This is a genomic window from candidate division KSB1 bacterium (assembly GCA_034505495.1).
Classification (GTDB): Bacteria; Zhuqueibacterota; Zhuqueibacteria; order Residuimicrobiales; family Krinioviventaceae; genus Fontimicrobium_A.
On sequence record JAPDQV010000022.1, the window covers coordinates 1 to 55,720 of the forward strand.

A 55,720-nucleotide genomic window follows, 5' to 3' on the forward strand; every position below is an offset into this window, starting at 1 on the left:
TGTCCTCGCGCAGCGGTTCTTCGCGCTCCTGCTCGAAGAGGGGAAGCTGATACCCCACCCCGGCCCTCCCCGCATGCGGGGAGGGCGACCGGCGCACGGCTTCGAGGATGGTGCGCGGGTCAATGCGCTCGTGGACGTGCAGCGAGACGGTCGGCACTTCAAACGAGGTATGCTCGGCCTTGCCGGCCCAGACCAGTTGCGGGTCGAGGTACGGGTCGTAGGCGTAGGTCTTCTTCTGCTGCCCGGCGTCGGGATCGGTCTCCGGCGTCACCAGGCCGACGGGCGGGTTGTTGACCCGCTGTTTGTCGCGGTGTTCGTAGGATTCGATGGGACGTTTGCCGTCTGTCTTTTTTCGTGCCATTAGGTCTTTCCTCAAGTCATACGGTCTTTCAGAAGGTCAACTTTTTGTTAGACCGCAAAGCGGAAATTGATAATGTCCCCGTCCTTGACGATATAGTCGCGACCTTCCAAGCGAAGCACGCCGTCCGCACGGCACTGCGCCAGGCTTTTGCGGGTGATAAAGTCGTTATAGTGCACCACCTCGGCGCGGATAAAGCCCCGCTCGATGTCGGTATGAATGGCGCCGGCCGCAACTGGTGCCGGCGTATTGCGGCGGATCGTCCAGGCGCGCACCTCATCTTCGCCCACCGTGAAAAAGGAGATCAGGCCCACCAGATCATAAGAAGTACGGATCAGCCGCCCCATGGCTGATTCGGTAATACCAAGATCTTCGCGAAACAGCTCGGCTTCGTCGGGCGAAAGCTGCAGAATCTCCATCTCGATCTTGGCGGAAATCGCCAGCAGCGCCGTATGCGGCTGCGAACGATAAGCCGCAAAAGGCGCCAGCACCTCCTCTTCGCGCCGAATGTCGTTTTCGCCGATGTTGAGACAAAGAATGACCGGCTTTTGACTGAGGAACTGATAACCGCGCACCAACAGTTGTTCTTCGCGACTCATTTCCATCATGCGCAGCGGCTTTTCTTCCTCCAACAGTTTTTTGCAGCGCTGCAGCAGCTCATATTCCTGCGCATCCTGATCGCTTTTTCTGGTGCGCATCTGCTTTTCCAGCCGCGCCATGCGGTTCTCGATAATGGAAAGATCGCTGATGATGAAATCGGTTTCGATGGTTTTGAGATCGCGCAAGGGATCTATGGACTCGAGGGGATGCGGTACGGCATCGTCGGCAAAGTGACGCAGCAGCACCAAAAGGGCGTCGACGGTGCGCACCAGTCCAAGGAATTGATCGCTGAAACCGCCTTTCTTCTGTTCCGCCGTGCTGATGCCGGCCAAATCGACATATTCGATGGTCGCCGGCGTTTTTTTCCTCGGCTTAAAGATTTCATTGAGAGCATCGAGCCGCTCGTCCGGCACATTGACGATTGCCCGATGCGCCTCGCCTTTGCCGCTGTAGGCAGCCGTCTCCACTTGGGAGCCTGTCAGTGCATTGAACAGCGTCGTTTTCCCAGATAACCCCAATCCGACAATACCGATTTTCATCTTTGCCTCGTAAAAAACCCTTTGTTGTCCTTAAGCGGGGCAGCGTGAACTTGTTTCAATTGCCCGCTTCAGGCTGAAAAAGTCTTTTCATTCGCTGTAAATTTGCCTAACTTACCCTTGTTGATTAAAAGAGGGTCCATCTCATGCTGAACCGCAAAACCACCGGTTCAATTCTCTGTCCCAGCTGCGGAAAATTGGTGTCCGTCAACGCCAAAGAGTGTATCTATTGCGGCCGGAAATATCCGGGCTTGTGGGGATTCGGTCCCGCGCTGCAAAAACTCTTCGGCTTGGGCAGTGTTACTTCCATCCTGATCGTCGTTAACGTCGTGCTCTACATTATTGCACTTTTGCTCCGGCCGGCTGCACTTTTGCAGATACGGGATATTTTCAGCATCTTTTCACCCGACATAACGATCCTGTACAAGCTTGGCATGACCGGCTCGTTCGCTTTGTCCCAAGGCCGCTGGTGGACGTTGATCACCGCAGCCTATCTTCACGGCGGGCTGCTGCATATTCTCTTCAATATGCTCTGGCTGCGGCAGCTCGGCACGATGGTCGAAGGTCTTTACGGCTCGGCGCGCACGTTTTTGATTTTCACTGCCGCGGGGGTGGTCGGATTTGTCTTTTCGAACATGGCCGGCATCGACTTTACCCTCGGCTCGTCGGGCGCCGTTTTCGGGCTGCTCGGCGCCTTGGTCTACTACGGCCGTCGACGCGGCGGTTTTTTGGGCACTCTGCTTTACCGCCAGGTCGGAACCTGGGCAATCGTCCTCTTTGCTTTCGGCTTTCTTACTCCCGGCGTCAACAATATGGCTCATGCGGGAGGTTTCCTTGGCGGACTGCTTGCCGCTCTGATGATGGGTTTCAATGAACACAAAGCCGAAACGACGGCTCATCGCTTGGCTGCTCTCGCCGTCGTCGTGCTGACAATCGTCTGCTTCGGTTTAGCCGTTGCCGAATGGGTGAGGTGAAATGCCGGCTCAATGCTCAGTTTACGGCGTCTCGACCACCGCGTCGATCATCCCGTACGCCTGCGCTTCGGCGGCGCTCATGAAAAAGTCGCGGTCCGTATCCTTTTCGATCTTTTCCATCGGCTGGCCGGTATGTTTGACCAGCAGCTCGTTAAGCATGTTCTTGGTGCGCATCATCTCTTCGGCGTGAATTTTCAGCCCGGAGGCCGGCGCGATGATTTGGCTGCCGGTCATGGGTTGATGGATCAGAATGCGGCTGTGCGGCCAGGCAAACCGCTTGCCCTTGGCGCCGGCTGCAAGCAGAACCGCTCCCATGCTGGCCGCCAAACCCATGCACAGCGTCCGCACGTCGCTTTTCACCGCCTGCATGGCGTCATAAATCGCCAGACCGGCGGTTACTGACCCGCCCGGCGAATTGATGCGTAAAAGAATGTCTTCATGATTCTGCTGATCCAAATAGAGAAGCTTTTTGACCACGTCTTCGGCAGTCTCGTCGTCCACAACGCCCCACAAGAATATCGTTCGCTGTTCTAAAAACGACTTGTTGACCTCAGCTTCGAAGAACCATTTCAAAAAATCACCTTCCATACCTTTTCCTTTTGTTATTTTCTCACGATGTTGAATTTACGCATCGAAGAAAAGACAAGCAAAGGATTTGTGGACAGATCAGGGCACCGAGCAAGCTTTGATTTTAAAAATGGGCGATTTTTTCCTTGACTTTATTTTCTGAATAGTTAATTTTTCGACAGATCTATCAGCATCTTGGGGCAGTTCAGTTTTAATCGCTTTTTCAAGACTATCACAAAAAGATCTCGCAAGGGGGAAAGCATGAAGGGGGTTTGTCTGCTTTTTTTCCTTTGGCCGATCGTCTTTTCTTCGGCACAAAGCTTGGATCTATTCTTTTCGGAATACATAGAAGGCAGCTCAAATAACAAAGCGTTGGAGATTTATAACGGCACCGGCACAGCAGTCGATTTGACCGCCGGACGTTACACCGTTCAGTTCTTTTTCAACGGCAACACAAGTGCCGGCACAACGATCTACTTGAGCGGCTTCGTGGCCGACGGCGGCGTGTTCGTCCTGGCGAACAGCGGCGCCGGTCAGGCGATTTTGGAACGCGCCAACCAGCTTGCCGGCGGCACTTGGTTCAACGGGGACGACGCCGTGGTTTTGAGCAAAAACGGCGTGATCATCGACGTCATCGGGCGAATCGGCGAGGATCCCGGCACTGAATGGGGCAGCGGTTTGACGAGCACTGCCGATAACACTCTGCGCCGCAAACCGACAATCTGCAGAGGAGATGCCGACGGACAGAACGCTTTTGATCCCGCCATCGAATGGGACGGCTTCCCGACCGACACCATTGACGGCCTCGGCAGTCACAGCAGCGCATGCGGAGCAAACGGCATCACCCCTATACGCAACATACAATATTCGACTCTTCCTTCAGGAGATTCGCCGTTCAAGGATCAAACCGACGTTACCACGGAGGGCATCGTAACGGCAGTCTTTACCGGCAGCTATGTTCTGCAATCGGGCGCCGGTGAATGGAGCGGTTTGTGGATTTTCGACGGCGCACATGCTCCAAATCTCGGCGATCGTCTTCGCCTCACCGGGACTGTCCGCGAGGTCAATGGGCTTACGGTCTTGACTGATCTCTCGGCCTATCAACTTTTGTCAACCGCAAATGCGCTTCCCGCCCCTTCACTTCTTACTGCAGCCGATGCGGCGCAGGAGCAATGGGAAGGGGTGCTTTTGCGGATCAACAACGTAACAGTCGACCAATCCGACTTGGGCAATGGCGAATGGAGCGTCCGCGACGGCAGCGGCCTCCTGCGCATAGGCAGAAAGGCCGGATACGGTTATTTTCCGGTCGCGGAAAGCTCGCTTGCCGGCATCATCGGCGTCATGGGCTTTTCATCGTCGCAATTCAAGCTCGAGCCCCGCAGCGACGAAGATATTCTACAGGAGCCTTCCTTTCGGGTGGTAATCAACGAGATCCTGGCCGATCCCGCCGACGACGCCAATCAAAACGGCGTGGTAGAGACCTACGCGGATGAGTTCGTCGAACTGGTGAACCTGGGCACACAGGCTGCCGACCTGTCCGGTCTGCAGCTCAAAGACGCTTCGTCTGTTCGGCACGTTTTTCCCGCCGGCACGCTGGTTCATCCCGGCGGCTGTCTGGTTGTTTTCGGCGGCGGAACGCCGAACGGCGATTTCGGCGGCGCGATCGTCCAAACAGCAACCAGCGGCAGACTCGAGCTGAACAATTCCGGCGATACCGTGCAGCTGCTAAACGGCGAACAAATCCTCGATACCGTAACTTACGGGAGCGAGGGCAACAGCGATCAATCTTTGACTCGCGACCCGGACGGTACGGGCAATTGGGTCAAACATCGCAGCGCCGCTCGCTCGAACGATCAGCCGTTTTCGCCCGGCCGACGGGCGGACGGCTCGAGCTTTCTGTCAACCTACATTCACGACATCCAGGGAAAGGGCGACGTCAGCCCTTACAACTGCCGATCAGACGTGACCGTCGAGGGCGTCGTGGTCGGCAGCTTTCAGGGAAGTAACGGCCTCGGCGGATTTTTTCTTCAAGAAGAGACGCATCAAGCAGACGACGATCCGTCGACTTCGGAAGGGCTCTTCGTCTATTGCGACACACCGACCGTTACGGCAGGCGAATTTGTTCGAGTTACAGGCACCGTTTCCGAGTTCTATGGCCGGACGCAGCTGTATTCGGTCGTCAGTCTGCTAAAGTTGGGAACCGCCGCGCTGCCGAATCCGGCAATCGTTACTTTACCCGTCGCTTCACATGAAGATTGGGAGCGCTACGAGGGGATGCGCGTGACCATTTCCACGAGTCTTTCCATCACCGGACTCGGCAATTGGGTAAAATACGGTGAAGTGGAGCTGGCAGCCAATGACCGTCTGTATGTGCCGACACAAGTCGCTTCTCCGGGAACGGCAGCTCAATCTTACAAGTCTTTTAACGACCGCAGCCGAATTCAGCTGGACGACGGCAACCGAGCCGCCTATCCTTCGCCGATTCCCCACATGATCGCCGGACAACCGCTGCGGGTCGGCACCATGGTTTCTTCCCTTACCGGCGTTCTAGATTATAGCTATTCCTGCTACGAAATCCTCCCGACGGAAGCGCTGAATTTTATCGATGCTAATCCGCGCAGCAACACGCCGTTACCGGTCGACGGCGCGCTCAAAGTCGCTGCGCTCAACGTCGACAATTTTTTCAACGGCGACGGCCTCGGCGGCGGCTTTCCCACGAGTCGCGGCGCCGCCTCATTCGAAGAATATCAGCGGCAAAAGCAAAAGCTGGTTCGCGCGCTTTGCGCTATGGATGCCGAAATCGTAGGCTTGATTGAGATCGAAAATGACGGCTTTGGGCCGAACAGCGCTCTCCATGATTTGGTCGGCAGCCTTAACAGCGTGCTCGGACCCGACACGTATCGCTTTATCGATCTGGGTCTCCCCAGAGTAGGCACGGATGAAATTGCCAACGCCGTCATCTACAAACCGGCGGCAGTCGAACCCTGCGGAGCGCCGAAACTCCTCGATCACTCCGTCGACCCAGACTTTGATGAAGGTACGCGCCCATCCATTGCGCAGACCTTTCAGGACGGCGAGGGCGACCGCTTCACATTTGTCGTCAACCATTTTCGCTCCAAGAAGGGAGAATGCGCAGGCGATCCGGATCTCGGCGACGGTCAGGGAGCCTGCAACCAGACGCGCTGTCGCTGTACAGCCGCTCTCATCGATTGGCTCTCCACCGATCCAACCGGCAGCGGCGATCCGGATTTTCTCATCATGGGCGACTTGAATGCATATGCGCAGGAAGATCCCCTGAAGCTGCTGACGACGGCAGGGTATCGCAACGAGATCGATCGATTTCAGGGATCATCCGCTTATACTTATATCTACGACTCGCAAGCCGGATGCCTGGACCACGCGCTGGCTTCGCCGAACCTGGACCTGCAGATCACCGGTCTGACGATTTGGCACATCAATGCCGATGAAGCACCGGAACTCGACTACCGCTCAGCCAATCCCGAGGGTCTGTTTTCCGAATCACCTTTCCGTTCCTCGGATCACGATCCGGTGATCGTCGGCTTGGATCTGCACGACCCTATTTCCGTCAAGCTCGTTTCTTTCGGTGCCCGACAGATCGACGAAAAAATTCAGATTGTTTGGGAAACGGAAACCGAGCCCAATTTAGCGGGCTTTCACCTCTATCGCAGTCCCAAGCGAGAAGCGGCGTTTGCAAGGATTACGGAGAGTTTGATCAAGAACAAAGGCGATTCGACCACGGGCGCACGTTATGAGTGGTATGATTTGCAAGGGAATCAGCGCTGCGCCTACAAGCTGGAGCTGATCGGTGTTGACGGGCGCAGCCGCTTCGAAGGGCCGATCACCGTCTTAAACAGCTTTGTCGCTGTAAGCCTAACGCCGACAGATTATGCTCTGCTGCCTCCCTATCCGAACCCGTTCAACAATACCGTTGCCCTCAAGTTTACCCTGCCGATTGATGATCAGGCTGCTCTTGTCATCTACTCGCTGCGCGGAGAGCCGATCCGAACGCTCTGCAGCGGCCGTCTCCAGGCGGGTCACCACATTCTGCATTGGGACGGCAGTGATGAGTCGGGAAAAACTGTCGCATCCGGCCTGTATTTTTGTCGCCTGGAAACGCCCTCTTTTCGCCTGACCCGCAAAATCGCGCTGGTAAGATAGGCCGGCTTTAATAGATCAAAGCCGGTTTCCCGCCGCCGCTTTTCGGCTGCGCTAGCATAGATGCATATTGGATCAACCTTATTTTTTCATTTCTTGACTGAATGGTCCGCCGAATGCTCCGGTGAGCAGCTCGCATGCATTTTTTGCGAGCACTAGAGTTGAAATAAAAAAGCCCTCTCGAAAATTTTCGAGAGGGCTCGGATCAGCAGGCAAAAAGCGTTATTTCATGTCCTTGATTGCCGCCTGCGCCGCCGCCAACCGCGCTATCGGCACGCGGTAGGGCGAGCAGGAGACGTAATCCATGCCGACCTTGTGGCAGAACATGACCGACGAAGGTTCGCCGCCGTGCTCGCCGCAGATGCCGACTTTAAGTTTGGGACGCGTAGCGCGACCGCGCTCAATGCCGATCTGGATCAGTTCGCCGATGCCTTCCTGATCGAGGATCTGGAACGGATCGTTCGGCAGGATCTTCTTTTCGATATAGTCGGGCACAAAGCCGCCGATGTCGTCGCGCGAAAAACCGAAACCCATCTGCGTCAAATCGTTGGTACCGAAAGAGAAGAATTCGGCGGTTTGGGCGATCTTGCCGGCAGTCAACGCCGCGCGCGGAATTTCGATCATCGTGCCGTAGAGGAACTCGATCTTGTCGAGCTTGTACTTTTCGCACACCTCTTTGTAGACGCGATCGACGATGACCTTCTGATCGTCCAGCTCTTTGACTGTCGCGACCACCGGGATCATGATTTCCGGCAGAACCTTTTTGCCTTCCAGCAGCAGCTCCGCCGTTGCCTCGAGAAGCGCACGGACCTGCATTTCGGTGATTTCCGGATAGGTGATGCCGAGGCGGACGCCGCGATGGCCCATCATCGGGTTGGTTTCGTGCAGAGACTCGCCGCGCTTTTTCACATCCTCAACCGAAATGCCGAGCGCCTTGGCCAGTTCGGCCTGCTTTTCCGGGCTCTGCGGAACGAACTCATGCAGCGGCGGATCGAGCAGGCGCACGGTAACGGGGAGGCCGTCCATGACCGCCATCGTCGCCTTAAAGTCCTTCTTGACATAGGGGAACAGCTCGTTCAACGCCGCCTTGCGCTCCTCCTCCGTTTTGCTGAGGATCATCTTGCGAAGCAGGAAGAGCGGCTCGTCCGAACCCTTGCCGTAGAACATATGCTCGGTGCGGAACAGGCCGATACCCTCGGCGCCGAATTCGAGCGCCTTCTTGGCGTCTTCCGGCGTGTCGGCATTGGTGCGCACTTTGAGGCGACGGAACTTGTCCACCAGCTTCATAAACTGCACAAAGCGGGGATTTTCGGAGGCGTTGATCATCGCCAGCTTGCCCTCGTACACGTAGCCTTTGGTGCCGTTGAGGGTAAAGACATCCCCCTCTTTATAGACTTTGCCGTCGACTTTGAGGGTTTTGTCCTTCAGGTTCAATTCCAAGGCGCCGCAGCCGACAACGCAGCATTTGCCCCAGCCGCGAGCAACCAGAGCCGCATGCGAGGTCATTCCGCCGCGAGCCGTCAGAATACCGACCGCCGCCCGCATACCTTCGACATCTTCCGGATTGGTTTCTTCGCGCACAAGGATGACGTTTTTGCCCTGCTTAGTCCATTCCACGGCATCGGCGGCAGTAAAGACGATCTGACCGCAGGCGCCGCCGGGGCCGGCCGGCAATCCTTTGGCGATCGGCTTGGCGTTCTTTTCCGCGGCCGGATCGACAATGGGATGCAGCAGCTCGTCGAGCTGATTCGGCGACAGACGCGTGACGGCCGTCTTTTCATCGATCAACCCCTCGGCCAGCATGTCCATAGCCATGTTGAGGGCCGCGGTGCCGGTGCGTTTGCCTACGCGGCACTGCAGCATCCACAAACGGCCTTCCTGAATGGTGAACTCAATGTCCAGCATGTCGCGGAAATGCTTCTCCAATTTGACGCGGATTTCGTCGAGCTCTTTATAAGTTTCCGGCATCGCGGTTTCGAGGGAAGCCATGTGTTTGTTCTGCTCGTTCTTGGTCGCCTCGTTCAGCGGCGCAGGCGTGCGAATACCCGCCACAACGTCTTCGCCCTGAGCATTCACCAACCATTCGCCGTAGAACTTGTTCTCGCCGGTGGCCGGGTTACGGGTAAAGGCGACGCCGGTGGCGCTGGTCTCGCCCATGTTGCCGAAAACCATCGCCTGTACATTGACGGCGGTGCCCCAATCGTCCGGAATGCCTTCGATGCGGCGATAGGCAACCGCTCGTTTTCCGTTCCAGCTCTGAAAAACGGCGCTGATGCCGCCCCAAAGCTGCTCCATGGCGTCATCAGGAAACGGCTTGCCGAGCACTTCCTTCACTTTAACCTTGAACTGCTCGACCAGCTCTTTCAAATCCTCGGCGGTCAGCTCGGTATCCTCTTTAACGCCGCGTTTTTTCTTCATCTCGGACATGAGATGCTCGAGCTGCACGCGAATCCCTTTGCCTTCTTCCGGCTCGATGCCCGCCGCCTTTTCCATTACCACGTCCGAATACATCATGATCAGGCGACGATAAGCATCGTAAACAAAGCGCGGGTTATTGGTCTTTTTGATCATGCCGGGAATGGTTTTGCTCGTCAAGCCGACGTTGAGCACGGTTTCCATCATGCCGGGCATGGAGCTGCGTGCACCCGACCGTACCGAAACCAAAAGCGGATTTTCCGGATCGCCGAACTTGGCGCCCATGATCTTTTCGACAAAGGCAAGGGCGTCGTTCACCTCGGCTTCCAATTCCTTCGGATAAGTTTTGCCGTGCTTGTAGTAATAAGTGCACATTTCGGTCGTAATCGTAAAGCCGGCCGGAACCGGAATACCCAAATTGGCCATTTCGGCCAAGTTGGCGCCCTTTCCGCCCAGCAGTTCCTTCATATCGGCACGGCCTTCCGCAGACCCGCCGCCGAAACGATAGACGAATTTTTGCGACATGTTTTCTCCCATTGCTTAGTTCATCGTTTATAATTCAATGATATATCGTTTATTTTTCGGATTTCTCTCCCGCTAAAAACTTGCGATAGCTTTCGGCGTCTTTGACAATCTCAATCGCCCGTTTAAGAGGCTCATCGCGCTCGCTGCCGACAACATAGGCCATATCAGCGCCTTTTACTTTGGCGGTCAACTCACGCTTGAGCAGGAATCGGATATCGTTCATCGATCTCTCACGTTCGACCTTTTTCACGGCTGCAAATGCGTCCTGCAGGCTGCGCAAAGCCGGCTCAAGTTGCTCTTTATAACCCTCTCTTTCGGCAATTTTTTCCAACTCTTTTATCCGATTTGCACCGGTCGGTTCATAGTCGAACTTTTTTGCCTCGAGAAACTTGAAAAATTCCTGCACCGTCTGATCGGTCACCTGCAGATCTTTGGACAATTCTGGGTGCTTGGCGGCATATTCAAGACTAAAATCGAAAAACATCGAACGGCGAATCAATTCAGTCACAAATCGGGTCGTATTGGGATTTTTGCAGATGATATCCGGGGTGACACCGCCGCCGCCGACAACCTGTCGCCCGTTGCGCGTCTTAAACAGCTCCTTGGCCGTTTCTTGAGGCTTTTCATCGATCTTTTCATCACTCCCTTCGCCATCCCACTCTTCCTCTTCTTCTTCGGAGGATACCTGCGTGCTGTCCTGCTGCAGAAAAACCGAATTACGCCCGCGCTTGAAAACATCCCTTTTTTGAATCAACCGGCCGCTCGGCAGGTAGTATTTGGCGGTCGTCAGTTTTAACGCCGTTTCGCCCTCTACGGAGCGGTCGATCGGCAGGACCGTCTGGACCAGCCCCTTGCCGAAAGTCGTCTCGCCGACGATAACCGCACGGTCGAGGTCCTGCAGACTGCCTGCAACAATTTCGGACGCCGAAGCTGAATAACCGTCGACCAAGACAACCATCGGCAGATCGGCATACGGAGCGCTGCCGGAGGTTCGATATTCCTTATTGCTTCCCGGTGTCCGGCCGCGAGTATAGACAACCAGCTCGCCGCGCGGCACAAAAAGTTCCAGCACCGATACCGCCGTCTCTAATAGTCCGCCGGGATTACCGCGAAGATCGAGGATAAGCGTCTTCATGCCCTGATCCGTCAACTTGTCCAGCGCCTGATGGAGCTGCTCGTCGGCGCCGCGGTTAAAGACGGTCAGCCGTACCAACCCGATGCCCGGCTCGATAATGCCGCTGTATTGAATGTCGGAAACAATGATTTCGTCGCGAATAAGCGTAAAGATCATCGGCTCCTCGACGCCCACGCGGCGGATCTTGATCGTAACGGAGCTGCCTTTTTCCTTGCCGCGCAGTTTGGCGGCAGTTTTGGAGAGCGTCAGCTGACGCGTCGACTCGCCGTCGATCTCGATAATCTGATCCCCTTCGCGGATGCCCGCTTTTTCGGCAGGACTGTTCGGAAAAGGCGGCTCGGCTACGGTCGGCCATCCATTGCGCTTGCTGATGCGCATGCCGACGCCGTAATATTTGCCGCGGGTCATGATCTCCAAATCTTCCTGGGCCTCTTCCTCGAGAAAGATCGTATAGGGATCGAGCTCATCCAGCATGCCGTTGATGCCGGCGCGCATAAACTTTTTCGGGTCGATCTCTTCGACATAGTTGTTGGCCGTCTGCTTATAGACCTCGCCGAAAATGCGCAGATTGCGCATAACCGAAGCGTAAAAGTCGCGCTGACTTTTACTAAACAAACTGCCCGCCGCCGCTGAAATGACAAGCAACCCGCAAAGGGCGGTTTTTTTCATCCATTGAGAACGTTGTTTCATTCTATTCTCCGGGAGTTTTCTCCCATAGCTCCATAAATAGAGTCTGAATTTCCTGCTGAATGACTGGAATCGGCCTCTGGCCCTTTACAAGTCGAACGCGTTCCGGCTCTGCCGCGCAAATTTCGAGAAAGCCGCGGCGCACGCGGCGCTGAAATTCCAGCCCTTCGGCCTCGATGCGATCCTCAAAATGCAACGGTTGCCGACGGTCCGCCGCTGTTTCCGGATCAAGATCGAGCAGAATGGTCAACTGCGGTGTCAATCCGCACGAGCCCAATCGATTGGCGGCGGCAATAATTTCCGGATCGATGCCGCGGCCGTAGCCCTGATAGGCGGTCGTGGAATCGTAAAACCGGTCGCAAAGCACCACACGCCCCTGCGCCAGAGCCGGCCGTATGATCTCCTGAACCAGTTGAGCGCGCGCCGCTTCATAAAGCAGCAGCTCGGTCTGCGGGTCGATCGCAAACCGCTTGCCGAGCAGAACGGCGCGGACCGCCTCCGAGACAGAGGTCGAGCCCGGATCGCGCAGCGCCAGGGCATCAATACCGTGCTTTTTCAGAAAGCGCTGCAAAAGAACAATCTGCGTCGATTTGCCGCAGCCGTCGATGCCCTCAAAGGTGACGAACAAGGGTTTGCGCATTAATACACCAATCGGCGCCAATCGCCGTTATACAGCCGTTTGACGTTCAAAATCAACCGCAGCGTTTCGTCCAGCGCCTGCACCGTCCAGATACCGTAAATGCCGCCCGCCAGCAGAAACACGGCGACATAGTTTAAACCGACTTCAAAGAACAACACGAAAGCGATCGTGTTCAGCATGAGCCATTTTAACTCGCCGACGCCGCGAAGGTTTCCGCAGACAACGTTGTTGACCGCTTTCGGCAGCTGCGCCAAGGCAAAAATGACGATCGCGCGTCTTCCCAGCTGGACGATCTGGGAATCGACGGTAAAGACATGAATAAACTGCTTGGCGAAAAGGATCAACATGAGTATAATGACGCCGACAAAAAGCAAAGCGGCGCGATGAGAAGTTTTGGCTCCTTTAAGCGCCTGCTCGTGATTGGCTGCGCCCAAATTTTGGCCCATGTTGCTCATCGCCGCCAAGCTGAATCCCATGTAGATCATCGACAGCACATTCTGCAGCCGCATAAAGATGGCGTGGGTGCCGAGCACGGCGACGCTGTACATGCCGGCGTAGCTGATGACGACCAATTGGCCGAGCGACCAGGCGAGTTGCTCGACGGTTGTCGGCAATCCCTTGCGGAACAGTTCGCGAAAGCTGTCCCACTTTGGGGAGGTCAGCTCATGGTAATCCAGCCGCAGGCCGGCGCGGCCGCTGCGCAGTAACCGAAAAGTGAGAAAAAAACCGAGCGTATGCGCACAACCCACTGCTAATGCGGCACCGCGCACCTCCAGGCGCGGTGCGCCGAACAAGCCGAATATAAAGATCGGCGCCAAAAGCAGATTGACGACGTTGGTCGTCAAATTGATGCGCATGGAAAAGCGTGTTTCGCCAACGGCGCGGATGATCCCGACCGCGACAAAATTGGTCATAATCAGCGGGCCGAAAAAGGAAACCATGCGCAAATAGCTCATTCCGGCCGCTTGCGCCGAGTCGCTTCCGTTCTCGCGGATCAAGCGCAGCAGCTGCACACCGCCGAAATGCCAGACGATGCTGAACAGGGCTGCCATGATGACGGCGAGCATCAGCGACTGTCCCAGGATGTGGTTGGCGCTTTTAAAGTCGCGGGCGCCGATGTGTCGATTGATGATCAGCCCGGCGCCCACCACAAAGGTGATCAGAACGGCAAAGAAAACGAGAACAATTTGGATCGCCATCGAATGCCCCGCCAGGGCAGCGCCGCCGAGCTTGCCGATCAAAATCGCCTCGATCGTCCACATGATCGTCTGCGAGGCCAGATCGATTGCGGCGGGCAAAGAAGTCTTGAGAAAGCTCCGCAACGGCTTTAAGCTGCCCGAGCGGCGAGACATGCGTCAAGATCCCGCTTATTCGTAATAATCCAGCCCGAGATGGGTGATCAGATCCTCACCCATAAAATAGCGCAGGGTATTCTTGAGCTTCATCTGCTGGATGAACAGATCGTGCTCAGGGTAGAGACCTTCGGCAACCATCGGGCTCTTGCAATAGAACGAAAGCCATTCCTGAATGCCCACCCGACCCGCGCGCTGCGCCAAATCAATGAACAGTGCCAAGTCGAGGACAATTGGTGCCGCTAAAATGCTGTCGCGGCATAAAAAGTTGATCTTGATCTGCATCGGATAGCCGAGCCAGCCGAAAATATCGATGTTGTCCCATCCCTCTTTATTGTCGCCGCTCGGCGGATAGTAATTTATGCGTACTTTGTGATAGAGGTCGCCGTACAAGTCGGGATATTTATCCGGCTGAAAAATGTACTCGAGCGCCGAAAGCTTGGTCACCTCTTTGGATTTGAAGGAAAGCGGCTCATCGAGAACCTCGCCGTCGCGGTTGCCGAGAATATTGGTGGAAAACCATCCCCGAACGCCCAACATTCGCGCCTTGAGGCCAGGAGCGATGAGGGTTTTCATGAACGTCTGGCCGGTCTTGAAATCCTTGCCGGCAATAGGGACACCCTCCCGCTTGGCCAGCTGCAGTAGCGCCGGAATGTCGGTCGTCATGTGCGGGGCGCCGTTTACATAGGGGATTTTCATTTTCAAGGCGGCATAAGCATAGATCATGGACGATGAAATTGCATCGTGATTCTGTAAAAGCCCTTTTTCGAACGCTTCGATGCTGTCCCAAACCGGATCGTGCTCCAGGTAGGTCTCGGTGCTGCCGCACCAGACGATGACCATCCGATCCAGGTTGTGGCGGCTCTTGAAATCGGCCATATCCTGCATGAGTTGTTCGGCCAAGTCCATTTTGTTTTTGCCGACCTTTTTATTCGGTCCGTCGAGGCGCTTGACATATTTGGTATCGAAAACCGCCTTCATCGGCTGTATGCTTTCCAGAAACGGCCTGACTTTTTCCAGGTCCTCGTTGGTCAACACTTTCGCGTTTTTGGCGGCCTCGTAGGCATTATCCGGAAAAATATCCCATCCGCCGAAGACTAGATCATTCAGATCAGCCAACGGGACAAATTCTTTGATTTTCGGAACACGATTTTCGGTTCGTTTACCAAGACGGATGGTTCCCATCTGCGTCAACGAACCGACCGGCTTGGCCAATCCTTTGCGGACCAGTTCTACACCGGCTATAAAAGTAGTCGCGACTGCCCCCATGCCCGGCAAAAGAACACCCAGCTTGCCGGTTGCAGGCTTTATTTCGATTCCTTTTCCACTCATATGAAATCCTTTCTCTATATTAACAGTGTATTAGCCGATGCGACCTTGGGGCTTGATCGAGCGGTTCGCAATTATAATCAACGTTCACCCGATCAGTTGTCGTTTAACTTGTCGATTTTCCACACGTGAACGATCCGTTGTACAGCCGTAAAATTGGCCAATAAGGCGATCAGTGCAAGAACGACCAAGAGGGATTTCACGGAAATCAAAGCTCCAAAGCCGAGTAAAAGAATACGCTCCGGCCGCTGCATCAAACCGACGCGGCAGTCGATATCCAATCCTTCAGCACGTGCGCGTACATAGCTGACCATGGTCGAGCCGGCCGCGGCCATAAAGACGACAAAGAAAACAAACGTTTTGTAACGAAGGTCGAAAGCCCAATTGGTGAGAAAAAAATAGCCGATGCCGAAATAGAGAGCCAATTCGGCATAGCGGTCCAGGACGGAATCGAACAGGGCGCCGAATCGAGTTGTGCGATTGGCCGCACGGGCAACATCGCCGTCCAGCACATCAAAAAGACCGCCGAGCAACATGGCCACGGCAGCAAAACGCAACTCGCCTTGAGCGAAAAAGAACGCCGCAATTAGGCACAGCAGGAGGGAAATAAAGGTCAGCAGATTAGGATTCATCTGCAGAGCGGCTAAAAACCTGACGACGGGCTGAAGAATCGGCCGAGCAGCCAACAGGAATTGGGTTATTTTTTTTTCAATATAACTCATAAGTGCGTTCGGCGTCGCTTCTTTTTCTCTTTTCAGCATCATTCAAGCCGGCAACGACAATCACAAATTCTCCCTTGATCGTCCATTGAGCGAGTGCGGCAATCGCCTGACTGAGAGTGCCGCGGTAAATCTGTTCGAATTTTTTCGTTAATTCGCGCATAACGGCCGCGCGGCGGTCACCGAAAACCTCCAAAAGTTCCTGAAGCGTTTTCATAATACGATGCGGCGCCTCATAGAAAATCATTGTCCGCCGCTCCTGCGCCAATTCCTGCAGGCGTGTGCGCCGTCCTTTCTTTGCCGGAAGAAACCCTTCAAAAACAAAACGATCCAAAGGGAGACCGGAAAGAAGAAGCGCAGGAACAAAAGCAGTCGCACCCGGTACGGCGCACACAGGGATGTCGTGCTTTATAGCTTCGCGAATGACGACATAGGCGGGATCTGAAATGCCGGGCGTCCCGGCGTCGGTGATGACCGCAACGCTCTGCCTCTCTTTTAAACGACGTACAATCTGCAAAGCGCTTTTTTCTTCGTTAAACTCGTGATGAGCGATCAGAGGTCTGCGAATCTGATAATGCTCTAAAAGAACTCGACTGGTGCGCGTATCTTCCGCTGCGATGACGTCTACCTGCGCGAGAACGTCCAAAGCGCGCAGAGTGATATCCCGCAGGTTGCCGATGGGCGTGCTCACAACATAAAGTGTGCCGGGCTTAACGGATGTTTTTTCCTCATTCATAAGCGCATATCTCCCCGGCACGTTCTATGCAGGAATCGTTTCCTGTCCGGTGCGTCGGCGATGTTTCAGAATCCGCCTAATTCTCAGCTTATAATTATACTAATAAATCTTTAAAAAGTCAATGAAAAGCATGACTTTTGCCGCCTTGCTGCACGAGGGATAGGCAGCGACGGCAGTCGCCCGGGCCGCACCACTCTTGCCGCAGCTGGATCATCCCTTGCTGATGTCTGGCGCCGCGCACGCACGCCTTTTCACATTCCCAGGCGAACAGCTGCTTCTGCATTATGCGGATTAGGTCGTTGGAGGACAAACGAGGATAGCTTTGAAAAACCTGGAGCACCCCATTTTTCAATTTGCCGTCGTCGCTTTCTTCGGCATAGGCCAAAAGAGCCGGAAGGACCGTATTGACCACAATATCCCGCGCGCGCTCGCTTCCCACAAGCTGCAAATCCACTATTCCGCTTTCTTCTTCAAAGGTATATCGTTTTGACCAAAATGCATCGGCATCCATCGTCATCATTGCCTCCAGCTCGCGGATGATTTGGGCTGTTCCGGCAGACGATTCTGCAAAAGCTTTCACAAAAGCGGCAATAAATCCCTGCTCTCGAAAGCGGCAGGCAAGGGATGCGGCAGCAGCAACTCTTCGAGTAGGAAAATTAGCAGGGCGTAGGCGAAAGAATTGCCATTCTTCCGGACGCAGCGACGAAAATTTGCCGCGATGGGATAAAGTTCGCCACCACGCTTCCATCTCGGACACGTAATCATCAGATGCCGCGATTCCGCTTTGTGAAGGCAAAAGACCTGCGGTCCCAAACAAAAGGGCTTGGCTTTTCAGCAGCGCGGTATCCTCAGGATCGCTCCACGTGTATGCCCACAGCGTTTCGATCGGCATGAACACCGCCAGTTTGCGAAAAGGCACACGATTCTTTGAATAACCAAGCGCCTCCATGAGAAATTCGTAAAAAACCTGATCCCACGACTGCGCCGCCGGCCGTTCGCGAAATCTGGCGGCTTTGCGCTGCAGCCGCAGGTCCCCTGCCCGCTCCAACACGGCTCGGATAACCGTCAACGGTTCTCGACTCAAAGCGCATTCTTGGGTCTGCGGCGGCGCTTCATCTTCTTCCTGTTCCAACTGCTCGGCGCTCTTTTCGAGATAGTCATCCAAATTAAGCGTCACTGCAGCGGCGCCGTTCTCTTTCACCGCCCTGAAGGCAGGCGGACAATCCATGGTGACGACATGCAGCACCACTTTGTTATAGCGCGGATCGCGGTGATGACCATGAGCATACCAGTCACCCGCAACGGCATGGACCTCGACATCCCCCCGCACCACCTTGCCGTTAATCCTGACGAGGGCGTCGAGAAAATCGGGACCGGCGTCGCGATTGCGGGTCCCTTTTTCCATGATCTCGATTTGATGGCCTTCCGTACTCTGCAGGAGCCGCCCCTGAAAGGAGCGTTCCAGCCATAAATGGTAAAGAAACCCCTCCCTTGCCGGTTCTTCGACGCAATTCATTATTTCCCCCTTGAAATTTGAAGCGATTATTGCAATATCGGGTTGCGCATCGGCAAAATTGTCCCCTCGTCGTCGATGATCTTTTTACCGTTGTTCAACGGCAAAGACAGTGTTTGCAGTTCGGCGATGAGTTTTTGTCGATCGCTGCCGGTCAGCGGTCGCGGCTGAAACTGTACGACCGCGTTGTACACATGCAGCGGCACGATCTGCGCCTCGACCCAACCCTCTTTTGTAAAGAAGAGACGCAAAATGGCGGCCGTATGCGCATTTTCACTTAGCGATCCAAAAATGTAATTGCCGAGACTGTAGGCGATCAGCTTGTCTTTATAAATTTCGAACCCCTGCAGCACATGGGGATGATGTCCGATGATCACATCGACGCCGGCATCGATCAAACGATGTGCGCGTTCAATCTGCAGGGAATTGGCTTCTTTGCTTTTTTCGACACCCCAATGGATGTTGACGATGACAACATCCGCCTGCTGACGAGCGAGGCGAATCATCTCTTCGATCCGCGGCTCGGCATAGTTGCAGGTGCCGCAGCGCGTCGGCGTCGCCCAAAACTCATGCGGATAGCAAGTGGTAAGTCCGATGAAAGCGAGGCGGAGTCCACGGATTTCAATTATCACCGGAGCACAGGCTTGGTCGAGATTTTGCCCGCCGCCGCAGTAACGAATGCCCGCCCGATCGAGCGTGGCGATTGTCGACATCAACCCGTCACAGCCGTAATCCATAATGTGATTGTTGGCCAACGTTACCACGTCGATTCCCGCGTTGACCATGCCTTCCACCATAAAAGTCGGCACTTTAAAAGTGTACTGCTTTTCAACAAAAAGACGGCCGCTATCGGCAAAAGGAGCTTCGAGGTTTACGACGGCGACATCCGCTGCGCTCAGCCACTGCCGCGTGTATTCGAACGGCGCATCCACCCCTTCTTTTTTGACCTTATCGACGATCCACGAGCCGAGCATCAAATCGCCGGCCGCGGCTACTTCGACGCGACCGGTATCCGCGATGTAGAAAGGAGCCGAATCGCGATAATAGACGCCGAGAGAATCGTTTGTCGAGACATTCGTTTTGTTTTCATCGGAGGCTTTAGAGCAAGCGATAAGGGCGATTGCCGCCGAAAGGACAAATCCAAAGGCAATCGCCCGAAGATTGTGCGGAATCATACAGCTCCTATTCCTTCGGCAACTCCGGATTCTCGTCTGCAGCTGTTTGAGCTTCGGCGGCAGCCTGCCGTTTGGCTTCCTGGCGCTCGCGCCGTTCTTTTTCCTTCTCCGCTTTAACCTTTTCGATTTCCGCCTCTTTATCCTGCAGCTGCTTTTCCAGAGATTTCACCGTCTCGACGATCTTTTTGCATTCTTCATCCTTGCGGATGTCGGGAGTCTGTTCGGCGGTCATCAATTCATAGACGCGGCCGCCCAATTCGACAAACTGCCGCTCGATATTGCGCTTGATGCCGAAAATATCGACCTTGAGCTTGCCGATTCGACTGTACTCTTCAGTTTTGTCGATAACCAACTCGAGACCCTCACGAATGCTGTCCAATAATGCCGACATACCTGCCTCCTTTTCACCTCAATGTTCATTGCCCGAAAAGCGGGCTTTAATTCGATGGTGGATTATTATTAATTGACGCCGCAAAATACGAGTTTTTGTACAACACTCCAACGATTGATTTTCAGGCGCACAAAATAAATACCGCCGGCCACAGCGCGGCCGCCGTCGTCCAGACCGTCCCAATAGACTGTCTGCCGTCCGGCGGGAGAAGCGCCGCGCACCAGTTTTCTCACTCGACGGCCCAAGGCATCGTAAACGTCCAATTCGACTGCTGCTTGGCCGGAACTCACCGGCACTTGGAACGAAACCGCGGTTCGATTGAGAAACGGGTTCGGCTGCGGCGGCAGCAGAGCAAGCAAAGAGCCTTCTTCATCAGGAGGTTCGGCGGCCAGAGCTTCCAATACATCCAGCTTGCCCCAACCCCAACGGATGTTGGGCGTCGCCCCGACAAAAGCGTCTACTCGAGCCGTTCCGGTCATCATCTCTTTGATTTGCTGGGCCGTTAAAGTTGCATCCTGCTGCAGCAACAAAGCCGCAGCGCCGGCCACATGCGGCGCAGCCATGCTCGTACCGCTGCTGAGCGCATGCTTGCCGTCTTTGTTGACATAGGCATTCGGATAGCGTGTACTGCCGGAATTAAAGATGCTGTACCGTCCATTCGGCGGTGCATCCACAGAATAGGCGCCGACGATGATTTGCCCCGGCGCAGCAATGTCCGGTTTGACATAACCGCCTTTGCGTACCGGCCCGGGACTGGAAAAAGACGAAAGCTGTCCTTCGCGTACGGTATTGTCGACATCATAGGTGAGACTGTTTCCGTCCAGATCGATCCATGAACGCTTGGTGACGAACGAAGCGACGGTGATGGCGCTGCGCGAAGTCCCCGGGATGGTCAACTTCCCTTCGGCAAAATCGCCGGTTTCAAAGGACACTTCCATGGTGGCGTTTACCAGCCACAAGTCGATCGTGCCGCCGGAACCGGTAAAGACAAATTTCCAGAGCCCGTCGGCAGGCGGCGATACGGCTGTTCCGTCGTAGATTTGGATATAGAACTCGCGATCGCCGTTCAGCGGGTTGGCGCCGGCACGATAGTTCTCTCCATCCTCGTAAAAACCGTTCCAAATGTAAACTGTGCCTTCTGTGGTTTTCTTTTCCAGGACGTTTCCAGGCAGAACCGGGCCGTACTCTCTTCCGCTCGGCGAGACGACCGTGACGCCGATTTTCTGGGAACCATCGTACCAGCCGTCGAGAGCAATGATATCATTTTCGGCGCCGTTTTCTGCTCGATAATTCTCGACGCGCAGGCTGATAGTCTGCGGTTCAGAGCTGCTGCGCAGAACGGCTCTTGCATGAACCGAATTGTTGCCGTCATTGCCGGCGACGGTCACAACCACCTTGCCGCGCCCGACCAGGTTGTCGATAAACCGCTCTACGGGCGAGGTGCCGTCGTGGGCACCGCTGTGACCGCCCAAACTGAGATTGGCGACGTAGGGTTTACCCAAAACCTGAGCCACGCTGTCGATAAAAGTTAGACCAATGATTTGATCAGTGGGGCGGAATTCTCGGCCGGCCTCGTCGCGCGTAGCCTTGACGATCACCAGATCGGCCTCGGGAGCCACGCCCGCGTACTCGCCCAAACCTTCACCGACTGCCCCGTCGGCTGCGGCGATCGCCGCGACGTGCGTGCCGTGGCCGCTGACATCGCGCATGGCAATGGTTCGTCGCCCCTCCAGCGCTTCATTGATCTGCCGTTCATCATAGGCTTCACCGCCGTAAACGGCACCGCTGCGGCTTAGATCGAGCATCGCCTTGATGCGCGTCGTGCCGTCCGGTTTGCGAAAATCATAGTGCGTCCAGTCGATGCCGGAATCTATGATGCCGACTATGACTCCGCGCCCGGTTACACCGCGTTGGTTGCGCGCCTTTACCGCATTGACGGCCACCGTGCTCTTGTCCAGCGCAGCCCGGTCAGGGTGAGGTGCCTCCACATAGACGACATTCGGCAACTCGGCGACGCGCTGCAAGGCGCTCAGCGGCAGATCCGCAACAGCCATGTCGCCACGGCGGCAAATAAACTTTACTCCCTCTTTCCGCAATAGTTCTTCGCCTCCGCGAAAAGTCAACACGACGCGAACCTGTTCTTCTCCGGCACTTTTGGCAAGAATATCGCTGTAAGCACTGCCGACTTCCGGAGTTGCCGCCAAACGCGTCAAGCGGGGATCCATTTTACCGACAGCGCCGACAACAAGCACGGGCAGAAACACCGCCAGAAAAATCCGAAAGGAATAGGGCACAAAGAACCTCATTATTTGATTATTGCCAGCTTTTTATACGCCGAATTTCTATCGCCGTTCACTGTAGAAACGTCCATCCTGAGGAAGTAAATTCCCGAAGGCAAATCTGGGCGCCAGGAGAGGCTGTGCTCACCGGCACCATGGTATTGCCGCAGCAACGCTGCAACACGCTTCCCGTCGATAGAATAGACCGAAAGCTCCACCAAGGCGTCATCCGGCAGGAAAAAGTGGATGCGCGTGAACGCATTAAAAGGATTGGGATAATTGCCAAGCAACAGATGCCGAACAGGTTGGGCCGGACGGTCATCTGCTGCGGTCACGAATTGCTTTACCTTTCCATAAAAACAGACGTCATCGATGAAAACGCCCGCAGATTCTTCCTGTTCGTTGGAGACAAAGCGGAAACGAATCCACAAGCGGCTGCGGAACAGCGGTAGAAAAGGGGTAAGCTCCACTCGATGCTGTTCATAGTTCAAGTTTTGATTCGAGAACTGGTAGACGGGTTGCCAGGTCAGTGAATCGGCGCTGATCTCCAGAACACAATAGTCCTTATCGAGTTGCATATGGCAATTGGCCCAAAACGAGATCCAGGCCGATTCGAGCCGCTCGGCTGCAAAGCTGCGCCGCAGGGTCATGACGGCGTTCATGTTCGCTCGATAAGGAAGGAGGCCGCCGTTGCAGTGAGCAGCGTATTTACCCGAATGCCCGCCGTAACGGTTGGTCACACCCCAGCCGCCGGTAAACAGCCATTCGCCTTCGCCGGACTCGAAATCATCGACCAGGGCAGTGGGGAAAATCATGGTCGATGCGGAATCATTACTTGGTCGATTATCGCCGACTGCCGATTGAAGCTGAAATTTTGCCTTCAGCTCAGTTGTGTCGGGCACGACAAAACGGGAAAAGTCGATCCGCACATGCCGGCCGGATTCAAGATCGGTTATCGTTCTCGAGACGGCGGCGTGAGTCAATAGGCCGTCACTGATCGTGCAGGTTACGCTAATGTTGGGAAATAACTGGGTGCCGAGATTTTTCACCAGTGCCGAGAGAGGGAGCAGATCGCCGACAAAAAGTTTTTCGACGCGCTGCACACGCGCATACACAGCCAGATCGAACGGCGGTTTGTTCACGTGCAGAGCGACCGGAAGAGCTAAACTATCCGCGGTTCTGTCGTTGGATTCAATCAGCACTTTCGCAAGATAATCGCCCGGATCGATATCTTGAGCGGAAACGACAAGTCTCACGGGCTCTTTCGACTGCGGCGGAATGGTGCTGAGCGAAGGAGATGTCTTGAGCCACGCGGCCGGCATAGAGCCGTAACCGCTGCGGTGCAGGTTTTCAGCATTTTCCCCCTCATCGGAAAAAAGGATTTTACCTCCGTCGGAAACGGAAATGCAATCGATAAAAAAGCCGGTGACCGTCGGATCATCGAGGGTAGAAAATCCCATATCGCTGGCAAAGGCGAAACGGATGACGGTCTGCGATGAACGATAAGGACTTAGATCGAATGCGGCGGGTTGCCAGCCGTTGCTTTTACCGGCCCAGCCGGGAATATTGGGGCCCATGTTCCAGCCTTGCTCTTTTTCTCCGAAAGCCCAAAGGCTGCTGCAGGAATAAGGCGGGAAAAGCGGTCGTATGATCTGAAACGATTGACCGCCGTCGGTCGAGATCCAGACGTTGGCGCCGTCCCAGCCGTCCCAAGGCGGGTCTGTTCCCTCAGGCGGCTCGATCGACCAGAAAGCGACGAATTTCAGCATTGGATTTGTGGTTGTGGTCAAATCGAGAGGCGGCGTATCCAAATACTGCAGCCAATGATTGGCATACCCGCCGAGCGCCGGGCTGCCGCACCACCAGGAAAAATCGTCGTATGCATTAAAGGCGGAAACATGAAAAACCTGCGGCGTCTCCTCGCAAAAAAGTGCATAGTCGAGCGGTACGGAACCGCGATTCTCCAAGTGAAACTCCGCCTGGATTTCCTCGCCGGCGGTCAGCTCAAATGACAAGGAATCGGGTACAAACGCAACGGCGCTTTCGGTTACGGCATCATATACGAACGGAGCAAAAGATCCAAGACCGGAATCGCCCCAAAGGATGCGAAAATAGCCGTTCTCTCCCCAGTCGGCGCCCCAGCTGTTTTTGCAAATCCAGCATTTCCCTTCATCATCCCAGCCGACGATCAACACGCCGTGACCGCCCACTGCTTTGCCCCACACGTGCCGGTAAACGCCCCCGCCGTAGAACTGGAAATCCTCAAAGACGGTATAGGAAACCGACACCGGATGTCGAAAGACGGCTTGTTTGAGGTTGTCGATCAAAATTTCGTTGAGGGTGACATAGCCCCAATCGGGTATGGTAATCATGCGGCGATCGGATTCAGGGCAGGCGTTGCTGCACGGAATGTCGTCGCGAGCGCGGTAGGGCATGCAGGACTCGAAAGGCACGCCGAAATCGCGGACAAAGGAAAGCGCTCCTTCGATGCTGCCGCCTCTGCAGGTTCCGACGCCGGCGCAGGAAAGTACAAACTGTTCGGACAAATCGATTCCCGAGTCCGGTGTGCCGTTAAAGATTTGGTACCAAGCCTCGACCTGGGCAAGAGCGGAAAAATTCCAACAGCTGCCGCAGCCGCCTTGATTTCGCACGGGCGTCACCCAATTGCCGTTGTTGTTCCTCCAGTCGAATCGGCTGGGCAGAGAGGAAATCGGCTTGAGGCGGATCAAGCGGGACGCTGCATCAGCCGGAGGTTCAGACAGAGTGCCGCAAAGTTCTGCAAATTCATGCGCCGAGAGAGAGGCCACCCAGCTTCGGCCGGTGTACCATGCAGCACCTGCGTCGCGAATAGCCTGTTGGACCGCCTCGATTCGATTTTCTCCATAGAGTAAACCCGCTGAGAGCGCTATGAAAAGCACAGCTTTATGTATATTCATACTTTCCTCATTTGATAAGTAACAGCTTTTGACGTAACACCTCCCGCCTGCCTTCGGCAAACGACAAGGCAATTTGAGCGAAATAGATGCCGGTGGGCATGCCTTCGGCATCCCATACCCAAACCTGCCTGTTGTTCGAGCAGCGGGTCACAGCCGACTGATAGACAAGCCGGCCGCGCGCATCCGAAATGTTCAGTTGGGCAACGGCCGGTTTAGCTAAAAAGGCAACGAGCGAAACCGATGTATTGAAAGGATTGGGAGCGGCAAGCAGCGAAGCCGAGTGCGTTATTGAATATGAGCGGACGGCTGCAGGTTCTTGTTCCGGTTCGACTGAGCTTGTAAAGACGTTGAAATCGTCGAGAAGCACGCCGATACTTCCGGAGAAGGCATCGGAGACGAAACGAAAGCGGAACCAAGCCTTTTGCGCTCCGCATGTGAGCAGATCGACGAAATCGATCATCCGTCGACGCCAAGGCGGCTGCATTCCCGAGAGAATGTCGACGGACCGCCAATGCAGGCTGTCGCTGCTGATCTCAACCACACAATAGTCCCCGTCTTCGGTAAAGACGCGCGCCCAATAGGTGACGATCAATGTATCGACATCCTGTAAAACGAAACCAGGGGAAAAAGTGAGCACCGCATTCATATTTTCCGGATAAGGATAAACGCCGCCGTTGATGTGGGCGGCACCGCTGCCTTTGTGTCCGTTCAGTTTAGAGGTAACGGCCCAGCCGCCGCGGAAATCCCAAAAGCCGGTTTCGGCCTCGAAATCATCGAGCAAATGGGTTGCCTGCACGTCGCAGCTCAGTGTGTCGTTAAAGCGATTCAGATCTTTTTCCAAGCCGGACAAAAAGACCAAGAGCTGCATCGGGGTCACTTTGACGGGACGAAAGGGTTTGAACCGGAATGCAAGTTCACCGGATAGCGCAGGCAGAGACAGATTGAGAGTATCGCTGTAAAGAAACGCGTTTTCAGCGGCAATTTGACAAACGAGCGAAATTCGATCGACTGCATTGAGGCCGATGTTTTCGACGACAACGCCAAAAGGCACCGAGGAAAGAAGCGGAAACCCCGACGGCGGCGTTTCGGTTTTCACGAGCCGGACATCCCATTCCGGCGGCAAAACATTCAAACGGCAATGTACCTGAAGGCTGCTGCCTGAATTACCGGAAATGAAAATCAGGCGCTCATAGCTTCCGGCCGGAACTGCCCTGGCGTTAAAAACGACGCGCACAGCGGCGGAGGAGCCGGCGCTCAGTGTGCCTGCGCCGTTGACGATGGTCAGCCAGTCGGCAAGCGAATCGGCGCTTAGACTGCTCTCCATGCAATAATACTGCATCGGCGCAGATCCGATGTTCCGCAGGATAAAGCTCAGCGTATCGGTTCGGCCGTATTCGATCGACGATTCGAGCTCCATCGTCGAGGCGGTCAGTTGTCCGGAAGATACTTCATCCCAAATGCACCATACCGCTTCTCCGAAATGGACTTGTCCCCAACGAATGCGAAAATAACCCGATTCGCCCCAATTTTTTCCCCAGCTGTTTTTGGCTATCCAGCAGCGTTCATCATCGTTCCAGCCGACAATGAGCACCGCATGCCAGCCTTCGGAAGCGCCGTAGACGTGCTCATAGATGCCGCGCTTGTAAGCGTAAAAATCGGCAAAAACCTCAAAGGCGGCCGAAACGGGATGATAGAGCAGCGCGGTTTTGATGTTTTCGATTTGCGCTTCGCCATAGGTCACGTAGCCCCAATCGGGAATAGTTACGGTCTGGAGATGCCAAAGCGCTTCTGCGGCGGCGCACGGAACAGTCGATTTAGCGGCATACGGCAGGCTTTTTTCAGGCGGCACGCCCACGTCGCGAATGAAATGAAGGGCAAGATCGACTCGACCGCCGTTTTCGCAGTCACCGGCGCCGCTGCAGGAAAGCAAGATCTGTTCCGATAGATCGAGAGTTGAATCGGCCGTCTGCCTGCGGATGTTCCACCAGGATTCGACCTGCGCCACGGCGGAAAAGGCCCAACAACTGCCGCAGGCGCCCTGATCGCGCACCGGCGTCACCCAATTGCCGCCTGCATCACGCCAGTCGAAACGGGAGGGCAGTGGGCCCAATTGAGGTAAAGACAACAGAGCAGGGGCTGTACCTTTGAGTGGTGAATCGGTCAGTCCTAAACGACGCCTGCGTTCTTCACCCGAAAGCTCCGTCAGTTCGTTCGAAGAGGCGCTCCATGCGGCGCCCTGCTCACGAATTGCCCGCTCCACCGCCGCTATGTCCACCGTCGCAGCGCCGAACAGCGAGGAGGAGAAAAAAATCGTAAGAAGCAGAATAGCCTTAGCCCAATCCTTTTGCTTAAAAAGGTAATGATCTACCGGGCAACCAAAGGCGTAACGAGACAGGCTCAAAGAAGCACCCTCTGCCGAACACTTTACTCAATATAAGAGCGCAACGGATAAAATTCAAGCCGTCAATCCGCAACTTTTCCGTCTTTTGAATGCCAATTTTTCTTAAATTATCGTGTCAAACACATGGGACGGAACTATGAAAGTAATCATCATAACCACCGGCGGCACGATCGAAAAGACGTATGATGAAGAGGAGGGAACGCTGACCAATCGCGGCTCCCAGCTGCAGCGCATGCTCAAACGGCTGCGATTGCCTTACACTCAGATCCACCATATCGATCTCTTGTGGAAAGACTCACTCGAGATGACCGATCACGACCGTCAGATCATCTGCAACACCGTCACCAACTTTTTGCCGGAAAAGTCACCCGTGCTCATCCTCCACGGCACCGACACCATGGAACTCACCGCTCAGTATCTATACGACCGTCTCATGCCTATCCCCATTCCCCTGATTCTCACCGGCGCCATGAAACCGTTCGGATTCGAAGATTCCGATGCACTGCAGAATTTCGTCGAGGCGCTCTTTGCCTGTCGATTGGCGCCTCCGGGTATTTATATCTCTTTCCATAACATGCTGCATCCGATGCCCGGAGTGCGCAAAGACCGTCTGCGCAAGACGTTTATCAGCGACGCCTGTCGTTAAACTTTCTGTTCAATGGAATTATTTTCTTCCGCTAATAGGCGGATCTGCTCCTCTTCCAGACGATGCAGCCGCCATTCGGGGTGCGCTTGGGCTCCGATCGAGCGAAAGAATCGTTGCGCCGGTTCATTCCAATCCAGAACCGCCCATTCCATGCGGCCGCAGTCGTGGGCTCTCGCTATAGTCGCCAAAGCCGCCATCAGCGCCCGACCGACGCCGGAGCGGCGATACTCCGGCAGGACGAAAAGATCCTCCACATAGAGCGTCGGCCGGCCTAAAAAAGTCGAAAAAGTAAAGAAATAAAAAGCCATTCCGATTGCCTGACCCTCCCTTTCAGCCAGCAAAGCGTGAAAATAGGGTAGATCGCCGAAACCGAAACGCAGCAACCGCGCTTCCGTCGCTTCGACCTGATGCGCCAAGTTTTCATATTCCGCCAAGTTGCGAATAAAGCGGAGAATCGTCGTGATGTCCTTTGCTTCTGCTTTTCGGATGTGCATGGTTCCCTTTCCCAAAACTTGTCCTCCAGCCAAGCCGATAAACTCCTTGAAATTCGACGGGCGAATGGCTATTTTGCAAACGCCATGAAAAAGGTAATTGTCATTTTTCTCATTGCGCTCGCGCTTTGCACATGTGCAAACCAGGGTTTTCCTCCCGGCGGACCCGAGGATAAAACGCCGCCGCGCGTGATTGCTTCCTTTCCGCCCAAAGATTCGACCGGCGTTTCACGTACAACAAAGGTGCAAATATTGTTCAGCGAACCGGTCCTGCCGTTTACCGTGGAAAAGGCGCTGTTCATTACGCCGTTTGTCGGCGAGCGCCTCAAACTGAAATGGCATCGCGATCGACAGTTGACGATCCAGTTCAGCGACTCGCTGCTGCCGAACCGCACTTACGTCGTCACCATCGGCGCGGGCGCCAAGGACCGCCGCAATAATATGATGAAAGAATCCTTTACACTAGCCTTTTCTACCGGCGAACACCTCGATCGCGGTCAAATCAGCGGTAGACTTTACGGCACCGATTTGGGCGGTGCGCAGGTTTGGGCTTACGATCTGTCCCTCACGCCAAACCCCGATCCCTCCCGCCATACGCCGCTCTACGCCACGCAAACCGGTGAGGAGGGTCTCTTTTGCCTTCCCTACATGGCATTCGGACGTTACCGTCTCTTTGCCGTCAAAGACCGCAATCTCAACAACCGCTACGATCCTGAATTCGATCTCATCGGCGTCGCCCATCGCGACGTTCAACTCGATTCCGTAAGCCGGATCGATTCTCCGCTGACCTTTCGTCTTGCCCAGCGCGACACCACGCGGCCGCGCCTCGACGCCGTCACAGTACCCGATCGACAACACGTCATCCTGCGCTTCAGCGAACCCGTTCGCGCGGAAGCCGCCCGCAGCGACAATTTTCTGATTGTAACCGGATCAGACACCCTTGCCGTTTTCGATGCCTCTTTTGATCCGCAGAACGCTGCTCTCTTACAGCTGACGACTGCGCCGCAGGAGTCAGGGCTTTATTATCAGCTGCAGATCAAAGAGATAAAAGATCAAAGCGGATTGACCATGGCCGCGCCGTCTTTGCCCGTCACTTTTTCCGGCTCGGCTCTGCCGGACACCGTCCGGCCGCGCTGCGTCGCCATGTCGCCGCGCGACAGCTCCCGTGCCGTGCCGATCAATTCGCCCATCGAAGTCTTTTTCTCCGAGACCATGGCGGAAGAACCTTTGACACGACTTTTTCACCTGGCCGATTCGAGCGGCAATCCTGTCAGCGGCAGTCTCGCTTTTCCTGCCGGTAACCGCCTTGTCTTCACCCCGCATCGACCATTGAGGGGTAAAATGCGCTACATGGTCAGCCTGCCGGCCGATTCGATCATGGATCTTGCCGGCAATCCGTTGGCCGATTCGCTTTTCCTCAAGCACTTTACCACCCTCAATCCCGACACCCTCTCCGCGATCGCCGGCGCCGTATCAGACGCCGACACTTCTGCCCGCGGACCGCTTTTTCTCAAAGCTGTGTCGGTCGGCGAGAAAGAGCCGCGTGCCTATGAACTCTGCCTTCCGGCTCCCGCCGGATTCGAATTTCGCGACCTGATGCCGGGCAGATACATTATCGAACTGTTTCGGGATGAGGACGGAAACGGCGAGTTTACGTTCGGAACACCCTATCCATTCCAGCCTGCGGAACGCTTTTTTGTCTATCCCGATACGATCGAAATCCGCTCGCGCTGGCCGAGCGACGGCGAATCGATTGTCCTCCCCCGCTGACCTGCCTGCAATGATGTTTGTCCGTCAATGAAAAAGCCCGAATCACTTGATTCGGGCTTTAGCGTCAGCTCTTTAACACCTCCTCGTGGGGGGAAGCGTGCGGCTCGTCGAGCGGATTTCCAAGGTCGAAAACCAGCTCGTCGTTTTGAGCGCGGATGGTGATCGATGCTCCGTCCGAAAAGACGCCGCGGAGCAGCTGCTCGGCCAAAGGATCTTCGACGTACCGCTGAATTGTTCGCTTGAGCGGCCGCGCGCCGTACACGGGATCAAAGCCGCGGTCGGCAATAAACTCCTTGGCGCCTTTGGTCAGCCTGATCTTGATGTTGCGATTGGCCACCCTCTGCAGCATCTCCTGTACGGTAATGTCGATGATGCGCACCATATCCTGACGGCTCAGCGGCCGGAACACCACCAGCTCGTCGACACGGTTGATGAACTCGGGATTAAAAGTATGCTTGACCTCTTCGATAATCCGATCGCGCATTTTTTCGTAATTCGATTCCTCATCGTCCTTAGCAAAGCCCATGCCGCCGCCTTTGCTCACTTGACGTGCGCCCAGGTTTGAAGTCATGATAAGAACCGTGTTTTTGAAATCGATCTTGCGGCCGAGGCTGTCGGTGATATGGCCTTCGTCCAAGATCTGCAATAGGATGTTGAACACATCGGGATGCGCTTTTTCGATTTCATCGAACAAAACGACCGAGTAGGGATGACGCCGCACCCGTTCCGTCAGCTGGCCGCCTTCCTCGTAACCAATGTATCCCGGAGGCGCGCCGGTCAGACGCGATACCGAAAACTTTTCCATGTACTCGGACATGTCGATGCGAATCAGCGCATTGTCGTCGTTGAACAGATAGCGGGCCAGCTCCTTAGCCAGGTAGGTCTTGCCGACGCCGGTCGGGCCGAGGAAAATAAACGAACCAATCGGCCGATTGGGATCCTTCAATCCGGCCCGCGTTCTGCGAATCGCCCGGCATAATAAGTCGATCACATTGTCCTGACCGACGACCCGCTTTTTCAGCTCTTCCGCCATGTTGAGCAGTTTGTCGGATTCGCTCTGCGCTACGCGCGTCACCGGTATTTTGGTCATCATCGACACAACCTCGGCGACGTCGTCGGCGGTGGCCACAGCCCAGTGCTCTTCCTGCTCGGCGTTCCAGCGCTGCTTGGCGCGCTCGAGCTCCTGTACTAGCTGCTTCTCCAAATCGCGCAGCTTGGCGGCCTTTTCGAAATTCTGCTTTCGCACCACCGCTTCCTTTTCCGCCCGTACCTTTTTAATCTCTTCTTCGATGGCGGCAATCTCTTTCGGTACAACAATGTTGGCTAAATGGACGCGGGCGCCGGTCTCGTCCAACACGTCGATCGCCTTGTCGGGTTGAAAGCGATCTGTGATGTAACGGTCGGAAAGATTGACGATTTCGCGGATGGCGTCTTCGGTAAAGCGCACGCGGTGGTGAGCCTCATAACGGCTCTGCAGGCCCTTGATGATGGCATAGGTCTCTTCCAAAGAGGGCGGATCGACCATCACCTTTTGGAAACGCCGTTCGAGAGCGCCGTCCTTTTCGATGTATTGACGGTATTCATCCAGCGTAGTGGCGCCGATGCACTGCAGTTCGCCTCGCGCCAGTGCCGGTTTGAACATATTGGAGGCGTCGAGAGAACCCGAGGCGCCGCCTGCGCCGACGATGGTGTGCAGCTCGTCGATGAATAAAATGACGTCGCGCTGCTTGACCAGCTCGTTCATGATCGCCTTCATCCGTTCCTCGAACTGGCCGCGATACTTGGTACCCGCGACAATGGCGCCGAGATCGAGCGTGACGACCCGCTTGTTGAACAGAACGCGCGGCACCTTCTTCTCGACGATGCGCAGCGCCAACCCTTCGGCGATGGCGGTTTTGCCGACGCCCGGTTCGCCGATGAGAACCGGGTTGTTCTTTTTTCGCCGGCTGAGGATTTGCGCCACACGCTGGATTTCCGCATCACGGCCGATGATCGGATCGAGCTTGCCCTCGCGCGCCATGGCCGTTAGGTCGCGGCCGAAATGATCGAGCGCCGGCGTCGGCGACTTGCCGCTGCTGCTTTCGGAACTTGTTCCAGTTGATTGCGAAGAAGAACTCTCGAGATTCTTGGTCAACTCGGCGGCAACCGCTTCATAGGTCACGCCGAAGCTGGTGAGAATCTGCGACGCCAACCCTTCGCGCTCTTTAACCAAAGCCAATAGCAGGTGTTCTGTGCCGATAATATCCGACTTGTAGCGCTCGGCTTCCATATAGGCGCTCTTTAGGATCTTTTCCGCCCGCTTGGTAAAAGGAATGTTGCCGAGCGTCATGGTCTCGCCGGACACACGGCCCGCATCTTCAACCGCCTGCTTGATCTCATCCAGATCACATCCCAGCGACAACAATATTTCGATCGCCATCCCTTCGCCTTCGCGAATGAGACCCAGCAAAAGATGCTCGGTGCCGATATAATCGTGACCCAGCCGCAGTGCTTCGTCCCTTGCGAACTGAATCACCATCTGCACTCTGCTGGAAAAATTATTCTTCATGTATGCTCCTAGAACCGCTTCTTCCTCTCTAACACATGAAAAGCGCTCAAGTTTCCCTTTTCTTTTTCGGTACTACTTGGCGGTGACACTCTGTTCAAAAAAAAGACACTCGCAAAGTTTCATTGACCGCTTGTTTCTACTAAATAATATAGGGTTAGAAAACAGCGATCGCAAGGTCTTCTTTTAATTTTCAATTTTCGTGCCGGCAGAAACGGAGATACGGCGGATTTTGCCGTCATAGAGTTCGATGATGCGGTCTGCCCGTTCAGCCAGGTCGCGGTTGTGTGTGACGAGGATCAGCGTTTGCCGCAGACCGCGACTGAGTCGCCACAAAAGCGCATGAAGGGCTTCCGCCGCCTCTGCATCAAGATTGCCGGAAGGCTCGTCCGCCAGCAGCAGTCGCGGCCGATTGATCAGCGCCCGCGCCACTGCCGCCCGCTGCTGTTCCCCGCCCGACAGCTCGTTGGGCCGATGATGCGCACGCTCTTCCAAGCCGACGGCGCGCAGCAATTTCATCGCCTCCTCCGTCAGCTCTTCTTTCGGTCTTCCCGCGATCATCCCGGGCATCATCACGTTTTCCAGCGCGGAAAACTCGGGCAATAGATGATGCGCCTGAAAGACAAAGCCGGAGGTCTGATTGCGCAATTTGGCCAGCTTTTGATCGTCAAACTGATAGACATCATGTCCGTCGATTTCGACGCTGCCGGCGGTAGGGCGATCGAGCATGCCGATGATATGTAACAGTGTGCTTTTCCCCACTCCCGACGGACCGACCACGGCGATGATCTCACCCTCGCTGACCTCGAAACTGATGCCCTTGAGCACGCGCAGCTCGCCGTTCGGCATCGGGTAGCTTTTTTGCAAATCCGTGACCCGCAAAATAACCGGCGCCGATTTTTGCCGGCTTACAGAAAACTCTGCCGAATTACTCATAACGAATCGCCTTTACCGGATCCAATTTAGCCGCTCTTGCCGCCGGATAAACCGCCGCCGCATAAGTAATGAGAATCGCCGCCGCCGAAATCATGACGAAATCGGTCCATTTCATCAAAATCGGCAGCCAGTCGATGATATAGATGTCATTAGGCAAGGAAAAAAAGCGGTACCGATATTGCGCCCAGCATAAAGCATAGCCGATAATGCAGCCGAGAACGGTCCCGACAATACCCACCAACAGACCCTCGAAAGTAAAGATGCGGCGAATGCCCGCGTTGGTGGCGCCCATCGCCTTGAGCACGCCGATCTCGCGCGTCTTTTCCATGGTCACCATGATCATCGTCGAAATGATGTTGAAAGCCGCCACCATGATGATCAGGCTCAAAATGATAAAAGCCGCCCATTTTTCGATCTTCATCCAGGCAAACAGATTTTGATTAAGATCGAACCAGGTGAGAACCCGATAGGGATAGCCCAGCTTTTCATTGAGCAGCGCTTCCACCACGGAAGCGTTTTCATAGTGGTCGAGCCGTATTCCGATGCCCGACACTTTAGTACCCATGCGAAAAAGCTTTTGCGCCGCTTCGTTGGAAATGTAGGCCATGTTGTCATCGAATTCGAACAGACCGGTCTCGAAATAGCCGGTGACCACGAACTGCATCATTTGCGGCATCTGATTGACGCGCGTCACGTCCTCGAAACTGGCAAGAATCACTTTGTCACCGACGCTGACCATGAGGCGATCGGCCAGGTTGAATCCCAGCACAATACCCGGCAACGGCCGGCCTTCGTCAGTCTCCACCATGCCGACATCGAGGGCGCCGTATTTAATGCTCTTTTTGATTTCCGTGACGTTTTCCACCGTCTGCAGATCGATGCCGCGAATGATCAGTCCCGTAGTCTCGGTTTTCGAGCGAATCAGACCCTTTTTGTGGATGTAAGGCGTCATAGCGACGATGTGCGGCGTTCCCTTGATTCGCGCCATGATTGCCGCGGGGTCTTCGATGCCGCGGTCGTTAAAGGTCCGCACCTTGACGTGTGCATCCACGCCGATAAAGCGGGAACGCACTTCCGATTCAAACCCGTTCATGACCGAGAGAACGATGATCAGTGCGGCAACGCCAATCGTCACACCGAGAATAGAGATGTAAGAAATCAGCGAAATAAACCCTGTCTTGCGCTTGGAGCGCAAATAACGGAGGGCAATAAAGAGCTCGTAGGACATGGATAAATTCTCGATCTATTTTTCGGGTCGCATGGTCGGGAAAAAGATGACGTCGCGGATCGAGGGTTGATCGGTCAGCAGCATGACCAAGCGATCGATGCCCATGCCCAGACCGGCGGTGGGCGGCATGCCGTATTCCAGGGCGCGAATAAAATCTTCGTCCATGACCTGGGCTTCTTCGTCGCCGGCCTCGCGCAGCTTCATCTGCGCTTCGAACCGGCTGCGCTGATCAATGGGGTCGTTCAGCTCGCTGAACGAGTTGCCGATTTCGCGCCCGGCGACATACGGCTCGAATCTTTCTACCAGCCGCTCGTCGTTTCGATGCCGCTTGGCTAAAGGCGAAAGCTCGACGGGATAATCGCAAATAAACACAGGCTGGATGAGATGCGGCTCGACCTTTTCACTGAAAATCTCGTCGATGATCTTGCCCTCTCCCCAAAACTCTTCGATCTCGACGTGCATCTCCTTGGCCGCGGCGGCCAACTGTTCGCGCGAGAGACCGTAGAGCTGCCTGCCGGTGTACTTTTCGATCGCTTCAAAGAGCGGCAAACGCGGCCAAGGACCGGCCAGGTCGATTTCATGTCCCTGATAAGAGATTTTCGTCGTTCCCAGCACTCTGTCGGCAATATGGTTCACCATGTCTTCCACCAAGTCCATCATAAAATGATAGTCCTGGTAAGCCACATAGAGCTCCATCATGGTGAACTCGGGGTTGTGGGTGCGGTCGATCCCTTCGTTGCGGAAATCTTTACTGATTTCATACACGCCGTCATAACCGCCGACAATCAGCCGCTTGAGGTAGAGCTCATCGGCGATGCGCATGTAAAGATCGATGTCCAGAGCGTTGTGATGGGTAATGAACGGTCTGGCGGTTGCGCCGCCGTAGATCGGCTGCAGTACCGGCGTTTCGACCTCGAGATAGCCGCGGGCGTCCAAATAAGCGCGCATGGCGGAAATGATTTTGGAGCGCTTGATGAACACCTCCATGACATGGCGATTGACGATCAAATCGACGTACCGCTGACGGTAGCGCGCCTCGGTGTCGGCAAAAGCGTCATAGACCACCTTGACGCCGTTTTCTTCTTTTTCCTTGACGATCGGCAGGGGGCGAAGGTTTTTCGTCAGCAGTTCCAGCTTTTTGACGACGACGGTGATTTCGCCGGTCGAGGTCTTCATAACCTCGCCCTCCACACCGATGATGTCACCGATATCCATCAGCTTGAAGAGGGTATATGCAGAATCGCCGACCTGATCAGTGCGCACATAGATCTGCAGCCGCTCGCCGCCGTCCAACAAATGCGCAAAAGAAGCTTTTCCCATGCGTCGGATGGCGATCAACCGCCCGGCCACGGCTACACTTCGGCCTTCCATTTCCGCAAAATTGTGCAAAATTTCTGCCGCCCGATGCGTCCTCGCAAAACTGTAGGCAAACGGATTGATCCCCATCTGACGAATCTGCGCCAGCTTTTCGCGCCGATTGCGCATGACCTCGTTCAGCTCGGCTGTATATTCCTCATGATTCATGCCGTCGATCTCCTGTTCTGTTTAAGGTCGGCAGCTCATTCATGCTGCATCTGGATCAAATAGGCGTGGATGAACTCGTCCAGTTCGCCGTCCATAACTGCCTGTATGTCGCTCGTCTCATAGCCGGTACGATGATCCTTGACGAGGTTGTAAGGGTGAAAAACATAAGAGCGAATCTGATTTCCCCAGGCAATGTCCTTTTTGGTATTTTCCAGCTGCGCCTTTTTGGCCGCTTCCTCTTCCAATTTAAGCTGATAAAGCTTAGAAAGCAGCATTTTCATGGCCGCTTCTTTGTTGCGATGCTGCGACCGCTCGTTCTGACACTGCACGACGATGCCGGTCGGAATGTGCGTAATGCGGATGGCGGAGCTGGTCTTGTTGACGTGCTGCCCGCCGGCGCCGCTGGCGCGAAACGTGTCGATCCGCAGATCCTTTTCGTCGACATCGACTTCAATCGCATTTTCCACTTCGGGATAGACAAAGACCGAAGCGAAAGAGGTGTGTCGGCGACTGTTGGCATCGAACGGCGAGATACGTACCAGCCGGTGTACGCCCGCCTCGGCCTTTAAATAACCGTAAGCATAGGGGCCGGTCACTTCAATAGAAACGCTCTTGATGCCGGCTTCCTCTCCGGCCTGAAAATCGAGAATTTCTTCTTTAAAACCGCGGCGCTCGATCCAACGCTGATACATGCGCATCAGCATCTGCGCCCAATCCTGCGATTCGGTGCCTCCCGCCCCAGGGTGTATGGTCAAAATGGCGTTTTTGGCATCCTCCGGCTTGCCGAGCATCTTGCGGAACTCGAGCGCCGAAAGCTCCTTTTCCCATCGCGCCACTTCCTGTCGGATTTCTTCACCGACCGCTTCATCCTTCTCCTCATCAGCCAGAAGCAACAAATCGCGGCATTCTTTCAAGCCGGAATCGATCTTTTTCCAGGCATCTACCCACTCGCGGCGTTCGGCGATTTCGCGCATCACCTTTTGCGCGCTTTCGTTGTCGTTCCAAAAATCGGGTTGATGCGTGCGTTTCTCCAGCTCGGCAATTTCACTTTCCTTCTTATCGAGCTCAAAGGTGCCTCCGCAGCGTTTCCTGACGCTCGGTCAGCTCTTCAAGAGTCGTTTTAATATCCTCGAACATATTTCTCCTTTTGAAATTAGGAACAATAAATATAGTCAAACATCAAGAAAGAATCAAGTCGTTAAAAACCATGTAAAAACAAAGATTAGACCTCTGTCGGCCCCATGGGCATGCTGCAAGAACACATTTGAAAACAAGGATTATTTTACTAAATTTTATTTGCTAAAATGGATAATGATCCTTTACAGGAATTCCATGAACCGCAAAAATTCATTATTGAAAAACGCCAAGATGAAAAAAGTTTCCCTATCTTCGATTCAGCCGAAGCAAATCTACAAGTATTCGCTCTATGCGTTCGTTGCGTTTCTGCTTTTTGGGATCGCTTTGATTGCGTTCTTTTCGCAGGATCTGCCGTCGTTTTCCCAATTGGAAAACTATTCTCCCGAATTGGCCACCAAAGTCTATAGCGCCGACGGTAAATTGATTGATGAATTCTTTGCCCAACGACGCTTTTACACACCGCTTAAGGATATTCCTCCCGATTTGATCCATGCCGTTCTGGCGGTAGAGGATCATATTTTTTACCAGCATTGGGGCATGTCGCCAATGCGATTTGCCTATGTTACGGCGCGCTTTCTCTTTACCGGCAACCGTTCGCAGGGCGCCAGTACTCTGACGCAGCAGCTGGCCAGACGCCTCTATTTGACGCCGGAAAAGTCGGTCTCGCGTAAAATTAAAGAAATCATCACTGCGGTTCTGCTCGAGCGTACCTACACAAAAGACGAAATCCTCGAGATGTATATGAACCAAATGCAGTTCGGCTATTCGACGTACGGCGTCGAGTCGGCGGCGCGCTACTTTTTCAACAAGTCGGTCAAAGATTTAACGCTTTCCGAATGCGCCATGCTGGCCGGTGTGGTCCAGTTGCCGGGCGTGTATAATCCCTACCGCAATTATGAGCGCACCAAAGAGCGCCGCAATCTGGTGCTCAAACGCATGCTCGAAGAAAAGTTTATTACACCGGAGCAGTTCAAGCAGGCGGTTGCCGAAGAGATCGTCCTCAAGGAACGCAACCTGGAACCGCCGATTGATGACGCTTCTTATTTTACCGAACATGTCCGTAGAATTCTTTATGAAAAATACGGCTATGATATTTACGAATCCGGTTTGCGCATCTATACGACCTTGGATACGCGGGCGCAGGCGGCGGCCAACCGCGCTGTTCGGGCCCATTTACCGAATTATCAGCGCCGAGTGACGCGCGCCTATCGTAATCCTTCCCGCTTCAAGACCATCTGTCCTCCCAGCCTGCTGAAGGAAAAGAGTCTGGCGGAGATCATAAAGGATCAGGCGTTGGTCGACTCGTTGATCAATGAACATTGCCGCGTTCAGGTCGCGTTCGTCGCCATCGATCCGCGCAACGGTCACATTCTGGCCATGGTCGGCGGACGCAACTTTGAAGAGAGCGAATTCAACCGCGTGACCCAAGCACTGCGTCAGCCGGGTTCAAGCTTTAAGCCGATCCTTTACACGGCGGCGGTCGATAACGGACTGATGCCGTATTACACCAAACTCAATCAGCCAGTAACGGTGGAAAATGTGGACGGAGCCGGCGGACGCTGGACTCCGGTCAATTTCGACGGCAGTGTCGGCGGACCGACCACTTTGCGCGAAGCGCTGCGCCGCTCGCTCAACCTCGTTTCAGTGCGACTGATTCGCGAAGACATTCCGCCCAAAACGGTCATCCAGTACGCCCGCAATCTGGGCATTACCGCACCCTTGGAACCTTACGATGCCCTGGCGCTGGGCGCCAACGGCATCAAACCGATCGAAATGGTTTCGGCATACAGCGTCTTTGCCAATAAGGGCGTCTGGGTCGAGCCGATCGCCATCCTGCGCATCGAAGACCGATACGGAAACGTCATCGAGTCGTTTGAGGCGAAAAAGAAAGGGGTTTTGCGGGAAGAGACCGCTTACATTATGGCCAGCATGCTGCAGACGGTTGCAACAAAGGGCACCGGAGCCATGTCGCGCTCGGTTTACAAATTCTACCACCCGGCCGGCGGTAAAACCGGCACCACCAACCGCTACACCGATGCCTGGTACATCACCTTTACGCCGTTGCTCGCATCCGGTACATGGGTAGGTCTCGATGATCCGGCCATGTCGCTCGGCGATCGTCAAACCGGCGCGGTGGTCGCGCTGCCGATCACTGCTTCGTTCATGCGCATGGCGGTGGACACGCTGAACATTCCGCCGGTGCCGTTCGAGCGGCCTCCCGGCGTGGTCGACGTCACCATCTGCCTGGACTCGCAAAAGCTGGCGACCGAGCATTGCCCCAACGTCGTCACCGACCTCTGCGATGTTCGCTATATGCCCGGAGTCTGCACCCAACATGGCGAAGGCAAAGCGAAACAGAACTCTTCGCAAAGACGACGAATAGGATTTTAGCTTTTCCTGATTCCAATTTGGCGTTTTGCAGATTCTGGTTATGCAGCGCATCTCCGTTTACAATTGGAATTGATACGGATTATTCTTATTTTAATTAATAAAATGATAAATTTGACGTTATGAGGATAAATCCATGAAAGATGCACATGATATGAAACTCAAGATCGGTTTGGCCGAAATGCTCAAAGGCGGCGTGATCATGGACGTGACGACGCCGGAGCAGGCCAAGATTGCCGAGGCGGCCGGCGCCGTTGCCGTGATGGCCTTGGAACGCATACCGGCCGATATTCGCGCGCACGGCGGCGTGGCGCGCATGTCCGATCCGGCGGTGATCAAAGCGATTCAAAAGGCGGTGTCGATTCCCGTCATGGCCAAATGCCGCATCGGTCATTTTGCCGAAGCGCAGGTCCTCGAAGCGCTCGGCGTGGATTTCATCGATGAAAGCGAGGTGTTGACCCCGGCCGATGAAGAATATCATGTCGACAAGTGGAAATTCAAAGTGCCGTTTGTTTGCGGCTGCCGCAATCTGGGCGAGGCGCTACGCCGCATTGCCGAAGGAGCGGCCATGATCCGCACCAAAGGCGAAGCCGGAACCGGCAATATTGTCGAAGCGGTGCGCCATATGCGCGCCGTGCAGAGCGGCATTCGCCGCATCCAAACGTTGGGTGATGAAGAACTCGTAACCGAAGCCAAGAACCTCGGCGCGCCGGTGGAGCTGGTTCGCCAAGTCAAGGAGCTCGGCCGTCTGCCGGTGCCCAACTTTTCGGCGGGAGGCGTAGCCACTCCGGCCGACGCTTCGCTGATGCGTCAATTGGGCGCCGAAAGCGTATTTGTCGGCAGCGGCATTTTCAAGTCGTCCAATCCGGAAAAAATGGCGCAGGCCATCGTCACGGCCACCACGCACTATATGGATTTCGATCTCATTGCCCGCGTTTCCGAAGGGCTCGGCGAACCGATGCGCGGCATCGAAATCGACAAAATACCCGAAGCCGAACGCATGGCGGATCGCGGATGGTAAAAATGGACGTTACAATCGGCGTGCTGGCGCTGCAGGGGGATTACGAGAAACATCTGCAAATGCTCCAACGCCTCGGATGCGGCGGACGGCTGGTTTATACAGCGGCGGATCTGCAGGCTTGCGACGGCCTCATCGTCCCCGGCGGCGAATCGACGACGCTCATTCTGCTCATGAAAAAGCACGGCCTTTGGGAACCGATTCGCGACTTTGCACGCCGGCGCCCCTATTTCGGCACCTGCGCGGGCTGCATCGTCGCGGCGCGCAGCGTGCTCGGCCATGAGCAGGAATCGCTCGACCTGATTGACATTGCCGTGGAGCGCAATGCCTACGGTCGACAGGTCGATTCCTTCATCGACGAGGTGCAGATCGTCCTAAACGGCCAATATGGGGTCTGCGAGGGCGTCTTTATCCGCGCCCCCAAGATTCGCGCTTTGGGGGAAGGAGTGCAAACGCTCGGCAAACACGGCCGTGACGTCGTGTTGGCGCAGCAGAAGCATGTTCTCGTCTCCACGTTTCATCCGGAGCTGACGGACGATCCGACCATTCATCGCTATTTCCTTGATCTCGTGCAGCACCGCAAAGCAGCCGGTTGAACTGCCGGCGGTAAGGAAGAATTATGTTTTTATTCGATGAGAGGGGCATCAAGTTGGAAGGCGTCGATTTCTGGCTGGATGCGCAGCGGGCGACGCCCTTTTCCTTCGTCTCGCACGGCCATTCCGATCACCTCAAGAACCACGCACAGATTTTGGCGACGCCGCCGACGATTCTTTTTCACGCCCTGCGCGCTCGTCAAAAAAAGGCCGTAGCGCTCGACTATCATCGCCCCTATTTCGTCGGTGATCTCAAGATCGAGCTGTATCCCTCCGGCCATGTGTTGGGCGCCGCCATGATCCGCATCGAGCGCAATGGCCGCTCCCTGCTCTATACCGGCGACTTTAAAATCAAAGCAGGACTGACGGCGGAGCCGATCGTTATCCCCCGTGCCGACATTCTGATCATGGAATCGACCTTCGGCCATCCCGCTTTCACATTTTCCGAGGAGGGCGATCCTAAAGCCCAACTTTTGGATTTCATCGAAGAATGTATCCGCAAAAAAACGACGCCGGTGGTGATGGCCTACGGCCTCGGCAAGGCGCAGGAGGCAATGAAGCTGCTCGGCAGTGCCGGATATGACGTTCGCGTACACCACGACGCTTGGCGGATCGCCCGCATTTATGAGCAGTTCGGCATCTCTTTTGAGGGATGCAGTCTCTGGCGGCACGAGCCGCTGAACGGCCGTCAGGTGTTGATCATTCCTCCCCACGCCGTGCGATTTCGGCGCGCCGCCGGTCTGCCGGTAAAGCGGCGCACCGTGCTGCTTTCCGGTTGGGCTAAGAGTCCGCTCGGCAACCGCTTCGGCGCGGATCACTGCATTCCCTTGAGCGATCACGCCGACTTTAACGAGTTGATTTTCTTTGTCCGACAGGTTCAACCGCAAAAAATCTACACGCTGCACGGCTTTGAGGATTTTCCGCTTTACCTTCGCGACCTCGGATATGATGCAGAATATCTCTCATAACACCGCAACCAGGGGGTAAAGCACATTTCGGCAGAATGAAGAACATTTCGGCGTACATTGCAAAGGATGTCTGCCTGCGTATGGCGGAAGAAATTCGCGCTGCAGGGGGCAATGAAGTCTTTTTTCTCGGCTATTTGGATGATGACTTGATCGTTCATGACGTCATTGCTGCAGCGCGCGGCAACGAAGCGGCGGTTCCGGCCGTCATGCAGGCGGCGCGCGAGGCGGACGTGGTCATCCACAACCACCCGTCCGGCCCTTTGACGCCCTCTGACGCCGATCTGTCTATTGCCGCCCGCCTGGCGGATTTCAGCGTCGCTTTTTACATCGTTAATAACCGCGTCGACGATCTTTACGTCGTCGTCGAACCGTTCGTACCGACGGAATGCAAACCGCTGGATGCGGAAGCAATCACCGCGCTTCTGGCTCCGAACGGTCCCATCGCCAAGCAGCTGCCCGATTATGAGATCCGGCCGCAGCAGGCCGAAATGATCCGAGCCGTTATCCGCGCCTTTAACGAAAACCTTGCATTGGCGGTTGAGGCCGGAACCGGCACCGGCAAGACTCTGGCCTATCTGTTGCCCGCCATCTACTGGGCCAAACAGAATAAGGAACGCGTCGTCGTCTCGACCAACACCATCAATCTGCAGGAACAGCTGATCAAAAAGGACCTCCCGCTGCTGCAAAAAACTTTGCCGATCGGGTTCGATGCGGTGCTGGTCAAGGGGCGCTCCAACTATGTCTGCCTGCGCAAAGTGGACGAGATCGCCGGTGAATTTGACTTCGGCCTGGATGACGAAGAGCACGAAGAGCTGCAGGAGCTGATCCGCTGGGCGCGCGCTTCGCAAGACGGCAGCAAAGCGGATCTTGCCTACATTCCTTCGAACGATGTCTGGGAGCGCATAGCCGCCGAAAGCGACGCCTGCACGCACGCCAAGTGCCTTCACTTTCGCGATTGTTTCGTTAATAAAGCGCGACGGAGAGCCGCCCGTGCCGAAATCCTCGTCGTCAACCACCATCTTCTGTTTGCCGATCTGGCCATCCGACGCCAAACCGGAAGCTTTCAGGACGCCGCAGTGCTGCCGCCTTACCAACGCATTATCTTTGATGAAGCACATCACATTGAAGACGTGGCCACCAACTATTTCGGCAGTCAAGTCACCCGCTCAGGGCTGCAGCGCATTTTATACCGCCTGCACCACCGCAAAAAAAATCTGGAAAAAGGCTATCTGCACACCCTTCGCCTTCGTATCCTGAAGCACTCCGGCAAACTACCGGCGGAGCTCAGCGAAACCCTTGTTGCGGAGGTGCACAACAAATTGGCCCCGAACGCCGACAGTCTGCTCGAATCCATTCACTATGCCATGGACCGTTTGTTTGAAGTCGTTTTTGCGCATACACCGGAAGAGGGCGATAATGAGCGCAAAATCCGTCTTCTGCCGCAAACTGTCGATGCACTGTTTGTCGAGACCGGCCTCGCTGATCTCTTTCGCGAGATGATGCAGGCTCTGCGGCTCTATGCTGTAGACCTGCTGCGCTTCTGCGGCGAAACGAAAAAGCTGCGCGCTTATGTGCAGGAAGACTGGGAAGCTCTGACCATCGACATCGAAGCGCAGGCGGAACGCTTGGCGGCCGCCGCCGACATCCTGCAGCAGATCCTCTTTCAGGAAAGCGAAACCGAAATCCGCTGGATCGAGACGGCGCCGCGCAAAGTCGGCCGCCCGATTGTGCGGCTGCAGATCTCGCCGCTCGAGGTCAAGGGCATCCTGAAAGAAGCGGTCTTTGACTCCTACAAAACGGTGGTCATGACCTCCGCCACTCTTACGGTCGAAAATTCTTTCGCCTTTTGGGCGCAGCGCATTGGTTTCTACAGTCTGCCGAACACACGACGGAATGAGCTGCAGCTGCCGTCTCCGTTCGACTTTGAACGACAAGTATTGCTTTGCGTCCCTACCGACATGCCCGATCCCCGCGATTCCGGTTTTGCCGAAGCCTTGTCCAAGGCGGTCTTTAAAGCCGTCAGCATCACCCAAGGCCGCGCCTTTATCCTGTTTACTTCCTATTCGCTGCTGAACCAAACTTACCGCCGACTCAAAGAATCCTTGGAATTGACCGGTATTCAGGCGCTCAAGCAGGGCGATCTGAACCGACACGAGCTGCTTCGACAGTTCCGCCAGGACAAGACTTCGGTGCTGTTCGGCACCGACAGCTTTTGGGAAGGAGTGGACGTGCAGGGCGACGCACTGGAGAACGTGATCATTACCCGCCTGCCCTTTCAGGTGCCGAGCGAGCCGATCATTCAGGCGCGCTACGAAGCCATCGAAACGGCCGGCGGCAATGCGTTTATGGACTATGCCGTGCCGTTGGCGGTGCTCAAGTTCAAGCAGGGCTTCGGCAGACTGATCCGTCATAAAAATGACCGCGGCTGCGTCATCAGCTTCGACAAGCGGATTGTGGAAAAGGCCTACGGCAAACGATTCCTCAATTCCCTGCCGCAATGCCGCACCGTCATCGGACCGTCGGAATTGGTCTTTGCAGAACTCAAGCTTTTTTTTCAGTAATCAAATCATTCGGCAGTTTGGCACGCAAGGGGAGCTCTTGTATCCACACTTTCCTTTACTTCATGGAATTCCTTCTTGTTGTAAAAAACAGCCCAAAAGCGAACTCAAGGCGTATAATTGTTAAATAAACCTTGATTTTTTCCTGCAGACCTCCTAACATAAACGTTCATAATTGCCGTTGCGGCAAAAGAGGTTATGAGACTTTCCAACCTAAGAATTCGCAATCTCGTCACGGGCGAAGTTTATCAAAGGGGAGAACGCTGTTTCCGCGAACGCCGCGTCAAGCTGTTATCAATCGATAATGACCGCTTCGAGGCTGAAGTCACCGGAAAAATGGTTTACCGCGTCTCGGTTCAGGAGATCGGCGGCAACCTCTATTCGAGCTGCACGTGTCCCCACTGGACCACCTGCAAGCACGCCGTAGCAGCCATGCTTGCCGCCAAAGAATGGTACGAGGAGAACGAGCCCGAGCTGCAGCGCGCCAAACTGCGTCCGAATTGGAAGAAATTTCTCAAACAAGTCATCGACATCGACGCCGAAACCCCCTCGCTGCCCCCTCCGCCGCGCTGGCGCGTCATCTATCTGCTGCACCTTGCGCAGGAATCATGGTCGCTCACGCCGCAAAAGGCCTATCTGCGGCGTAACAATCAGCTGGGCAGGTTTTCGAACATCGGTGATCTGGACACCGACAGCCGCGAACTTCTTTATGCGCCGAACGACCCGATTATTATTTCCCATCTGCAGAAAATCGATTATCAAAGCAGCTCTTTTTATTTCAACCGCTATTTCGGCGGAACCCGCCAATTCAAGCCGAACATCTACCATTACAAATACGGCAGCCGGTTGGGGCCGCTCTTTGACCTCATGCGTGAAAGCCTCATTTATCTGGCCCCGTTCGATGAAAACTCGACTCCGCTGACCTTTCATCCGACCGAAGCGCGCATCGAACTCAAGTTCGAGCAGGAAGAAGACGCCTTTCGCCTGACGCCGCGCGTACTCCTCGACGGCGTCGAGTCGCTGCTCGACGGCGCCTACAAGGTTCTGACCGGCCATCCAATCTGGCTGCTGAAAGACAAGCGCCTCATTCGCGTCGGCAACCTCCAAGAAGCGGCACTGCTCATACCATACACCAAAAACGACGGCGCTTTGGTCATTCCGACCGAAGAATTTCCAGAGTTTTTGCGCCATGCGTTTCATTCGCTGCGGGAGATTGCGCCGGTTGAGCTGCCGAATTCATTGGTCGTCGGCCGTCGCGATCAGCTGACGGGCAAGCGGCTTTATTTGTCCGAAAGCGAACGATACCTCTACCTCGACTTGAAATTTCAGTACCAGGACGTCGAGATTGACGCCGGCGAGCCCTGGCCGACCTGCTATCGTCAGGTAGAAGACCGCATCGTGCAGGTCGTTCGCGATGTGCAGGAAGAGGAAAAGCTGCTGCAGCGGCTTTTGGATACCGGTCTGCGCCAGGCTTCGCGCGGTCGGCTTCAGATTATCGACACCAAGGCGCTCAACTGGGCGTTCAACAACCTTTCGCAACTGCAGGAAGAAGGTTACGAGCTTGTCGGTCGCGAAGCGTTGCAGCGCTTTCGGGTGCGGACCGGCGAGCCGAACGTTCGCGTCGCCGTCACCGACAAGATCGACTGGTTCGACGTCAATATTGAAATCGACGTGGAGGGCGTGCCGCTGCCGCTCAAAGAGCTGCGTCGGGCGGTACGTCAAAATAAGCGCCTGGTCAAGCTGGCGGATCAAAGCCTGGCGCTTTTGAGCGAGGAATGGTTCAACAAATTTCAACATCTTTTCCATTTGACCGTGCCGGAGGAAACCGGTGTCCGCGCCTCGAAAGTGCATTTGACGATGATCGATTCGCTCTTTCAGGAAAGCGCTGCCGCCTTCGAGGCCGACGAATCGTTCTATGAACAGCTTGCCGAGCTTACCGACTTTTCGTCATTGCAACCGACGCCTTTGCCCGAAAGCCTGGTACCGATCATGCGCAATTATCAAAAGGCCGGTTACGATTGGCTCAATTTTCTGCAGCAGTATCGCTTCGGCGGCTGCCTGGCGGACGATATGGGGCTGGGCAAGACCGTTCAAGCTCTGGCGATTCTGTTACGGGACAAGCAACGAGGCGTCGGAAAACCGTCGCTCATCATTTGTCCCACATCGGTGGTGTTCAATTGGGAAAAGGAGGTGCAAAAGTTCGCCCCCGAGCTGCGCGTTTTTCAGCACACAGGCAACAGCCGGCCGCGCGACTGCTCGGCGTTTGCCGAATTTGATATTATTCTTACTAGCTACGGCATCCTGCGGCGCGACATTTTTTTTCTGCGCGAGTATCGCTTTCATTACGTCATTCTCGATGAATCGCAAAAGATCAAGAATCCCCTTTCGCAGACCGCCAAGGCGGCGCGACTGTTACAGGCTGACCATAAACTGGTACTTACAGGGACGCCGGTTGAAAACAACACGATCGAGCTGTGGTCACAGTTCGCTTTTCTCAATCCCGGTCTGCTCGGGCCGCTGACCTATTTCCGGCGCGCCTTTACGCTGCCGATCGAGAAACACGGCGACGAACGCACGGCAAAGCTGCTGCGCAAGATCATCTATCCCTTTATTTTGCGACGCACCAAAGAAGGCGTGGAACGCGAACTGCCGCCCAAAGTAGAACAGACCTTCTTCTGCGCCATGAATCCGGTCCAAGAACAACTCTATATGCGCTGGCGCGATCATTATCGCGCCGTCATCCTCGACCGCATCGAACTGTACGGCGTGGAAGGGGCGCACATGAACATTCTGGAAGGACTGGTCAAGCTGCGGCAGATTGCCTGTCACCCGCAGCTCGTCGACCGCTCCGTCACTGAAGACTCGGGCAAGTTCGAATCGCTGAAAGAGCTCATTGAAGAAATTTTGGCCGAGCGGCATAAAGTCCTGATCTTTTCGCAATTCGTCAAAATGCTGCGCCTGATCCGCAATCATCTGGATGCGGGCGGAGTGACCTATGAATACCTTGACGGCCACACCACCGACCGCATGCAGCGCGTCGAACGATTCCAAAACGACGAATCGGTGCGGATTTTCCTCATCAGCCTCAAGGCGGGCGGAGTCGGCCTCAATCTTACTGCCGCCGATTATGTCATTCTCTATGATCCTTGGTGGAATCCTGCAGTAGAGGTTCAGGCGACCGATCGCGCGCACCGCATCGGTCAGGATAAAAAGGTCTTTGTCTACCGTATGATCACCAAGAACAGCGTCGAGGAGAAAATGCTCGATCTGCAGGCGCGCAAGCAAAAGCTGGTAGCCGATTTAATCACCACGGACAGCAGCTTTTTCAAATCGCTGACGCGCGATGATATCGAGATACTTTTCAGCTGAAAGCCGGAGGCCGTCATGATTCTGAATCATATCGAAGTCACTTTGACCGAAGCCGATTTCAACCTGATGATCGACCGCTATGCCCCGCGCGAGGGCCGCGTCAGCCGGCTAGGGCTGGATATTCGCGACGGCAATCTGGTCGTCACCGGCAGCGTCAAAGTTCTGCTGAATATCCCTTTTGAAGTCACCATGCGCCTGGAAAGCGACGAGCGCCGTCTCATCGCACGGCTCGTTTCTCTCAAACCGATGCGGCTGATCACCGATCAACTCAAGGAGACGATTCTCGACAAGATCGTCGAACGCATGCCGACCGGCGTCTCGCGCGAAAAAGACGCTCTGTTTTTCGACGTCAACAAAATTCTTGCAGGCAGAGGGTTTGCGGCCGATCTTCGCCTGCTTTCGCTGCACACGGCGAACGACGCCGTCACCTTGGAGCTGTCCGGCCCGCTCACGTTTGCCGAGGCGATCGCCTGATCCGTCGGCGAAACCTCTCGTTTTGGACCAAGTTGGAGGACTTGCCATGAAGCCTATCGGAGCGCACGTCAGCGCCGCAGGCGGCGTGGAATCTGCACCGCTGAACGCGCACGCCATCGGCGCGACAGCTTTCGCATTGTTTACCAAGAATCAGCGGCAGTGGACCGCCAAGCCGCTGACGGACGAGTCGATCGCCGCCTTTCGCGCCAACTGCGAACGGCTCGGCTATTCGCCCGATGTCATCCTTCCGCATGACAGCTATCTGATCAATTTAGGCAGCCCGGATCCGGAAGGGCTCGCCAAATCGCGCGCCGCTTTTCTCGATGAAATGCAGCGCTGTGAGGCATTGGGATTAGTTTTTCTCAATTTTCATCCCGGCGCGCATCTGAATCAAATGAGCGAAGAGGATTGTCTCAAGCGCGTTGCCGAGTCGATCAATTGGGCGCTGGATCAGACAAAGGGCGTTCGCGCGGTCATCGAAATTACGGCCGGACAGGGCAGCAACATCGGTTACACATTCGAGCATTTGCGCAGTATCATCGATCAGGTCCAAGACCGCAGCCGCGTCGGTGTTTGTCTGGACACGGCACATCTTTTTGCCGCCGGTTATGACCTGCGTTCCGAGGAAGCTTACGAAGAAACGTTCCGCCGCTTTGACGAAATCATCGGCATGGAATTTTTGATCGGCATCCATCTTAACGACTCTAAAAAGCCGCTGGGCAGCCGCGTCGACCGGCACGACAGTCTGGGCGACGGCCTGTTGGGCATGGAAACGTTTGCCCGTTTGATGCGTGACCCGCGGCTCGACCGCCTGCCTTTTATCCTGGAAACGCCGGCGCCGGAACGCTGGCCGGAGGAGATCGCCTGGTTAAAAAAATTGAGCTCATCCGAGAGCTGATTATTTCTCGCCGTTTGCCGAGCGCTCTATGCGAATAATGAACCTTTCTCCATTGTTAAATTAAACACAATATAACATGAATGGGGGAAAGCTTTTATTATTCGAGGAGGTGCAAAATGCAGAACAAGCTTCATCAAACTGCGGCTGCTCTGCTCGTCACCGCGTCTTTATTGTTTCCCCAAACCAACGTCGCCCCCTTCGGCAAAGCCTACACCTGGGCGCACAACCTCGATCCGCTCTCGGACGCGAATAAAGTCGAGTGCCCCGAGCTGAACGACAACGATCCGGATTCGGTCATTTGGTTGAGCCGTACGCCGCTCGGAGAGGCTGTCGACGACACCATCAACGCCTGGCAGGCCGCCGGCGTGGTGTGGGAAGGCGATTATGACATCACCGAAGTGGTCTATGTCAATGGCCCGTATGACGGCACTGTTTATGCGAACGGCGCCTTTTCCAAGGAGGGTTCTTTTCACCTCCAGATCACCCGCGACGGTACAACCTGGGAGAGCACTGAAATCAAAGAGGATCCGGAGTATACTTACTTTTCATGGGAAAGCGCAGCTTGGGGCGCGCTGGTGAGCGACGAAGCGTTCAGTTTCAAGGGCCCCATCGGCATCGTCAGGGGAGTACGGGTGACCGGCTGCGTGCACAACTGGGAGGCCGGTTCGTGGAACGCTTCCTGCCGGCAAATCATGGCATACGGAACGCCGACGCGCGTTAAAAACAAAATAACGACGGTTCCCGCCGGCTTCACTTTGCAGCAGAATTACCCCAATCCGTTTAATGCCGGTACGCAGATCACTTTTTATTTGCCCAAGCAGTCATTTGTAAAACTGATGATTTTTGATGTGAACGGCCGGGTTGTGGACCGGCTCATTGAAGGCACTCTTGAGGCAGGTCGGTTCACGGTTCAATGGAAGCCGCAGCAAGGAGAGGGCACATCAGGGATCTATTTGGCCCGTCTGATTGCCGTCAGTTCGGATCAAACCTACACCCGAACCATCAAGATGTCGATGATTAAATAAAGCATCCCTTATGCGGCAGGCTTGATTGGAAAGCGGACTCCAAAGCCTGCCGCCTCCAAATGAGCTTATGCGACGCGCCGACTACTTTTCCACTCCTTGATCCCGCCATTTGACCAGCTTTTTGATTTTTATTTTTTTCATCGCGGCGGTAACCGTTTCCATTTCCACCCCTTTGCCCTCGATTTCAACGAGAAAACGATCGGCGACCAGAACCTTCAGCTCGCCCGCTTCTTTGCTTTTGCTGTATTTGGCAAAGGCACGATGCCCTTGGTATTCAAAAGTCCTTTCGAACCCGTCGTCGGAGCGGCGCTGGATGTCGGCCGTCAGCCAAGCCGCCATGGCCGTCGCGGCAAGCTTTCGTACGTTACCGGTATCGGTCACTTTTATACGAACGCGGCCGCCCTTTTTGCCTCGGTATTCGGCGCGGGCATAGGAAATTTTGAGTCCAAACGCCGACGCGCGTTCTCCGAACAAATCGGTCCGCTTGAGCCCCTTGAACCGCTTCGGCAAGACCGATTTAAGCTTTTCATAATCGATCGGTTCGATCTTGAGTTCATCTTTGACTGCATTTTTAATCGATTTAAGCTTATCGACGGCCTCATCCACTTGCGCAGCCGAAGGCAAGGGTAACAAAGCCGAACCAAACAAAACACACCCATAAAAAAAAGAAAAGAGCTTCATACCCTTTCTCCTATTTGCCGATCAAGTATAGCGAAGCCTTGGCTTTTATGCAAAGGAATTCCTTTGGCTTTGCAGAAGCAGTTGCTTAATTTGAATAAAAGACCGCTTTCCGGTTATAAAAAGATGCCAACAGTATGGAGAACGGAGGCGGATGGAGCACGTTTTGGAGCATTACCCAATGGAGAGTGCGCAGGCGTCGGCTTTTCCGCAAGTGCGGGACGACGATGAGGCGGTAAGACTTTGCCGAAAGGGTTATCGACAAGCATACGGATTTTTAGTGAAATCGTACATGCAGCGGGCATACTTTTGCGCGCTCGGCCTCGTCGGTTCGCACGAAGACGCTCTGGATCTGTCCCAGGAAGCGTTCGTGCGCGCCTACCGCGCCATTGACCGCTTTGAGCTCGGCCGATCCTTTTTCGGCTGGTACTATAAAATCCTGCGCAATCTGTGTCTCAACTATCTTCGCGACAAAAAGCTGCATGCGCGCTCGTTCTCTGAAATCGGCGAGGTCGAACTGAATCATCTGCAGGATGAACGGCAGAGCGTCGATACCGCTGTGGAACAAACTGAGCTTAGAGAAAAAGTGTGGACGGCGCTGCATCAGCTCAAGCCGGCCGACCGCGAGATCATCTTGCTGAAAGATTTTCAGGATTATTCGTACAAAGAGATTGCGGATCTATTAGATATTCCCATCGGTACGGTCATGTCCCGCCTTTTCAATGCCCGCCGGAACTTGAAAAGCAAGTTGGAAAGGATCTATCCATGACTATCGAGCGAGAGAAATTCGAACGGTTGATGACCGCTGCGCTCGACGGCGAGCTGACTGCGGAGGAACGGCGCGAGTTCGAGGCTTTGCTGGATGAAAACGAGGAGCTGCGCCGAGAATATTTAGAGTATCAACAGCTCAAGGAGGTTACATCAACTATGAGACTCAAGATGCCTTCTCAAGAGGTGTGGGATCGTTACTGGCTTGACGTGTATAATCGAATTGAACGCGGCATCAGCTGGGTGCTGATTTCGATCGGGGCTGCGGTTTTGCTGGCCTACGGCGGCTATAAATTGGTTGAAGAGATTCTTAAGGACACCTCGCTGAGCTGGGCAGTCCGGTTGGCCGCGTTATCGCTGATGGGTGGGCTGGCGCTGCTTTTGGTTTCGGTCGCACGCGAAAAATGGTTTACCCGCAAAAGCGATCCCTACAAGGAGGTACTGCGATGATCCTCGTTACCTCGAGCAGCATTTCCGGCTATCGTATCGTCAAAACGCTGGGCTTGGTGCGCGGCAACACCATCCGCGCCCGCGCCATCGGCAAGGATATTTTGGCTCTTTTGAAAAACATCGTCGGCGGCGAGATCGAAGAGTACACCAAGTTAATGGCCGAGTCTCGCGAACAGGCGATCGACCGCATGAAGGCTGAAGCCGAGCGGTTGGGCGCCAACGCCATCGTCGATGTTCGCTTCGGCACCAGCCAAATTATGCAGGCAGCGGCGGAAATCCTGGTTTACGGCACCGCCGTGGTGATCGAGCCGGAAAAACGCTGACTTTAGGTAAGGGAGTCGCCGTTCAGCGCCTTCTCGATTTTTTTGCAGAGGGAATGCAACAGTCGAACGTCCTGCTCTTCGATCAATGCCATCCTTTCCATGAGACGGGTAAACAGGTCGGGATTTGCGGTATAACCGACTCGACGACAGAGGGCGGCAACCCGTTCGCGGAGGGCGGCGTATTCACCGGCGTCGGCGGGACGTTTTTCCTCCAAATCATAAGAGGAAAGAATAAAGGCATATACCATGACCGCCTGCGCCAAATTCAGGGAAGGATAGGAAACCGCCTGCGGCACGGTGGTCAAGAGGTCGCACAACTCTAGCTCATCATTGTAAAGGCCGCTCTCCTCCCGTCCGAACAACAGCCCGATACGATGGACGGCATTCCCCTTTCGCTGCAGAAATTCAGGCAGTTTGCGGGCGTCCAGATATTGACGGCGGAAGCTGCGGCGACGAATCGTGGTGCCGATGAGAAAATCGAGATCGGCGACGGCCTCGGTCAAATGGGCAAAGATCTGCGCCTGTTCCAGAATGTCCTGAGAGCCGTGCGCCACCCACTTGGCCCGCTCCGAAAGCGGATCACACGGATTGACCAACCGAAGGTTCGAAAACCCCATGGTCTTTAGCGCCCTCGCCGCGGCACCGAGATTTTCCGGCAGGCGCGGCTCTACCAAGATAAATGTAATCATTCCGATCAATTTGTCCTTTTTAATCTGCAGTGATCAAAGGTAAGTCGGATTTGTTTTCAAGGCAACTGTTGTTTCAAGTCCTACCTTGCATTTCAAGAGTTTTTTAATTATTATCTTATCGTTTGTAAGGACGGCAGCTGCCCAAGATTGCCGAAAAACGATGCCGCTTTTTGCCCTCAGCTGAGGAGACGCGGATGGATTCCGGAAAGCAGGATGCAACGATGAGCCGTCGCCGGGCTTTGCAGTCTATGGGTGCGGCCGCAGCGGCGACGGTGGTTCCACGTTACGTATTGGGCGGTTCCGGCTATACCGCCCCAAGCGACAAGCTGAACATCGCCATGATCGGCACCGGCGGGCAGGGCATGTGGAATCTAAAAAATATTTTGCCCAACGAAGACGTCCAGGTCATGGCGCTGGCCGACGTTGCCGAGGAAGCCGATTACAGCTGGTCTTATCACAAAGAGAGCGGCGGCCGTAAACCCGGCTACGAGGTTATCCGCAACCATTATCTCTCCTCTCCCAAGACCGCCGATTACCCCGACTGCCGAGTCTATGTCGATTTTCGCGAAATGCTGGACAAAGAAAAAGCGATCGATGCGGTATGCATCGCCATTCCGGATCATACGCATTACGTCGCCGCCATGGCGGCGCTGCAGCGGGGCAAGCACATTTATCTCGAAAAACCGCTGGCGCGAACGATCTATGAGGTTCGGCGCCTGACCGAGGCGGCGCGCGCTGCAGGCGTTGTAACGCAGATGGGCATTCAAGGCCATTCCGGCGAAGGGATTCGCCTCACGGTAGAGTGGCTGCGCGCCGGAGCGATCGGTACGGTGCGCGAAATTCACGCCTGGAGCGACGGCGTTTCCAAAGGTGCCTGCCTTGAGGGAGAGCCGGAACCGCAACCGGTGCCCGCAGGGCTGGATTGGAATCTCTGGCTTGGCCCGGCAAAATATCGCCCATACAACGCGTGTTACACGCCGAGCCGCTGGCGGACGTTTTGGGATTTCGGCACCGGCCACATGACCGATATGGGTATTCACCACATGGATCCCGCCTTTTGGGCGCTCGACTTGGGATATCCCGAATGGACCGAAGCACGCGGCGCCTGGGGCGATCGTGACAAACGGCCGTTTGCGGCGCTGCATTTCTTTCACTTTGCCGCTAAGGGCGACCGGCCTGCCGTCGATTTGACCTGGTACAGCGGCCTCAAACCGCCGCGGCCCGATGAACTGGAGCCGGGACGCGACCTGATCGGCAACGGCAACGGCATTTTATTCATCGGCGACAAAGGCAAAATCATGTGCGAAGGCTGGGGCGGAGCGCCGCATTTCATACCCGAAAGCCGACTGCGCGACTTTGAGCGCCCGCCGAAGACGCTGCCGCGCGTCAAGGGCGGCCACCATCGCGACTGGATCGACGCGATCAAAGAAGGCCGCAAAGCCTGTGCGGATTTCGACTATTCGGGACCGATCACCGAAAGCATCCTGATGGGCATCGTTGCTTTACGCACCGGCGAACGGCTCTACTGGGACGGTCCGAACATGAAGGCACTCAATTGCCCCGACGCCGAGCAATACATCGTGCCTGAATATTACAACGGCTGGACCTTGTAAGATTAGCCACGGAGACACGGAGAACACGAAGGAAAAAAGCAAAAGGCCATCCCTCTGTGACCTCCGTGCCTCCGTGGCAAAAAATACCTCTAATGAAAAATTGAGATCGATAGATATATTGCCACGGAGACACAGAGAACACGGAGAAAAAATACAAAAGAACATCCCTCTGTGCCCTCCGTACCTC

Annotated in this window: 41 protein-coding genes; 17 read left to right on the forward strand and 24 right to left on the reverse strand. The window is 55.0% G+C overall.

What is annotated here, in order from left to right:
- Together ONB24_09695 and ychF are read right to left on the reverse strand one after the other, a co-directional pair.
- On the reverse strand, positions 1–361 hold a 361-nt coding region (locus ONB24_09695; GenBank protein MDZ7316382.1), incomplete at its 3' end, for a site-specific DNA-methyltransferase.
- 47 nt (positions 362–408) lie between these two features.
- Positions 409–1,497: a redox-regulated ATPase YchF gene (ychF, locus tag ONB24_09700; protein ID MDZ7316383.1), complete on the reverse strand. Its 1,089-nt coding sequence runs from the start codon at positions 1,495–1,497 to the stop codon at positions 409–411.
- Positions 1,498–1,640: 143 nt separating this feature from the next.
- On the opposite strand from ychF, the gene ONB24_09705 reads away from it, so the two are divergent.
- Positions 1,641–2,468 (forward strand): rhomboid family intramembrane serine protease, encoded by an 828-nt coding sequence (locus tag ONB24_09705; protein ID MDZ7316384.1) that lies wholly within the window; start codon positions 1,641–1,643, stop codon positions 2,466–2,468.
- A 21-nt stretch (positions 2,469–2,489) separates the two neighbouring features.
- Here the strand turns inward: ONB24_09705 and ONB24_09710 are convergent, their stop codons facing one another.
- Positions 2,490–3,056 (reverse strand): ATP-dependent Clp protease proteolytic subunit, encoded by a 567-nt coding sequence (locus ONB24_09710; protein MDZ7316385.1) that lies wholly within the window; start codon positions 3,054–3,056, stop codon positions 2,490–2,492.
- A 240-nt stretch (positions 3,057–3,296) separates the two neighbouring features.
- Between ONB24_09710 and ONB24_09715 the strand changes: the two genes are divergently transcribed.
- A complete protein-coding gene (locus tag ONB24_09715; GenBank protein MDZ7316386.1) occupies positions 3,297–7,214 on the forward strand; it encodes an ExeM/NucH family extracellular endonuclease in 3,918 nt (1,305 codons plus the stop codon).
- A gap of 219 nt (positions 7,215–7,433) precedes the next feature.
- Here the strand turns inward: ONB24_09715 and ppdK are convergent, their stop codons facing one another.
- From ppdK to ONB24_09780, 13 genes are all read right to left on the reverse strand, one after another.
- Positions 7,434–10,151, reverse strand: coding sequence for a pyruvate, phosphate dikinase (ppdK, locus tag ONB24_09720; protein MDZ7316387.1), 2,718 nt, complete (start codon positions 10,149–10,151; stop codon positions 7,434–7,436).
- 49 nt (positions 10,152–10,200) lie between these two features.
- Entirely contained in the window at positions 10,201–11,976 is a 1,776-nt protein-coding gene (locus ONB24_09725; protein ID MDZ7316388.1) for a S41 family peptidase, read from the reverse strand.
- Position 11,977: 1 nt separating this feature from the next.
- On the reverse strand, positions 11,978–12,613 hold the full coding sequence (gene tmk / locus ONB24_09730; GenBank protein ID MDZ7316389.1) for a dTMP kinase: 636 nt from the start codon (positions 12,611–12,613) through the stop codon (positions 11,978–11,980).
- On the reverse strand, positions 12,613–13,965 hold the full coding sequence (locus ONB24_09735; GenBank protein MDZ7316390.1) for an MATE family efflux transporter: 1,353 nt from the start codon (positions 13,963–13,965) through the stop codon (positions 12,613–12,615). The genes tmk and ONB24_09735 overlap by 1 nt, the downstream gene beginning before the upstream one ends.
- 15 nt (positions 13,966–13,980) lie before the next feature.
- Positions 13,981–15,297, reverse strand: a complete 1,317-nt coding sequence (locus ONB24_09740; GenBank protein ID MDZ7316391.1) for an inositol-3-phosphate synthase — start codon at positions 15,295–15,297, stop codon at positions 13,981–13,983.
- 92 nt (positions 15,298–15,389) lie between these two features.
- Positions 15,390–16,016 carry a CDP-alcohol phosphatidyltransferase family protein gene (locus tag ONB24_09745; protein ID MDZ7316392.1) on the reverse strand — a complete coding sequence of 209 codons (627 nt, stop codon included), beginning with the start codon at positions 16,014–16,016 and terminating at the stop codon, positions 15,390–15,392.
- Positions 16,003–16,749, reverse strand: a complete 747-nt coding sequence (rsmI, locus tag ONB24_09750; protein ID MDZ7316393.1) for a 16S rRNA (cytidine(1402)-2'-O)-methyltransferase — start codon at positions 16,747–16,749, stop codon at positions 16,003–16,005. The genes ONB24_09745 and rsmI overlap by 14 nt, the downstream gene beginning before the upstream one ends.
- A 118-nt stretch (positions 16,750–16,867) precedes the next feature.
- The gene (locus ONB24_09755) at positions 16,868–18,265 is read right to left on the reverse strand and encodes a DUF2851 family protein (protein MDZ7316394.1); all 1,398 of its coding nucleotides are present in this window, start codon (positions 18,263–18,265) and stop codon (positions 16,868–16,870) included.
- Positions 18,266–18,291: 26 nt separating this feature from the next.
- Positions 18,292–19,437, reverse strand: a complete 1,146-nt coding sequence (locus ONB24_09760) for a CapA family protein (protein MDZ7316395.1) — start codon at positions 19,435–19,437, stop codon at positions 18,292–18,294.
- A gap of 7 nt (positions 19,438–19,444) precedes the next feature.
- A complete protein-coding gene (locus ONB24_09765; GenBank protein MDZ7316396.1) occupies positions 19,445–19,828 on the reverse strand; it encodes a hypothetical protein in 384 nt (127 codons plus the stop codon).
- Between the two features lie 68 nt (positions 19,829–19,896).
- The gene (locus tag ONB24_09770; GenBank protein ID MDZ7316397.1) at positions 19,897–22,122 is read right to left on the reverse strand and encodes a S8 family serine peptidase; all 2,226 of its coding nucleotides are present in this window, start codon (positions 22,120–22,122) and stop codon (positions 19,897–19,899) included.
- Positions 22,123–22,133: 11 nt separating this feature from the next.
- On the reverse strand, positions 22,134–25,043 hold the full coding sequence (locus ONB24_09775) for a T9SS type A sorting domain-containing protein (protein ID MDZ7316398.1): 2,910 nt from the start codon (positions 25,041–25,043) through the stop codon (positions 22,134–22,136).
- A gap of 7 nt (positions 25,044–25,050) precedes the next feature.
- Positions 25,051–27,444 (reverse strand): hypothetical protein, encoded by a 2,394-nt coding sequence (locus ONB24_09780; protein MDZ7316399.1) that lies wholly within the window; start codon positions 27,442–27,444, stop codon positions 25,051–25,053.
- A 136-nt stretch (positions 27,445–27,580) separates the two neighbouring features.
- On the opposite strand from ONB24_09780, the gene ONB24_09785 reads away from it, so the two are divergent.
- Positions 27,581–28,090 carry an asparaginase gene (locus ONB24_09785; protein ID MDZ7316400.1) on the forward strand — a complete coding sequence of 170 codons (510 nt, stop codon included), beginning with the start codon at positions 27,581–27,583 and terminating at the stop codon, positions 28,088–28,090.
- On the opposite strand, the gene ONB24_09790 is transcribed toward ONB24_09785, so the two are convergent.
- The gene (locus tag ONB24_09790) at positions 28,087–28,584 is read right to left on the reverse strand and encodes a GNAT family N-acetyltransferase (GenBank protein ID MDZ7316401.1); all 498 of its coding nucleotides are present in this window, start codon (positions 28,582–28,584) and stop codon (positions 28,087–28,089) included. The genes ONB24_09785 and ONB24_09790 overlap by 4 nt on opposite strands.
- An 84-nt stretch (positions 28,585–28,668) precedes the next feature.
- Here ONB24_09790 and ONB24_09795 point away from each other — a divergent pair, with 84 nt between their 5' ends.
- Positions 28,669–30,351: an Ig-like domain-containing protein gene (locus ONB24_09795; GenBank protein MDZ7316402.1), complete on the forward strand. Its 1,683-nt coding sequence runs from the start codon at positions 28,669–28,671 to the stop codon at positions 30,349–30,351.
- Positions 30,352–30,415: 64 nt separating this feature from the next.
- On the opposite strand, the gene ONB24_09800 is transcribed toward ONB24_09795, so the two are convergent.
- From ONB24_09800 to prfB, 5 genes are all read right to left on the reverse strand, one after another.
- Entirely contained in the window at positions 30,416–32,899 is a 2,484-nt protein-coding gene (locus tag ONB24_09800) for an ATP-dependent Clp protease ATP-binding subunit (GenBank protein MDZ7316403.1), read from the reverse strand.
- 183 nt (positions 32,900–33,082) lie between these two features.
- Entirely contained in the window at positions 33,083–33,832 is a 750-nt protein-coding gene (locus ONB24_09805) for an ABC transporter ATP-binding protein (GenBank protein MDZ7316404.1), read from the reverse strand.
- Positions 33,825–35,060 (reverse strand): ABC transporter permease, encoded by a 1,236-nt coding sequence (locus ONB24_09810; protein ID MDZ7316405.1) that lies wholly within the window; start codon positions 35,058–35,060, stop codon positions 33,825–33,827. Before ONB24_09810 ends, ONB24_09805 begins: the two co-directional genes overlap by 8 nt.
- A 15-nt stretch (positions 35,061–35,075) precedes the next feature.
- The gene (gene lysS / locus ONB24_09815; GenBank protein ID MDZ7316406.1) at positions 35,076–36,584 is read right to left on the reverse strand and encodes a lysine--tRNA ligase; all 1,509 of its coding nucleotides are present in this window, start codon (positions 36,582–36,584) and stop codon (positions 35,076–35,078) included.
- Between the two features lie 35 nt (positions 36,585–36,619).
- Positions 36,620–37,721, reverse strand: a protein-coding gene (gene prfB / locus ONB24_09820; GenBank protein MDZ7316407.1) for a peptide chain release factor 2 whose coding sequence is annotated in 2 segments (ribosomal slippage) — positions 36,620–37,654 and positions 37,656–37,721 — 1,101 coding nt in all. Because the reading frame shifts where the segments join, the coding sequence is not laid out codon by codon here.
- 195 nt (positions 37,722–37,916) lie between these two features.
- Here prfB and ONB24_09825 point away from each other — a divergent pair.
- The 9 genes from ONB24_09825 (at position 37,917) to ONB24_09865 (ending at position 51,012) form a co-directional block, all read left to right on the forward strand.
- Positions 37,917–40,112, forward strand: coding sequence for a PBP1A family penicillin-binding protein (locus ONB24_09825; GenBank protein MDZ7316408.1), 2,196 nt, complete (start codon positions 37,917–37,919; stop codon positions 40,110–40,112).
- Between the two features lie 133 nt (positions 40,113–40,245).
- Entirely contained in the window at positions 40,246–41,130 is an 885-nt protein-coding gene (pdxS, locus tag ONB24_09830) for a pyridoxal 5'-phosphate synthase lyase subunit PdxS (protein ID MDZ7316409.1), read from the forward strand.
- A 2-nt stretch (positions 41,131–41,132) separates the two neighbouring features.
- Positions 41,133–41,723, forward strand: a complete 591-nt coding sequence (gene pdxT / locus ONB24_09835; GenBank protein ID MDZ7316410.1) for a pyridoxal 5'-phosphate synthase glutaminase subunit PdxT — start codon at positions 41,133–41,135, stop codon at positions 41,721–41,723.
- A gap of 23 nt (positions 41,724–41,746) precedes the next feature.
- Positions 41,747–42,688 carry an MBL fold metallo-hydrolase gene (locus tag ONB24_09840; GenBank protein MDZ7316411.1) on the forward strand — a complete coding sequence of 314 codons (942 nt, stop codon included), beginning with the start codon at positions 41,747–41,749 and terminating at the stop codon, positions 42,686–42,688.
- 35 nt (positions 42,689–42,723) lie between these two features.
- A complete protein-coding gene (locus ONB24_09845; GenBank protein ID MDZ7316412.1) occupies positions 42,724–45,249 on the forward strand; it encodes a DEAD/DEAH box helicase in 2,526 nt (841 codons plus the stop codon).
- Between the two features lie 195 nt (positions 45,250–45,444).
- Positions 45,445–48,615, forward strand: coding sequence for a DEAD/DEAH box helicase (locus ONB24_09850; GenBank protein ID MDZ7316413.1), 3,171 nt, complete (start codon positions 45,445–45,447; stop codon positions 48,613–48,615).
- Between the two features lie 15 nt (positions 48,616–48,630).
- Positions 48,631–49,089: a hypothetical protein gene (locus tag ONB24_09855; protein MDZ7316414.1), complete on the forward strand. Its 459-nt coding sequence runs from the start codon at positions 48,631–48,633 to the stop codon at positions 49,087–49,089.
- Positions 49,090–49,135: 46 nt separating this feature from the next.
- Positions 49,136–49,987 (forward strand): deoxyribonuclease IV, encoded by an 852-nt coding sequence (gene nfo / locus ONB24_09860; protein ID MDZ7316415.1) that lies wholly within the window; start codon positions 49,136–49,138, stop codon positions 49,985–49,987.
- Positions 49,988–50,103: 116 nt separating this feature from the next.
- Positions 50,104–51,012 (forward strand): T9SS type A sorting domain-containing protein, encoded by a 909-nt coding sequence (locus ONB24_09865; protein ID MDZ7316416.1) that lies wholly within the window; start codon positions 50,104–50,106, stop codon positions 51,010–51,012.
- Between the two features lie 81 nt (positions 51,013–51,093).
- Here the strand turns inward: ONB24_09865 and ONB24_09870 are convergent, their stop codons facing one another.
- Positions 51,094–51,693 (reverse strand): hypothetical protein, encoded by a 600-nt coding sequence (locus tag ONB24_09870; protein MDZ7316417.1) that lies wholly within the window; start codon positions 51,691–51,693, stop codon positions 51,094–51,096.
- Positions 51,694–51,844: 151 nt separating this feature from the next.
- Between ONB24_09870 and ONB24_09875 the strand changes: the two genes are divergently transcribed.
- Genes ONB24_09875 through ONB24_09885 form a run of 3 tightly spaced genes read left to right on the forward strand, consistent with a single transcriptional unit; the run spans position 51,845 to position 53,231 of the window.
- Complete coding sequence (locus ONB24_09875) at positions 51,845–52,459, forward strand: sigma-70 family RNA polymerase sigma factor (GenBank protein ID MDZ7316418.1); 615 nt, start codon at positions 51,845–51,847, stop codon at positions 52,457–52,459.
- Positions 52,456–52,908 carry a zf-HC2 domain-containing protein gene (locus tag ONB24_09880; GenBank protein MDZ7316419.1) on the forward strand — a complete coding sequence of 151 codons (453 nt, stop codon included), beginning with the start codon at positions 52,456–52,458 and terminating at the stop codon, positions 52,906–52,908. Before ONB24_09875 ends, ONB24_09880 begins: the two co-directional genes overlap by 4 nt.
- A complete protein-coding gene (locus ONB24_09885) occupies positions 52,905–53,231 on the forward strand; it encodes a YbjQ family protein (GenBank protein MDZ7316420.1) in 327 nt (108 codons plus the stop codon). Before ONB24_09880 ends, ONB24_09885 begins: the two co-directional genes overlap by 4 nt.
- A gap of 2 nt (positions 53,232–53,233) precedes the next feature.
- Here the strand turns inward: ONB24_09885 and ONB24_09890 are convergent, their stop codons facing one another.
- Complete coding sequence (locus ONB24_09890) at positions 53,234–53,920, reverse strand: tRNA/rRNA methyltransferase (GenBank protein ID MDZ7316421.1); 687 nt, start codon at positions 53,918–53,920, stop codon at positions 53,234–53,236.
- Positions 53,921–54,114: 194 nt separating this feature from the next.
- Between ONB24_09890 and ONB24_09895 the strand changes: the two genes are divergently transcribed.
- Positions 54,115–55,533: a Gfo/Idh/MocA family oxidoreductase gene (locus tag ONB24_09895; protein ID MDZ7316422.1), complete on the forward strand. Its 1,419-nt coding sequence runs from the start codon at positions 54,115–54,117 to the stop codon at positions 55,531–55,533.
- The last annotated feature ends 187 nt before the right edge of the window (positions 55,534–55,720 follow it).

Coding starts and splice junctions, on each gene's coding strand:
- ychF (MDZ7316383.1), bottom strand. CDS start 1,497: ATGAAAATCGGTATTGTCGGATTGGGGTTATCTGGGAAAACGACGCTG.
- ONB24_09705 (MDZ7316384.1), top strand. CDS start 1,641: ATGCTGAACCGCAAAACCACCGGTTCAATTCTCTGTCCCAGCTGCGGA.
- ONB24_09710 (MDZ7316385.1), bottom strand. CDS start 3,056: ATGGAAGGTGATTTTTTGAAATGGTTCTTCGAAGCTGAGGTCAACAAG.
- ONB24_09715 (MDZ7316386.1), top strand. CDS start 3,297: ATGAAGGGGGTTTGTCTGCTTTTTTTCCTTTGGCCGATCGTCTTTTCT.
- ppdK (MDZ7316387.1), bottom strand. CDS start 10,151: ATGTCGCAAAAATTCGTCTATCGTTTCGGCGGCGGGTCTGCGGAAGGC.
- ONB24_09725 (MDZ7316388.1), bottom strand. CDS start 11,976: ATGAAACAACGTTCTCAATGGATGAAAAAAACCGCCCTTTGCGGGTTG.
- tmk (MDZ7316389.1), bottom strand. CDS start 12,613: ATGCGCAAACCCTTGTTCGTCACCTTTGAGGGCATCGACGGCTGCGGC.
- ONB24_09735 (MDZ7316390.1), bottom strand. CDS start 13,965: ATGTCTCGCCGCTCGGGCAGCTTAAAGCCGTTGCGGAGCTTTCTCAAG.
- ONB24_09740 (MDZ7316391.1), bottom strand. CDS start 15,297: ATGAGTGGAAAAGGAATCGAAATAAAGCCTGCAACCGGCAAGCTGGGT.
- ONB24_09745 (MDZ7316392.1), bottom strand. CDS start 16,016: ATGAGTTATATTGAAAAAAAAATAACCCAATTCCTGTTGGCTGCTCGG.
- rsmI (MDZ7316393.1), bottom strand. CDS start 16,749: ATGAATGAGGAAAAAACATCCGTTAAGCCCGGCACACTTTATGTTGTG.
- ONB24_09755 (MDZ7316394.1), bottom strand. CDS start 18,265: ATGAATTGCGTCGAAGAACCGGCAAGGGAGGGGTTTCTTTACCATTTA.
- ONB24_09760 (MDZ7316395.1), bottom strand. CDS start 19,437: ATGATTCCGCACAATCTTCGGGCGATTGCCTTTGGATTTGTCCTTTCG.
- ONB24_09765 (MDZ7316396.1), bottom strand. CDS start 19,828: ATGTCGGCATTATTGGACAGCATTCGTGAGGGTCTCGAGTTGGTTATC.
- ONB24_09775 (MDZ7316398.1), bottom strand. CDS start 25,043: ATGAATATACATAAAGCTGTGCTTTTCATAGCGCTCTCAGCGGGTTTA.
- ONB24_09785 (MDZ7316400.1), top strand. CDS start 27,581: ATGAAAGTAATCATCATAACCACCGGCGGCACGATCGAAAAGACGTAT.
- ONB24_09790 (MDZ7316401.1), bottom strand. CDS start 28,584: ATGCACATCCGAAAAGCAGAAGCAAAGGACATCACGACGATTCTCCGC.
- ONB24_09795 (MDZ7316402.1), top strand. CDS start 28,669: ATGAAAAAGGTAATTGTCATTTTTCTCATTGCGCTCGCGCTTTGCACA.
- ONB24_09800 (MDZ7316403.1), bottom strand. CDS start 32,899: ATGAAGAATAATTTTTCCAGCAGAGTGCAGATGGTGATTCAGTTCGCA.
- ONB24_09805 (MDZ7316404.1), bottom strand. CDS start 33,832: ATGAGTAATTCGGCAGAGTTTTCTGTAAGCCGGCAAAAATCGGCGCCG.
- ONB24_09810 (MDZ7316405.1), bottom strand. CDS start 35,060: ATGTCCTACGAGCTCTTTATTGCCCTCCGTTATTTGCGCTCCAAGCGC.
- lysS (MDZ7316406.1), bottom strand. CDS start 36,584: ATGAATCATGAGGAATATACAGCCGAGCTGAACGAGGTCATGCGCAAT.
- ONB24_09825 (MDZ7316408.1), top strand. CDS start 37,917: ATGAACCGCAAAAATTCATTATTGAAAAACGCCAAGATGAAAAAAGTT.
- pdxS (MDZ7316409.1), top strand. CDS start 40,246: ATGAAAGATGCACATGATATGAAACTCAAGATCGGTTTGGCCGAAATG.
- pdxT (MDZ7316410.1), top strand. CDS start 41,133: ATGGACGTTACAATCGGCGTGCTGGCGCTGCAGGGGGATTACGAGAAA.
- ONB24_09840 (MDZ7316411.1), top strand. CDS start 41,747: ATGTTTTTATTCGATGAGAGGGGCATCAAGTTGGAAGGCGTCGATTTC.
- ONB24_09845 (MDZ7316412.1), top strand. CDS start 42,724: ATGAAGAACATTTCGGCGTACATTGCAAAGGATGTCTGCCTGCGTATG.
- ONB24_09850 (MDZ7316413.1), top strand. CDS start 45,445: ATGAGACTTTCCAACCTAAGAATTCGCAATCTCGTCACGGGCGAAGTT.
- ONB24_09855 (MDZ7316414.1), top strand. CDS start 48,631: ATGATTCTGAATCATATCGAAGTCACTTTGACCGAAGCCGATTTCAAC.
- nfo (MDZ7316415.1), top strand. CDS start 49,136: ATGAAGCCTATCGGAGCGCACGTCAGCGCCGCAGGCGGCGTGGAATCT.
- ONB24_09865 (MDZ7316416.1), top strand. CDS start 50,104: ATGCAGAACAAGCTTCATCAAACTGCGGCTGCTCTGCTCGTCACCGCG.
- ONB24_09870 (MDZ7316417.1), bottom strand. CDS start 51,693: ATGAAGCTCTTTTCTTTTTTTTATGGGTGTGTTTTGTTTGGTTCGGCT.
- ONB24_09875 (MDZ7316418.1), top strand. CDS start 51,845: ATGGAGCACGTTTTGGAGCATTACCCAATGGAGAGTGCGCAGGCGTCG.
- ONB24_09880 (MDZ7316419.1), top strand. CDS start 52,456: ATGACTATCGAGCGAGAGAAATTCGAACGGTTGATGACCGCTGCGCTC.
- ONB24_09885 (MDZ7316420.1), top strand. CDS start 52,905: ATGATCCTCGTTACCTCGAGCAGCATTTCCGGCTATCGTATCGTCAAA.
- ONB24_09890 (MDZ7316421.1), bottom strand. CDS start 53,920: ATGATTACATTTATCTTGGTAGAGCCGCGCCTGCCGGAAAATCTCGGT.
- ONB24_09895 (MDZ7316422.1), top strand. CDS start 54,115: ATGGATTCCGGAAAGCAGGATGCAACGATGAGCCGTCGCCGGGCTTTG.